This is a genomic window from Bradyrhizobium sp. Ai1a-2 (assembly GCF_000426245.1).
In the GTDB taxonomy this organism is placed as follows: Bacteria; Pseudomonadota; Alphaproteobacteria; order Rhizobiales; family Xanthobacteraceae; genus Bradyrhizobium.
The window spans coordinates 1-57,671 of the sequence record NZ_AUEZ01000043.1; the positions used below are offsets into that span (position 1 = coordinate 1).

Genomic DNA, 57,671 nt, shown 5'->3' on the forward strand with positions numbered 1-57,671 from the left:
AAATCATCCGGCCACCGCTTGCGACCTGCGCCAGCATACACTTCGATACGCGGCGACAACGGTCGTCTTATGTCATCCGAATGGTCGTCCATTGTAAGCACCCTTGCTGAAGATGACTCTTCTAACGGTGCTCTTAAGACCCCGCACAAACAATCCGACGGGCCTCTGCGCTACGCTTACTACTGATCTCGTGGACGCATAGGTGAATCCCATCCAGACCGGTGTGCTTCCCCTAGCGTTACACAAGTCGATAGGGACGATCGCGGTCCCTATTCAGGCCAAATTGTTCGAAGCCGCTTTCTTGAAATTGCATTGATAACAAAGGGGCTGAATGTTCTGAATATCGTCACGTCCACCAGCCAGCAGCGGAATCTTGTGATCCTTGGTCCAAGGGTTCTTGTAACGCTTGTCGGGCCTGGACGGAACTTCCTCCCAACTAACCTTACAGGCCGGACACTCCTTTGTGGCTTGCAATAACGCAAGCCATTCTTTGCGCGTGTGCGAGCCTCCGTTTTCTTTCTTCCTGGCAGAGTAGGCCGCCGCTCTTTGGCGGCGGCAAGCTCGGCAGTAGCGCCCGTTTCGGTTGCCACTGGACGATCGCCAGTAGCCGAAATCATTCTGACCGCATTTCTTACAGATGTCCGATGACACCCGACTCACGCTATCCGAGCAATATCTTGGGATCGTGGGAAGAGCACTTTCAGGACTGATCTTGCAAGCACCATCCAACACTTCCAGTTTAGAGTAGACAATAAGCTGATTACTCGATGATACAGCGCTTGGGAGAAATTGCTTTCGCCCACCTAGGCAAAACGCCACACTGACGGTAGGCGTGTCTGCGACGGCAGCGGTTCCTCTTCCTCGTCCGACTGCGCGAATGAAGACCCGAGCATCCATGTGCCCGTAGTTGCATCGAATTCAGCCTCAATAGCGCGCAGACAGGAAGCCACCGCTCGTTCATCGCACCTTCGCTCTGTCCGATGCTCCGCTTCGCGAACAATTTTGTCGGTAGTGAGAGGTGTCCTGCTCGACTTCAAAGACTGAAGTACAGCCTCCATCAGGCTTTCGCGCCTTGGACCACCCCAAGCGGCAAGATAAAGGTACTCACCAGCCGCAAGTTTGAGCCTCTCATCTTGGACAACTAACGAGAAAACGGTTTCTGGCGCCATTTCGGGAATCCCGGCTATGTCCCTTTGAATGACCTCCTGAATCTCAGAAATATGTATCCCCTTCTCCCGCACCCTCAGCAAAGTCTCAAGCCGATCAAGAAATGCTGGTTGGTCCGGCTTTTTCAAAGCGATATCGCGATCATTGAGCCCCCAGCGAGTACTAGGAACTCGTACAATCAATTCCGACGAATAAATCTGGAAATGATCCCCGATACCCCTGACAGCCACGAGACGCTGGCGGATTTCGTTGGTCGTTAAAGGTCCCGCTGCATTCTGCAATAAAGCAGTTACCGCTTGCCGGACGTCGAGGCGAGCCGTCGCAGACGTTGCCTTCATCCAGGTCATCCGCCCCAGCCGTCGCAGCTCTGACGACCCTGAAAGGACATAGTCGATCACATACTTGTCCAAGCATTCCAGGTTAATCACATCGCTGTCAGCGACGAGCGCAAGAAGTTCGGAGGCGTGCCACTGGCGATTGTCAGGACCGGAAAGAATTACTTCTTCCAGTTTGTCTCGAAGATCGCGGCGCATCTCGCTCGTGATCTGTAGGTGATGTTCCAGGCCAAAGGTGCCGCGCCCCATCAAGATTCCAATTGCTGCAGCTGCGTTATGTGCTCGCCTCAGATCGATTTCCCGTCCTGACCGCTCTCGAGCACGGTCCGCGATTTCCGAATAATGGAGCGGTTCGGCAGCATCCAAAAGTACGGCCTCTACTACCTGGTCGGCCCCGCGGCCGTAGCTCGCTAGCACGCGGCCTTTGTCACCTTGGTCGACAAAGTGGCAGAGAGCCGACGCACTTTGCCAGAGCAGCGTACGAAATTCGCGCCGAGGCTCATCAAGTAAACTGCCTACTAAGGTTCGGCAATGAAGCTCTGACCAATTTTGTTCCGGGCCGCTAGCCAGCAACCGGCGAGCCTCGCGATCGATCCGCGACCAATCCTCGTCGGTTATTCGACCGACGTAATCAACGTCCTTTATCCCGACGAGGGAGAACCGGGCTTCACAGAAATTCGATAAGATGAACCGGAGCACCGCCGGAGAGTTCCCGATGCCCGCGAACCAGCCATCCACAGCATCCAGCCCCAAGACCGGCATCGGAAATTCGCGTCCCAGAAGAACGGCTTCTAGTTTGATGCCGACCAAATCACTCCAAAACGCAGTTCTCGACATCTTCTCTATAGCGCGGGCTTCGATCTGCCTAATTCGCTCCCGCGTTATTTCATAGCGTTCCCCAATTTCCTGGAGCGTTTCAGCATTTGTTTTAAGCCCCATACGTCTCGTTACAACGTCGCGCTCACGTTCGTCGAGAATAGACAGGGAGCGGTCGATCTCTTCCAGCAACGTCTTAAGAGAGGCCTCCGCGATTTTTTGGCTGGGGTCGAATGGGCCCTCATTAAGGCTCCTTAACAGTGCGTCATAGAGGTCATGAAGCGACTTTCGACCAAAGTTTTGCAGCCGAAGCAACGCGTCGCCATCGTAGGAAAGGAGATCCCTCGGTCGTTCGATATGTGCGTTCGTGAAGGCGTTCGAGACCCGGACGCTGAGATCTATCGTGCTGAACGGCCGATCAAGCAACCAAGGCGGCGAAGCGCGCGCCACTTCGCACGGATCAAAAGCATTGGCTTTCACCAAAGCCCTATAACGAAAAAGCCCGGCATGAAACCGCGCCAAATGGTCGAGCTTGCTTTCATTGGAGAGATAGCTCTCCTCGTTAGTGATCCCAATGCGCACCAAATTTGTCAAAAACTCTGGATGTTGTGAAACGAACTCCTTAATCCATCCTTCGGGCGCTGGCAGCGACGGCTCTCCGTTCTTCGCAACCTGAACGAAATCGTCTTTCTCGAGGTAACCCCACCCGCGTAGTGCAACGTAGATCGGAAGACCAGCAGCCTCCCAGACAGGCCTATGCGAAGCCTCAAACCCCCGAGGCAACGCGTACTTCGCAGCCGCAGTCAGCAACATCCGTCTAGGATGCTGTTCCGCAATATCCTCAAATACTGGCGATGCCGGCCTATCAAATCCTACATGCAGAACACCGGTAGCGCCTTCCGGATCGGAGCGCACTCGCCAAGCTTCAAGCACCTCTTCAATGCTTCGATAGACTGAAACGGTCCAAACGCCGCCATCAGTTCGGAGCATCAAAAACGCTCGAATATAGCTCGTCATGAAGACGAGTCCGTCAACTTCAGTTGGTCAAACAATCCAACAACGTTGATTTCTCCGCGCTCCGCTTCCCGAGCTAGCTCCTGTATGCCCCAATCGGCTAGACGCTCCGCTAATCGATAAACCGACTTGCCTTGAAGCTTATCTCCAACGATCGCTTCAATTCCCCGGCGCAACGTCTGATCGGGATCGAGCGTTGCTACGCTGAACACTGTCGTGGTTGACGAGATCTCGGGTGGAGAAAGGATACCTTGCGCCAACGCAAGGCCAATCCCGAAGCGATAACCGTCCACCATCTCCCGAAAATGTCCTTCCTCCTTGAGGCGTTTCAACTTCAAGTGAGTGGACTCCGACAGGCCAATCATCGTTGGCTCCGTGATACTCATAGCGTCTCCCTCTCGATGATGGATTGACGCGCATTGACTTCCTTGATCGCGTAGACAGATCCAATGCGGGCCGCAATCGCGGCTAAGTCGGTCTCTGGACGGATTTCACCGCTATGAACCAACAGGACAAACTGGCTTGTCACGCTGGGCAGATAGGTGAGAATGTTGTCCCTGTGCTTCAGGTCTAATCGCCCGAACGGCGTATCCATCACAACAGGTCCTGCTGCGCGGCCCGTGCGATTGAGGCCATCGATCAAGGAAAGAGCAACAACCTGCTCCGCACCAGCACTCCGGACGGTTACCCGACGCCCTAGATCATCAATGATGCTCAAGCCGTAATTTCCGTTGATCTCTAATCCGCGATATGACGATTGCGTGGTCATCTTGTGGAAGGCTTCATCCGCTCGCGCCTGCACGGTCTCACGCAGTTTATCCCTCAGTCGTTCAATGCTTTGCGAAAAGATCGATTCCATATCTTCGCAAAGCCGCGCCTTTGTAGTGCTGCGTAACGTCCGCGCTTGCGACATTCCCTCAATGGTCTTCTGGGCGACGGCTAGCTCACCCTTGATTTTATCGATATCCTTTTTTCGGTTGGCCACATCTTGTTGCAAGCGGCCCTCCTCCTTTATTTTCTCGTCCCGAAGAGCCCGTCTCCTCACAATATCGACTGTATCATACCCGTGAATTTCATCGCGCAAGCGTTCAATTTCATTTTCCGCTCGCGTTAGCTCGACCTCGTAATTCTGAATGTCGGTCTCAATCGCAGCCACCCGATCGCGAACATTCGCGCCCCTAATTTTGTTCAGTGCGTCTATCTGCGCAGAAACAGACTGGAGTGCCTGTGTGCTGTCGCGCCAATTCTGCAATTCCCCCTGTAACGCACCAAGCTCCGCTGCCATCTGCTCCCGTCGCGACTCTTCAATGTGCTGCCGACATGTAGGGCACTCGCAAGTCCTAACAAGACTCTCCAGCACATTCACGCGATGCTCGGTAACGCTCTTATTGCCCAGCTGACGGGTCAGCTCCTGGCGCTCCTTTTCCAATTGTTCGCGGCGGACCCCAACCTTCACTTCGAGAAGGTCCTTCCATGCCACCGACAACAGCTCCAGCCGCTCAGTGCGCTTTTGCGCCTGAAACTGCTCAACAGATTTTTTCCGATCCAACAAACCGTCGAGCTTTATCTTTGCCTGATATACCGATTGCGATGCCTCGATTTCGTCATCCAGTTTGACCCGATCCCCACGCACCGTTTCCTGTTGGGCAACAAGGGCTTGAAGATCTTTTTCCAGTGCATCTTGGCGAGCGGTCAGATTGGCCTGCTCTTGCGCAAGCGCGTCCAGGCCTTGCACGCGCTTCAAATCCATCTGTTGCGCCTTCCGCGCGGACTTCAGAATGGCTCCGAGCTCATCCCGACCACGAATAAGCGCTGGCACACCAAGAACTTCCTCAATCGCCTCCTTGATCTGCTGGCCTTGTTCGCTTCCTTCGATGAGCAGCGTTTCGTATTCCTGCAATAACTCGCCGTCGAATAAAAAGAACCGCGACACTTGTTGCGGGGCTATTTGATTGATTTCTGGCTCGACTTGATCGCCGCGAACCGGAATTCCGTCTTTCGCTAAATGAACTTGGACTTGAAAATCTTCCGGCCTCTGAGGAATCGCAACCATTGCGCGCTTGTCGGCCCGACGGCGGAGGTCGAAGGTCTGACCGTTGGCCTCAAATTCAATGTGAACCTCGAAGGTCCAATCGCCTTCAGCTGCCGCATCCTTATTTAGAATTTCGTGGAGGGGAATCTCTAATGAGTGGCGTCCTAACGCGCGACCATAGAGGCCCCAGCGCAAAGCGTTCAAGATGCTGGTTTTTCCGCGCATATTGTCGCCGAAGACCAGCATTACATTTCGCTGTTCATCCGTGGGGAAATCAAGACGCGCTTTCGCTTTGTAAGGCATGAAGTTGTTCATCGTGACGTGGTGCAGCTTCATTTCCGCACCTCGCTAGAGCCACCACGGGCAACGATACGCTCTACTTCGTCTTCTATCAGTCGCTCCATCGCTTGAGCCGACGCTCCCCGGTCCCGATCAAATTGATGTCTCTTTTGAAGCTCGTAACAGGTTCGCAGAAGGTGCCGGTCAACATCAGGCGCCACATCCATCTGAACGGCGAGAAGTGTGACCAAAGGCAGATCGTCGTTAGCCATTATCTTCTTCCTCAACGCCTACAAATTCTAGCGCACTTGTGTCCAACCCAAGCTCTGCTGCGATAGCTCTCAACTCGGCCGCTGCCATCTTGTTGATTGCAGTATGCGCAAATTCGATCGCGCGCGACATTTCGGACTGCAAGAGCGCCGCCTGTTCGGGTTCGTCGTCTACATGTATCGGCACTACGATTGCGTCATGCACGACAGCGATCGTCTTGCCAGGGGCCGTGCGCAGGACACGCCCACGACGTTGAATGAATTGACGAGGATTTTGAGACGAGGCAAGGATCAACGCGTGACTTACAGAGGGAATGTCAACGCCTTCATCTAGGCAACGGATTGAGACGAGAATGCCGCCGAAGGTACGAAACCAGGCCATCGTCGCGTCGCGATCACCCGTCATGGAGGAATGATATTCCGTCGGACTCAAGCCATCAGCCCGCAAAGCCACTAAGACTGCGCCGAGCTGATCCGCATCTTCACAATAAACCAGCCAGTGCTCACCCGCGTTGAAATTCTCGCGCAGAATTTTTCGTGCCAGATCAACTTTCGCGTGGGCCTTCTTTGCAATCCGAGCGCGTTTGATTAACAGCATTTTCGCGCGCTCAGTAAGCGGCTTCTTTCCACTTGAATCAGTCTTCTGCTTTGCGACCTCAAGTGTGACTTCATGTGAAACCTCACGCCACGTCTCGGCTTCTTCCGCCGACAGCCTGACCGGATGAGGAAAATACTCATACGGAACTAGCCGGCCCGCTCGCACGGCGTCCATGAGAGTGATTGGTGGCGGGATGATTCCTTCGAAGTACGAAAGGACCCTGTGTGTTCCGTCTGGATCACCGTATCTCTCCGGCGTTGCACTCAAACCAAGCCGAAGCCCGGTGTTAAGGCCAAGAATTCTGGAATTCTCCAAACTGCCTATCTGGTGAACCTCGTCGGCGACGAGAAGAAGATGCTCACCCTGCGCGACGCGCATTCGAAAGGCGTCGCTCGCCGCTGTAGCCATCGTCGCGAGAGTTACGCGCCCTCCGAAGCCTTCATTCGGGCTCGTCATCCCTTCAAGGCGGCTTGGGCTTTTCCACTTTGTATGCCCCGCACCCGCGAGCATTAGCGTCGCGTTCGGGATCTCATGGCGTAGTTCGTCTACCCATTGTGCGAGCAGCAACCGACTTGGGACCAGGACAATTGCGGGACGATTTTTTCAACTTGCTCGCGGATGGCCAAGATCGCAGTAAAGGTCTTTCCACTACCCGTAGCGTGCTTGAAGATGCCTCGATAGTTGTGAACGGCCCAAGCGTCCAGCGCGCTCGCCTGATGTGGTAGCGCAGAGCGTGCATTCGTCTCAAATGGAATATCTTCCACCGCATCCAGCCCTCTAAGCGCAGCTCTTTTTAGATGATCTAAAGCGCCACTCGGAAACGGGAAAACCTCGACGTCCGAGTCGCTACCCGACCACAGATGGTCAATATGATATTCGTGATTCCGGACGCGGGCTTCTTCAAGCCCCCCCCGCCAGCTACAGAACACCTCGATGGACTCAAAATTTCCATGTAGATGCCAAGCTGACCACGTCTCGTTTGCCGACCCCTTAAAGCTTACCGCATTGCCAATGCCATCCCGGAAGACACCAATCTTTTCATGGTACAGACCTTTTCTATCGGCACGCAACGCAAGCTTAATATCAAGATTGCCGGCCGATATAAGGGTCGCTAAGATCTGCGCTTGGTAAGAGGTGCTGGGCTCCGCCAACAGCCGATCGATGTCCGAAATCAATCGCTTCTCAATGATTTCGCTGCGACGCGCGTATCCGGCGGCGATGCTGTCGATATCATCCGGCTCAAGCTCGGGTGAGCAGATAAGATTGATTTTGCCGCCACGCCTCGCAAACTCAACGATGCTCGTACCGATAACCAGAAACACTGAGGAACGGAAATAGCCCACCGCGCGTTTGTATATGATCGCGTTCAGCAGACAAGGCCGATAGAATTGCGTCGCAGGGGCTTCCTTCAAGGACCGATATTCTGTTTTGAAGGCGATCGTTGAGAGATCGCCAAGGAACCGAGGTTCGGGAAGCGTTTCGACGAAGTCAGGCATGGCGACCCGCCCGCGAATACTTCTTGATGCTCTTGCTCTTAACAACTTTCTTGGTTGGTTCTTTAGCTCGCAGGAAGCGACCTCTCGACCCTCTTGCGTAGTCCTCTCTTGCTTCGACCGACACCCACTGCCGCTTCAAAGACTCCGCCGCGAAGCCTGTCGTGTTCGACCCTCCAAAAGGATCGAATACCGTGTCGCCCGGCTGGGTGAGAAATTCGATGAAGAAGGTTGCAAGCCCCATCTGCATCCGGGCGGGATGCGCTTCGAGGCCCAGCTTGGCGCAATATTGCTGATATTTGGCATCGGACGAAGTCCCGGAGAATTTCATAAGAGCTGAAGGCAATTGGCCGGCGCTCTCGTCTGCTTCGATCACGTTTGGAGCGATCGCGCCGCCGTGATTCTTCAAGAAACCACTTTTAGAAATCACATGACCGGACGGCCGCGTTCCTGAGTTGTACTTTTGCGATTTCAAAAGGCCCTTCATGTGAGAGCTGTAGGGCAACAGAACTCTTCGGTTATCTGCCTTTGGATGCTCTGTCTTCGACATCCACCAAACATGAGTGAACGAGTCTTTCAGGCGCTCACGATTAACATTTACCCATTGGGCTGGACTCGGCAGCCGCGCAGGATTGTGACATATAATCTGCTGCGACAGATGCAGATTGGCTGCTTTTTTGAACGCAAGCAGCGCCTCAAGGCCCAGCGTCGACATGACAGGCACGCCTGGCTCCCAAGAATTGCCGATCTCCATTACGATCGATCCATCTCTCGCAAGCAAATCGCAGAGGCGCGGGGCTAGCGCTTCAAGCCACTTGAGATAGGTTGCGCCGGTTTCGTTGCCGTAGCGCTTCTTACTGACAAGAGGAAATGGGGGGGACGTGAAAATTAAGTTCACCTGCCCACGCAACGCGGACACTGAGGGAACGTCTAGGACGTCCTCGATCTTGCCCACGTGCATCCTGCCGAGTTTCGTCCGATATGCGACTTTGCCGAACTTGGACTTTTGACTACGCTCGCCGCCAACGCCGTTTCCCGGCTTTTTCTCAATCATTCATAGAGCTGCCCCCAACAGCCTACCCAACAATCCTAACAAGACCCCGCGAAAGTTGTAGTCCAAACGGGCCACTCGCGTAATGCTCCTTTTGGACTGTCCACCTTAAAAATCGTGCCGGGCACGCACCCGAGACTTAATCTAAAGTATTGAAATAATTGCGTTTATCGGCAAAACGCCCACCTGAATCCCGTTCCCGTCCGGCGAACCGCGGGCGGGTGTCTCGCGCGGCTGAACCGCTTGAACTCTCCAAGGCCAGTCTCCAGTGTCCTCTGCTGGCTACACCAAACACCCGCAACGGACTGTCCGCCCTCATTGAGCCAGTATGCCATTGCGCGCAACCCACCTGCCTAGGGCCTGTTGCGCACTCTGTAAGTTCGACGATTGGAGAACGAGATGGACAACCCCGACGACAGTGTTTCAGCGGAGAACATCGCTGCGTGCAGCTCGTCCAAGTTGGCGTCAAGATGGCCGAACGTCACCACGGACTATCATGGCGCCTTGATAAGGCTGGTAACGATGCGCGCCGGTGGCAAGCAATATCTGCTGTTCGGATATGTCGAGCTGTTTCCTCGCGATATCCCGGTGCCGAAGCGCTTTGCGGCCGGTCAGAAGCCGTGGACTGTTCCCAATATTGGCGGCGACGTAACGCTAGCGGCATCAGCTCTGCCCATGGCTACGGCTGATGCCCTTGCCTGGTATGAAGAAGCCGCCCGAGGGTGCGTAATCATCCCGCAGGCGGCGCCGACGGTTGAGATCAATGCGCCTCCATTTGGTGTCGAGCCGGCGCTGGGCCGCTTTTGTGTAGGCGAACCTGTCCCATTCTCCGCACAATGGCATGGCGGCCCTCGTATTCACCGATTGGTTCCTATGGAAGATCCAACAGAGGCGGTGCTAAGGCTCCGGTCAAGCTCCGCCGCACGAGAATGGCTTGCTGAGAATGCTGGATTCGATCCGTTCGAGCGTGAGGAGTGGGTCGCAAGCCTCTCCCTGGTCGCCCCTGATCCGCTACTCTCTGGTGTCGCTCATTTTACCCGCGATCGAAAAGCCGGCGGGTCGGAGCAACTGGTCTTTCAAGCGCATCGGCGCCACTACAACAACTATCCTGATGCCGACGCCGAGGCTCTCCAACTGGTAATGCTGCAGCGGCGCCCTGCCGGCTGGACCGAGATCTTGCCGACATCATTCGATCGCGACGGGTTCGCCCTCAAGGACTTCGCAGAGCCGGTCAGTGAGACCGGGTTCGCAATCGTTTGCCCCAGCCGGGGGCTCATTCGCATGATTCCACCAACTCATTGGATGGAGCAAATCAACATTGGTCTCGGCTTGGTCAATAAGGTATTCGATGTTGAGGTGCCCGCCGGAGGGCGCCGCAAGCCGGCATCGCGCTACAAGACAGGCCGCATGACGGACGCTGGCAGCGTCCAGGTCGGAGAAGCCTTGCCTCGCTCCGGTGCGATCCGGGTCGTCGAGCTGCAAGAGGTACGCAAAGGCCGGATCGCTCGGCAGTCCGCGCCTCAGCAGCTGTTTGGCGTCCACGAAGCTAACAAGGACGAGCTGACGGGTGACGATCTGGCCCGGATGCGGCGCGAGGCCGAGTCTTATGTGGCAGGCCTTGTTTCTCATGCGACGCGTCGCGTCGTTTTTGTCGATCCGGATTTTGGTGTCCGCGAGCTTCAGAACTATGCGCTTCGGGTGACGCGTGACGGCGTAGATGTCACGGTTTTGACGGGCGCTCCACATCTACGCAACGTCCGCTCAGAAGATGCTGCAGAGGGCTCCTGCGCTGACCAAAAGACCGCCTCGTCCGTGCCGCCAGGCGTGCAAATGCTCGGCCAACTTCGACACATTGAGAGCCGCCTTGGTCCGAGCGCTCCAAACGTGTTCGTGATGCCGGGTTCGAAGAAGCCGCTTTTTCATGATCGCTTCTTGGTAACCGACGATACAGTCTGGGCATCGGGACCATCGTTCAATGAACTCGGAGAGCGAATCGGATTGATAAGCCGGGTTCACGAGCCAAGCGTTGTCATTGCGGCGATCGAACGCGCGTTGAGCCAGTCAAAGCCACTCGCAGACTGGATCGTCGAGACGGGGTTCTCGGAGCCGCAACGTGGCTAGTACAACCCCACGCACATTTGACGACCATCAGCGTGACCGACGCTTGCGACTGGCTGCTTGGCTCGAACAGCGTGACGAGGCCGAAGCAGCCGTCATACTATGCGAAGGCTGGATGGCCGAGCTAGCGGCGCGCGGGCTCACGCTCTATTCGCGGCAAGGTCTCCGCTCTTTGCCATCCGATTTAAGCCTCCTGGAACGACTGTCCACGAAAGGGCTTGATGGGCTATCCGAGGCGCTGTCCTGGCAGAGCGAGGACCAGGAAGGCAAAGAGCCGGATGGAGCGGTTTTAATCAGTCATGCGCTCGCAGTCGCGGGCGGACGGACGTATGCAACCCATGGACCTGGCAAGCTCGATTGGATCGGCCATTTCGTTGCGGCGGTCGACAATCTCTCATGGGAGACTTTTGCGGATTCCTCGGGAGAGACGTTGGCGCGGGATCCTGTTTTGCTCGACCGGTTTACTTCTTGCCTTGTTGAGATCGCGACAATGGCAAGCGAAGCGCCTGATACCGTGATCGAGAGTTCGCCGCGGGGCCCCTCCGCGGCTTCGACCATAGAGCAGTTCGCGCGAGGCGGAAGTTTCCAGGAGATTTGGGAAGCTGAGCGTTGGCCAATGCTCTTCCGATCGAGCGACGCCTTCGAGATCCTACGAAGGGCTGCTCCCGAACGCTTTTTGATGGTGATTGACCGGCTGCCTCATCCGACGCTAGTGAGCCAGTGTCTCAGTAGCGAGGCCTTATTAAGCAGCCAGCACGATGTCCTTCGGCTCTTGCGGACGGCGAACGCCGCATTTGATGCTGAAGGCCATTGGCGATGCTCGGGAATGGCCGCAATACTATTGCTCCGAACGACAACTGACCAGTTGTTGACGCCAGAGGACGAGGATCGTCAGGCTGAACATCTTGCCGAAGGCATTGCACGGTTTCGTAACGCCATTCGAGAGGTTCTCGATACACTCTTTGCGCGTTCGGACGGTGCTGAACTCGCCTGGCATTGGCTTGAAAATTTGTTGCGTCGGAGACTGCACCCTCCCCGTAACGATCAGCGTGACGGTCCAAAACAAATCATCAATCGGATAGGTATATTGGTGCATGCGCTCAGCAGCCGAATGGCGCCGCGTCGGTCGCAAGATGGCTGGATCAGCGCAGCACCACCTCTGGAGCGCCAGTTTCGCGCTGTGGCTGTGTTGAGCGTCGCAGCGTGGACGACTACGATTGCCGAACGGGACGTTAAGTCTATTGCGAAAGGTTTGATAAAGGGTGACGGCTTCGAGTTAACTAGCACCAAAGAGCTTACTCAGTTGCCAGGCGCCCCCTTACGAACTGTACCAGGCGATATTCTGGCAGCACTTCCTCAACCGGCCAGTTGGTTCGGCGAGACCTGGTCATCGCTACGGTTTGAGCGCGAACGTTCATGGCGCGCCGAGACACAAACCAGCTCTACGCCTGCCAAGATTATGGGAATATGGGGGCTCGGCGCGATCGAATCTCTGGTGACAAATCCTGAAGTCCCGCGTGTCAATGCTGGCGAAATGTGGCTCGCGGTGGAACGCGTTTTCCGCGAAGCGATACTAGTCGAACCGCGCCTCGGTCGCGATTTTTGGTCCGATGCTGTCGCTAGCCTATTCTTATGGTGGCCACAGATATTCACAGAAGCCGATAAATTGGTCGACGCTCTCGAGGCTCCCTCGCCTGCACCCGCCGCACTCGCCGGCGCACTTGCTCCCTACGTTGGGATCAGCAACGATTTCATGGTGATCATTGTTGCCCTGAAGCAAGCTGGGTGTCCCATGTTACTTCTCGACAGGGCGGTTTGTTTGTGCGCCGGTCAAGACTTGCTGAGGATGATTGATCGCTTTTGGCTAACGGCTCGCCATTTGAATGACGCGCGTGCATGGAACCAAGCGTGGGTAGCCATCCTCGCGGCGATTGAGAAGGAAATCCAGGGCCTGCGAGAAAACGTGGTAGCTTCCGGCCCCGGCGCGCAGCGCTAGCTAGCAGTCGACGCACTCTGAAGCTATGTCGCCGTTCCGCTCTACGGCGCGCATGTACCCGAGATCAGAGTTTGACGTTGTGTGCCCGCGCCAGGATCATGTTTGAGATAGGGGCCGTCAGCTCAACCGTCCTTTCCGTTCCACTGCTTCATTTTTGCCATCAGATTTGCAAGAGCGGCGTGAGGCGCATTCACATGCTCGACCGTATAGAGGTCCAATTCGCTATCTGTCTGGATCTTTTTCTGGTGTACGTTGGTCCGGTGGTCCCAAAGCTGCTTCAGAGCATCGCGCTCGGCGTCCGACAGCCAGCCTCGCTTGTGAGCATTCACGACTCTATCCTTCGCGCCAGAATTACTCAAATTGGATAGATATTTGGTCTTAGGCAGGCCGGGAACGTATAGACAAGCCTCCAAGATCATCCCAAGCGTCACAATGGCGGATTTCAAGACCATTTGCCTTCCGACACTGGATATATCGGTACGGACGCTCAACCACCAAAGCACGTCGAGGAACATGAAGCCGTAGGCGCAATTGCTCTTCTTCTCTCGATCCAGATAATCGGGCATGCGAACCCGATAGCTTTCCGCTGTACGCATCACACCGCGGGGAAATTTGATCTTCGCATCGACTCTGTTTTCGCGACCGCAATAACTTTGAATCGATTCGATCAACTCATCGACTTGAGCAACCGCGCGCGTCAATTCCTCGTCGTTGCTTATCAGCATATTAGTTTATCTCACCTGCGACATACCGACGTGAGGTGACGCTAAAGATGCGATCAGCCAGTCCAATTCCGTTCGCGCCGACGAGATGATGCTTGCATAGGATTGGATAGCGATGGTCTCGTGCAGCCGGTTCGCATCCAAGGCGAGTGCCCGCCCCTTCCCGATCAGAACGATTTCCATCTTGGATGTCGACGACAGCCTTGGAGACAGATCGTCCCGATATTTTTCGGCCTGCGCCACATCATCCCGAGTGATGGGGTACGACGGACGCTTGAATTCAATCAGCAGATAGCTGTCGCCGTAGTCTTGGGACAGCAGAAGGTCTGGCCTCTTGGACGCACGGTTGCCCGTAAACTCGGAATCGCAATAGGTCGCGATGACGCTCCTCAATGTCGTATTCGAAGACAACAAAGAATACTTCCGTCCAAGTATCCAGAGATTATTCTCGAACGCCTTGTGCACGTCCTTCTCGAGGGTAGCGACGTTCTCGACTAACTGATCCAAGAAATCGAGGAAGGTCCGTCGATGTGCCGCGTGTATCGCTATGGTCGATAGCTCCAATATACCGAATTGTTCTAAAGCTTCGGCGAAGGAGGCGACGTCTGCATGGCGTGCCTCGCTTATACGTTCCAGGACCTCCCAGTAGGCGTCGTGTTCCATCGCGTCCAATGCAACTTCAACGATAGTTTCGACACGCTCGACCGTCTCCCCGTAGAAGCGCTTAAGTATTCTATGCACCGCCTGTTCCGCGAAGTGCCGACGGTTCTCGGGTAGCTTCTGAATTCTCGCATCGATTTGTCGCTGGAGCCGCGCCTTTTGAAGCGACATCTCCCTAGTGTAGGTCTCTTCGAGTTGCTTTTTTACCGCGGACTGTATGAACTGCTGAGCTTCCTGATAGGCTTTGCTGTTCTCGATCACTCCGCCCCAGTCCGCCGTGACAAATTCCTCCATCCCTGTGATCTCGACCTCGCCGTAGACTTTGCGCACGAGTTTTTGTGGAATTTGCTCGTCATCGTCTAGGCCGAACAACTGCGGCTTCCCGACCGCCTTTCCGCCAACCTTTAGAATAATCCCTGGTGAGCGCGGCAGCTTCTTGCCATCGGCGATGGTGAAGCGAAGATCGACATTTCCGGCAGCGGGTAGCACCGCGCTCGATTGGGCGGGAGTCCCCGGGACATCCTGGACGGACAGCGAGACGCCGTTGACGGTAACCTTGAAATCATCTTCGCGCCCGTACTCATGAATCAATACTTCACGCAGGCGATCGGCCGTCGGAAAATTGAGATTTGCGTTCAGCAACGAAAGCACAATTTTGGTCCCGACAACGCCTGGCTCAGCCGGAGCTTCTTCGAACGAGAGGGGCACCGTTTCCAAGTCACCCCCGCTGTCGATCAACTCCTTCTTGTCGATGAGCAGAGTGCACTTTCTGCCCCGGGCTGTACTTTCGACCTGCATGATTTCCGCGATCATCAGACCAGCAAACTTTCCTATTCCCTTTCGGCCTTTGACCTTGCGGCGCAGCCCAGGAGTTTCCTTACCGATCCGAGACCGCTTATCGCTTGCGATGTTGAGGTATTCCCCACGGAGTTCTAAGGCCGTCATGCCGGTACCGTCATCTTGGACGATGATGCTCTCCGAAGAAAGCGGATCCGGCAGAACGATGACAACGTTGCGAGCGTCGGCATCCCATGCGTTGTCGACCAATTCCTTCAAGGCGACTTCGCTCGAACGATAGGTCTCTCCCAAGAGGCGCGTCAATTTGGTGTCGACTGAGAAATGCACAGCCATGTCTGAACTGTCCAAAACAAAGCAATATTTGGCCGCCCCGCACAACAACTGGGAGATGGCCGCCGCGGCCTGAAACTACCCCAAGTTCAGCAAGTATTCGGCTGTGGCGCGCGCAATTTGCCACTCGACTGCGTGCTATCCACAGGAATAGCGGTCCAGGATAAGGAGCTGCACTTGCCGAAGATGCTCGTCGCCCCAATATTCGTCTAGGTAGAGATTGCGTTTTCGAATCCGTTTGGTGGGTCAAACCGACCGACTACGTATTCTTATGTAACGCCGCCAGCAGCCTTCTGCATCGGCGAGCACCACGTCCTGGAAAGCTACTCGTCCACGCCGCCAAGACTGCCCGGTCTAAGCGTCGGTGGCCCGCCGCGGAAACGCGTCGTGTCTGTTGCCTTTTCATGCTTACCTACGGTTAGGTGCGAGGATTCGGCGGCTCGCGTAGCGCCTCCACTTCGACCTTCCGCAGTGCTGCGGCTGAATGAAAGACCAAACAAAGGAAAGGCGTTCGGCCGTAGAAGGTGAGCAGCCAGCCGGAATGAATATCTTCTTCCTCAATCACAGCGTAGCGGTATTCAAGAATGTCGGCCTCCGCGTGCGCCGCCGTCATCTGCTCATAAAATTCGTCCGGAATTGCAAACCGGTGAATATCAACCATCACCTGATCGTCCGCCACCGGCGATAGAAGACCATGATGATGGCACAAGCCCCGCACGGTTTTGCGGACGACCCGCTTCACCCGCTCGTCACGCGCCGGAAAAATCATATGACGAGTACCTTGCTCCGTCTCGACCGGCTCGAACTTCTCTGCCAGCTCGCGCACCCGGCGATGCCCATCGGCATGCCGGAAGCTACGCCGGATCTTGCCCTCCCATAGCTCGCGCACCGCCGCGTTCGGCTCACCCGCCACCATCATCACGTTGCGGAAATGCGGCTCATCATCAGTCCATCCGCCGTTACAGGGAACACAGGCAGGCACGGTTATCCGTGGCTTACGGGACGCAGCCTTGGAGGGCGGATACAGTGCCCGCGACACGACGTGATCGACGGTCGCGGCATCACCACCGCAATACGCACAAAGCCGGCTCTTAGCTGCCTTCATCGCATGAACCGCCACAGCTTGTTGAGAGCGACTCAGCCCGTTCGGGGCTGTGCCCGAAGATCAGGTGAAAGCAAGACGGTATAACGCGAGAACGGAGGCTGCTTCGGCCGATCGTGCACGCGGCGGCAGCCTCTCAGACCGTCAGTCCGCACACGGTCCAGACGGCTGGATACTCATCACAGTAACCATATGGGTGCTCGTCCGGCAACTATCGGCCCTGAAATAGGACAACAGGGTCAACCCCAAGCGCTTCTGAAATTTGCTCGAGAGCATCAACCGTCGGCGAATTTTCCTCGCGCTCTATCATCCCAATGTAGTTGCGATTCAGCCCGGCGCGATCGGCCAGTTCCTCTTGGGAAAGGCCGCTCTTCCGTCGTTGACGCCGAAGATTTTGGGCTACCACCCGCCGCAACTTCATGCGGCAAGACGGCCTCAAACGTCACTTGATCTCCACCTAGTATACTAGGTATTATTCATACGTCGTTGGGAAGTTTTAGATGATCAATACGCGGGCCCCGTTGGCTAAACCATTCGTCGAGCAGGTCTCCATCACCGACGGGAGGCTCCTTCGCATCGGTTATCGGGCTGACGGGGTTGAGTCCATCTTGGCAAGCGTTGAACTTCCCGTTGAAGTGCTCGAACAGCAAATCGCGGACGGCCTAGAGCTGGTCACGACGATTAGTGCTTCCGGCGAAATAGTGTCTCAAATCTTCGGGTCATCCGGATTGGCTTTGGAGGGCGCCCGCTCAATCGTCTCAATCGATAGTCTGGTTTCACAGACTGTCGACGCGGATAGTCTTCGTATGGAGGAACTACCGGTAAGCGAACTGAATGGGCTCTTGAGATCGCTGGAAGCATCCATCGAACATGTAAGGACTGCACTCGCTCAGAGGAGCTAGCTCACCGTCACTGGGAATCCTATCATTCACCAAATGACGATTTTGTGCCATCGACCTTCTTCTTCTCTTTCTTGAAGGCTGCATCGCCGTCGAGAAATGCCTCGAGCATGAACGGTATCAGTTCCGCTACTTCTTCCCTGCTACCGTAGGTCTCTGCATAGAAATCAGCATATTCTCGCAGCCGCTGTGCAAGTCCCGGCGTGAATATAACGCCCATCTTAACCGGCGTCCGATCAGGCAGCTTCGCAAGCTTCATCCCTCACCTGCCCTTCGCCGCTGTCTGAACGTCCTGATACGGCTTAAGCACCAGATCCTTCGAAACAATCACGCGCAGCGGCCATCCCGGGCGGACCGTGATCGTCGGCTGCACGTCGAGCTCGCGCTCCACCAGGCGCTGTCCCGCACGATTAGTCGTTTGCTGCGTGCTTTCCCGCAGCGCCTTCACGAGATCGCTCCCGTCGTTGCCAATCGATAGCTGCGTCCCCACCCCGATCAAGGTCGCCAACGCCACCCCCTTGAGCAACTGCCAGGTATGGAAGTCGACCTGGTCCTCGAGCCCGGCATAGCCTGCAACGTCGGTAGCCGGAAGGTTCTCGATCACGATCGAATTGCCGTTCGGCAGGATGAGCCGGCTCCAGACGACCAGCGCCCGCTTCTGACCAAAGGCGACGACGCTATCGTACTTGCCCACAATTCTCGTCCCCTGCGGGATCAAGAGATGCTCTCCCGTCACCGTGTCGTAGACGTTCTCGGTGACCTGACCGATCGTGGCGCCAGGCAAGTCCGAATTCAGTCCCGTGACGAGGCTCGCCGGAATGATCGACCCCGCCATCACCGCATAGGTGGACGGTGCTGGCTTGAGCGCATGGGGATTGGTGGTTTCGGTGTCGGCTTTCGCTCCCACGAAGGCGAGTTTTCGCGCCTGCGACGAGGGGATGATTTCGCTGGAGCGGTCGATCATCGCCTGTGCCGTCTTTGCAAGTTCCGCAGCGGATGGCCCCGTATCGGGCGTTGAAGGCCGGAACGCGGATGGCGAAGCGGCCGGCACTTCGGCCGTAGCTGCCTGCTTGCGCTTGTCCTGCTTCTCCGACAGGCGGATGAACAAGCCTGATTCCTTTGCTTGCTGAGCAATCCGCGTCTGCCGGACCCGCTCGGTCCGTTCGGCGTCTTCCTCCGGGTTGGTCCGGAAGCCAGCCTCCGATGCCACGCCGGCCTTCTTCTCGTTTTCGGCAAAGGCCCGGCCGATATCTCCAGGCGACGGCGGTCCAAGCCGCGGCGTCGATGGCGGCAACTCCTCATAGGACTTTGGCAACTTGCTCAAGCCCTCGGCGGTCTGCTTGCGATCGGTATTGTAGAGCTCCGTCCGCTCCGACTGCTTGAAGGAGTGCGGCCGGAGCGCAACGAGTGTCGCCCCGCCAACGAACAGCGCCGCTACGGCGCAGCCGATCATGAGGGCGCGCCTGTTGAGGCGCCGAACGGGCCGCGGACGTGCTCGCAGTTCCAGCGGCTCCGGATCCTGATCCGATCCTGTGGTCATGAGGCACTCCCAGTGCTGAAGACCTGCGACACTGGCCGCGCGTCGATACGAATGATCCGGACGATACGCTGCGGATCTTCGCCAAGGCGAAGCTCGGCGGCGCCGAACATCCGATCGACGATGTAGTAGGAGCCGCGGACCCGGTAGTTGACGAGGTTCGGCCGGCCATCGGCTCCGGCGACGAACAAGGGCGGCGCCTCTCCTTGAGACAGGCCGGATGGCATCTGGATATAGACCTTTCGGCCGTCGTCGAAGGCGCGCAGTGGCCGCCACGGCGGATCGTCCCCTTCAATGCGATAGCGGAAATTCAGGCTGTCGAGCCGGACGCCGCGGTCGGCGACCCGCTCTTCGCTTTGCTGGGCGGCGACGTTCTGCTTGTGAAGGGCGACGAGCGTATCGGTCGGATAGGTCCAAGAGATGGACGCCATATAGGTCTGCTTCGTCGAGACCAACTCAAGGTGATAGGCACGTCGGTCGGTTAATCAACAACGCTATGGTCCGAAGCAGTCGTCTCGGAGGTTCTGTCAGTTCTGACAGCTCTACCTTGGAAGACCTTGCCCGCTGGCGTCACGCGCGATGCTTCCGATCACGGCTTGAGCCGGTGGAAAACGCGACGGGCGCGCGCCTTAACTCAGACGCGCGCCCATCGTCGCCTACCGTTCACATGTCCGGATTCCAGGTCCAGAGCGGCCGTGCCACGCCCAGAATGTCGCAGCGAAGAACCGGTCCGAAGTACCGCGAGTCGAACGAGTGCGGGTGCGGCTGCAGCAGGAAGTACTCTCCCTCGACGAGCCTCATGCAGCCGTTCCAGGAAGGGAGTGGCGCTCCCCGCTTGTCCTTCTCCAGTACTTCAGCAACGACCTTGCCGTTGATGGAGATGGCGTCGATCGGCTCCTTCGTGCGACAGACTTCGTCTCCACCGAGGCCTTCGACCCGCTTCAGAAGTGGCACCGGCGACGGCAGGATGCTGTGCGCAACGATCAGAAGTTCGATTGCGGCGGTCGGCTTGTAGACGGCGAGTTCACCGCGTCCCGGCAATCGCTGATCCAAATAGTAGAAGCCCAGCTGCGCGCTGCCCGAGGCATTGTAGATGAGGAGCGGCACCGCGGGCGCGGAGGACATCAGAAGTGCGATGATGCCGGCGCACATCGCCGACAGGACGGTGGCCTGGCGCCACAGCTTAGTGTGATTAATCCTCATCCGACGTCGACCTCCGCTTGTTGGCCTTCGACCATTCCACGAGGTCTTCGATGTGGTAGCGGACATAGCGCCCGTGCTTACGGTATTCAGGCCCTCTGCCGTGGACCCGCATTTTCTCCAGCGTGTTCTTGGTGAGGCGCAGCCAGGCGGCTGCTTCCACCGTGTTGAGGAACGGCTTGTCCGGTTCCTTGTCGTCAGTTTTCGTCATCAGTCCAACGTCCCCTTTCGCATCTCGCACAACCACGAGATGCAAGAGGAAGCATCGTCAGATCAGGCGAGGTTTGGGGAGTGGCGAAGGCTGTGACCGTTGCTCCGCCATCCCGCGCGAGCCAAGCTGGTCAAGCAAAGATGGCGCGGTCGGCTAGCACGACTAGCACAATATTCTTTCAAGCGAGCGCTTCGACGGAAGAATGTTCTAGCCGAGGAGGTCCCGATAGCCGCCTTTCATCAATTCATTGCCTTTAGCGACAAGTCGTCGCACGCGGTCCTTCAGAAACTGACTTGGCCCTTGCCAGTCCTCGGCGACCTTGCTCTCGCCGAAGAGAGTGATCGCAATCTGGCGATAGGTTTTTCCCATCAGGCTTTCATCGAGCGCTGTCAGTGCATGCTGCAGACGCTCGTTGCTTGTGCACATTAGCACCTGTCCAAGCTGAGGCGCGGGTTCGGTGAGGCGCTGAAGGCGACTGAGGAGTTCGGCATGATTTGAGATGTCACCGAGGTCGCGCAGCTCGAAGACAGGCACAAACGGCGCAGTCAGCACTTGGAGGCCCCGGATTTCGAGGGGAACATGAAGTCCCCTGCCCCTCAGCAGCACCCGTGAAATACCATCGGTGCCGACCACGGCGCACCGGTCGGCCTTGAAGTCGGAAAGGCGATAGACCTTCTCGTCCTCATCCCCGCTCGGCGTCCGCGCGTTCAACCGCACCACCCGCTTGTGCGCGTTTGCATGCCAGAATACCGGCGCCTTATCGAGCCCGAGCCCGGGATGTGCGAACGCATGAAGGCCCCATTTCTCCGCGCGCGGAAACCGCCGCGGCAGGCGCAGAAGCTGAGTACCGTCGTTGAGCGTCACACACGATAAATGCCTTGGCACGGAGCGTCGCCACTCGACGACGTAGTCCCTGTTCCGGCGCAAGAACTCCCACGCCCAGCCGCAGCCATCGTGGCACACGGGGTCGCGGGAAGCAGCTTGATCCCGAGAATACCGGCACGACGCGGACACCAGATCGTTCAACAGGCCACATCTCGCGTTTGTTCTGGCTGCGTTTCAACCCCCAATTGTGGCAAGAGAACGGCCCCCGCAAGCGGCGCTTGCGAGGGCCAATCGGCGTCAGTCCGCGGGATTCCAGATCAGGGCGAACACGCTGTCGTCGTCTTGGCCGGCGGCGCGGCCGAGATTGGCGTAGAGCTTGCGCGGACCGAACTCTGGCGCCGCCAGCGACAGGCTCACATACTCCTTGCGGCTGTTCTCGCCTCGGCGGATCCAGCCTGCGCCGATCTCAACGCCCTGGGTGAAGACGCGGAAGTCGGGATGGGTCTCGGCGCTCTTGTCCCGGTTCGGGATGATGTCGATGTCGGCACGGATCGAGACAGTCTTGAGCTGGCCCTTGTAGCTGCCGTTGTCGTTCTTGGTGACGTATCCGATTGCGGTCATGGTCTTGTCCTCTTTGGTTGTTCGCGAGGAGCCGATCCCCTCGCGATGGCGAGACCGTGATGGGAAGCGAAACGCCTTCGAACCCGCGCCCTTCGCGGGGCGGAGCGCATGCGGAGCACCTGAGCTAACAGCTTTTTTGAAGCGAAGCGGCCGCGAGGAGCCGGACTTGTCCGGCGGAGAAAAAAGCTGGCGGCGAGGGTTTTGGCAGGCGGAGCGCTTCCCATAGGTCTCTTCGCCACGCGCAGGGAGATCGGACCCGCACACAACCACAGAGGAAAAGACCCGGCCGATCGGCCGCCAGAAGACGCGACGGAAGCTACAAGGGCCAGCTCAAGACTGTCTCGATCCTGGCCAGAGATTGCCGGATCGATCGGGGCGAGAATGCCGGGACCCATCCCGACTTCCGCGTCTTTATCCGGAGTCTCGATATCGACTCGAGCCTGGATTCAAGCGGCGAGAGCAGCGGCAAGGGAGCATGTGAGCCTGTCGCTGGCGGCGCCAGAGTTCGGTCCGCGCAAGCTCTACGCCAATCTCGGTTGCGACGTTGACGGAGACAGCGCTTTGCGAGTTTGCCAGGCTGGGAAGCCTGCGGACTGATGCCGATCGGCCTTTGAGCGTGCTTGCGGGGGCCGTTCTCTTGCCCAGGCCACGCATTCGCCGAGAGGAGAAAAGACTCGAACGATCGAAGGCGGACGCGTTGAATGTCTAGAATGTCAATCTTGTAATTCGGTGTTACACTTTTTCTTGCGCGTGCCGATTCTGAAGGTCCGCGCGTATTGATTGGTTCATCTTTCCAAGCATTGACGGAGGGCTCATGGCCAAGAAAGCGAAGAAGGCGAAGAAGACCACGGCGAAAAAAGCCAAGAAGAAAAAGAAGTAGGTCTTTCGCTGACGAGCCTCGTTCCTACCTGGATATCTCTACCGCGCCTTTGACTCTGCGCGAGGTCGATTGAGCCACGTGGGCGGGAACGGGTCGCGCTGATGGCGAAGCCGGATCGCAAGCGCCGTTTTGCGCGACGCGGTCCGGCTTTTATTTTTGCGGGATGAAACGCGCAGATCGGTGCGGCCGGGTGAGCGTCCCGCGCCGTAAGCCTCAATCCGTCAGTTGAGCCCGCTCCCCACGCTCGGCAAGAGCCGCGACAGCAACACAGCGGTGGACGTCAGCGCCGACAAGCAGACGGCGGCTTGAGCGAGGCAGATGCGCCTGAGCTTCACCGAATGGGGCTCAGGAAATCCCCTGAACGGGCTTACCATCGTCGGCTCCATGATGCGGGGGCAGCATTGGCTTGGAGTCGAGCTATAGGATGAGTCGCGGCCGTGCCGGCCGGCTATATTTGCGGCCCCCCAGATTGACTCCGAGGCGACTCGGCACGCGCAAAACGGGGGCGCGAGGCAAGCCCTCGCGCCCGAATCGAACCGCTTAAACTCAGGCAAACAAAGCGTTAATGCCCTCTGCCGTGCGGGCGATTTCGAAGGCCTTGTTGGGGTCGTAATGGCTTGGCGGAAACGCCATGTAGCGTGGCACGAAGCCCTCCACGCGCTCCCGTCCCTCGCCGTTCAGGCAGTCGCGAATGATCTTCTTCTGCACCTTGCCGGTCTCGGAGACATTGCCGTCAGCCGTCGCCTGGCCCACGAGTTCAGCAAGTAGCGCATTGATCGCGGCGCGGTCCTTAAGCAGGTCGAGGAAGGCGTCGTCCAGTTTCCACCACCGCGTGACGTCGGGCTTGATCACGAGGCCCGCGGCCTCTGTCAGCGCCGATCCTGCGGCAAGCGTCTCGGCCATTGCGAGCGCGATGACCTTGAGCACCGCATCGTCAGGCAGCGCCAGCAGCCGGGCAAACAGGCTTGCCCCTGTATGGGCATCGCCATTGCCGCGTGTGAGGGTGCTGTAATAGCTCTTCTCGATCTGGAGCAGGTCCGAGCACAGCGTCGCGCTCGGCCGTCAGCGCGGCCTGCGCGGGGCTACCAGCAAGGCTTTCCGCGGTCGTATCCTTGTCAGCGCGCTGCGGATCGGGCTTGACGCTCCAAAGCGGAGAGCCCGCGATCATGTGGGCGGCAGCAAGGCGCAGCGCGATGGCCGGATGAGCGAGCAGCTCGGCGCGGACGATGGCATGCCGGTGCAGTGCCAGATAGTTCTCGGCAGCCTTGGTCAGCTCGGCCTTTGCGGCGGACGTCCCACGCTCGCCATCGCCTCCCCGGCGATCTTCATCGGCGGTGTGCGCGTTCTCGTAGGCCCGGTAGCCTTGATGGATTTCGACCTCGCCATTGGCTCGGACCTCGATGAAGGCCTCACCGCCCTCCTCCAGCTCGGCTTCGTCGTATTGCCATGCCGGGAAGCGCGTTCCCTTGTCGAGCACGGTGACCGTCCACCCTTGTCCCGCTAGCTCATCCCGCAGGTTAGCTATGGCTGCATTCTGCAAGGCCCAGAAGGCGTCGGCATCGGCGAAGTAGCTGACGTCGCCGAAGAGGTCGGCGATCATAGCGCCCTTGTACGCATCGAGCCGAAACCTCGCCACGCTGGTTGCGATCTGGTCGGTGCCGAACAGCCATTGCTTGAGATCACGGCCTCGTGGGGCGCCTTCGTCGCTTGCCGGGTCCTTCTCGGCCGCAAATGCTGTGACCCAGTCCTTCTGCTGGCGCCGCGTGGCGGAGGCGAGCAATTGCAGCTCCTCGGCTTCGATCTCGCCGTCGCGGTACGCGTCCTTGATGGCGCTGTGGAGCGAAGCGAGCGCAAGGCGCTGTTTGACATAGCGTTCGGTCTGGCCGAACGTCCGCGCGATCTCGGCGACGCTGCGGCCCTGTTTGAGGAGCTTGGCGAAGGCCTCGTATTCCTCAAGTTCATCCATGCCGGCGCGCGCCACGTTCTCGATCAGGGATGCTTCCATGGCGTCCGCATCGCTGTCGCCGACGGCGACCGCGCAGGGCAGCAAGACCTCGCAGGTCGCGACACCCTGCTCTTCGGCGACCTTGCTTGCCGCGAAGTAGCGGCGCCTGCCCGCGACGATCTCGAACGTCTCGCCGTGAGGCCGAACCAGCAAGGGTTGCAGGACGCCGCGTGCGCGGATCGACGGCAGGATATCGGAGATGTCGGGGGCTTTCCGGCTGTGACGGACGTTGACGCTTGCGATCTTGAGATCGCTCAGGGCGATGTTGCGCAGTTCCATTTTGGTTTCCTTTTGCTTGCAGAGACGGGCTCGGCTAGTTGCGTGGGGGCCTCGTCGAGAGCCCGATGTCGAGAGGCGTTGGGGGTGTCGGCTTGCGAGCCGCGGCGGCTGGCCCGAGCCGCTGGCGCGGACGCGACGCGGAGGACGTCGGCCGCAGCTAACCTGCGGTTCTCATCTCGCCCGCGGGCATTGGCGTGTGCTGGTCATCGAGCCGAGGCAACTCGGCCTCGTGTTCGTGCGCGGCGGCGGAGATGTCGCCTCCGAACGCAAGCAGGAAATCGGCGGCCTTGCTCGCCTTGCTGGCGGCGCGGAAGATCGCGCGGTTATCCTCGCGCAGCACTTTCAGCCATGAGCCCAGATAGTCGGCGTGGCGGACGGAGGGTCTGATGGACAGGACAGCGCAAACGAAGGCTGCCGTCAGTTCGGCGACCAGTTCTTCATGGGCATAGGGCTTTGAGCCAAAGTTGCCGCAGAGGTCGCGGTTCAAGCGGCGCGGATGGCCGGTCCAGTGCCCAAGCTCATGAAACAGCGTTCGGTAGTAGTTGATCTGATCGAAAAAGGCCGGTTGCGGCGGGATGTGGACCGTATCGTCCGATGGTTGGTAGAAGGCCTTGGCGCCGCCGATGCGGACATCAGCGAGCGTCGCGGCGGCCAGTGCTTCGGCTTGCGGCACGATCTCACGCTCGGGCAACCGCGGCCGAGCGACGATGCAGTGATCCGGCAGGTTGTCGCATTGATCGACGTTGAAAACCGTGTAGCGGCGGAGAAACGGAACGGACGCCTCTTCATTTGCCGGCTGGTCATGACTGGCGCTGGTCGCGCCGCCCTGCTCGCGCTTGGGAACGAAGCGATCGGCATAACAAACGGTGACGCCGTGTTCACCCTTGCGCACGGTGCCGCCGAGGCTGGAGGCTTGGCGGAAGGTGAGCCACCGTTGGGAGGCAAAGCCGCATTCAAACAGCCGGCCCCAGAGGATCAGGACGTTTATCCCGGAATAAGCCTTGCCGGTTGCCGCATTCCGCGGCAGTGCAAAGGCCTGATTGCCGCCCCCACTCCCCCAAGGACGGGCCCAAGGAAAGACACCCGCCTCAAGATCAGCAATGATGTGGGCTGTAATCTCCTCGTAGAGACTTGCTTTCGGCTTGGTCGCGTTGTTGTCCGATGAACGCTTGGGCATGACGATCTCCGTTCCCTTCTCTTCCGCGTCCTGCCCCCGGAAGGCGGGGTGGGCGGCGAAGAGCGACCGGACAGCCCCGAACTCTGAGGCGGGACGCACCGGAACGGCCGGAGCGACAGCGGAGGACCGCGCTACGCAAGCAATCGTCATTTCGAACTGTGAGGAAGCGCGGTTGCGGCCCGCCGGTTCGGGGCTATACGGGAGCGCCGCCCACCGCGCCTGCCGGGGCAACAAAATGCGCCGGCCGCCTGCGGCCGGCTCAATAAGGAGCTGTTGTTTCGTCCTGTCGGACTGCTCGCGATGCTGGGCGACTTATTCGTTAGAGATGAACGCGTGAGCGCGAGCGTCAATTCAAGCGCGGTGTCTCCGCCAGGGATCGAAGCCGAAGGCCGAGACCGCGAAGCGGGCTCGGTTCACGAGAGCCCGGCCCGCAAGCAACGCTGGCGGGAGGCGGCCTACGAGAGCAGGTCCTGAACCTTCCGGCTCACAATTTCATCACCTTTCGACGCGGCCCATTCCAGCAAGGCCTGGCGGACCGTAGTTGCGAGAATTCCATGATGCGCAAGCCGTGCGAGAACAAGGGCTCGATCGGATTCACGGCGCGCAATCGACAGATCCGAGAGCAATCGCATCTCATAGCCGTGTTTGGCCCCCTGCAAAGCCGAAACCAGCACCTCTTCCTCCAGAAACGTACCGCCCAGGAATACAACGCCAACATCCAAATGCGCCAGTCGCTCGGCAAGTCGCGCATCGCGCCACATCGATAAGATGTCGACATCGAGATGATCGATCGCCGAGGCAATCTGGTTGGGCAGAAACGCCTGTTCGTACTCACCAATCGCAATTTGCGGAATTGCAAAAAATTCCTGACAGGCAGGGAGCAAGGACATGTTGGCGCGGCGCCACCCAGCGAACCCCTCCACAGCGTTCGGAGCGGCTCCCCTCGTAACGTTCAGCAAGACGATGCAACTATGACGGGGATCGGCCAACATGACGCACGTCCTCCGCTGCAAACGCGCCGCCGATCATGCCGCCCTGCGCTCGGCACTGGGAATGACAAGCACGGGCCCCTCGAGGCCAGCTTGGCGGTACATGGCTTCGAGCGCGCTGTCGCAATCGTGGAGAAGCCCCGCAAGCGCTGTGGTCTGTCCGAGCGATTGCGGCTCCGCCAATCGTTCGATCGGCCACCCTGCCCGCCTAAGGATCCGCTCCATGCGGACATCCGTGACAGTGGCAATCGCTCGCGCCCCTCTCGCCCGCATCGCCTCGATCATCGCAGCGAACAGAACGAACGTCGCGCGATTGAGGTTGCCTCTGCCGACCTCGACGGCGCGTTCCGTGTCGACGCAGAAACGCGAGCTTTCGAGGACATCGTCGCTGTGCGGCGCTCGCTTGTCGCCGAGCAGGAAAGGAAAGGTATCGGCGAGCATGTTGGGCCCCGTCGACGGCAGCAACCGGACACATCCCAGCACTTCGTTCGCATCGGAGATAACGAGGAGATAGGTCGGATTGAGCGCATCGTAGATGTCGATCTCAAGATCGCCGGACACCGAGACGGTCCAGTCGAGACGCTCCTTGAAGACGCGTCGGCGCAGGCGAAACATCTCCGCCAGCAACGCAAGATGGGGGCCGGCGTGACGGTGATCGAGGGAAAGGACGTGCATGAAGAGCTCCATTGCGAGAGGGAGCTCACCTCAGCAGAAATCCAGACCTTTAGCGCCTGTGCCTTTTGACAGGTCGGTGGGAAAGATAAGGAAGTTTTGGCAAGTTTTAGCAGGCAAGCGGCATCGCTTCCAGACAAAAGCACTTCGAGCCTTTGAGAAGGACGCTCGGCCTAGTGAATTCTGTTTAGGGCAAGAGACCTCGGCGAACCGCCTGTGCCACGGCGTGCGCAATGGTTACGGCGCCGAGCTTTCGGCGCGCATTCTCGAGATGAAACGCGACCGTTCGCGACGTGATACCGATGAGCACCGCCGCCTCCGCTAGCGTCTTGCCGCGGGCCGCCCAGGCCAGGCATTGCCGTTCGCGCTGACTGAGAGCGCAAGCATTTTCTACGGCCACAGGGCTCGCAACTATCCGTTCGGAAAGATGCGCTTGAAAGTAGATCCCGATGAGCTGCACGATGTCGCCCGCGCGAGCCAGAACTCGGTCGGGCTTCATGATCGGATCATCCGTTGCCAGAGTGAAGGCCGCCATCTGCCCGAATCCGCTTCTGATCGGTACGGTGATCCCAGACTTGATCCCGAAAGTAGTCGCCTCTTCGAAGAACCTACGCTGCTCCTTGTTGGGTCGCAGTGCCGATCCTTGAGTCCCCCAGCTGAAGATGCCGCGCTCGACGCGGGCGCGCTGAATAACAGGATCAAGGCCGTGGTAGTTCAGGCGAAGGTAGCGACTGGTCCAGGACTTCGGGTAGGAGGAGATCAAACTCGGCCGGCCGTCGCCTACGCGCAAATAGGCGAACCAGCGAAATCCCAAGCCATGCGCGGCACGAGATGCTGTACGTTCGAACTCGTGGTCATCCCTGGCTGTCAGGATGGCATCGACGAATTCCTCAAATAATTGATCCGCCCATTTCATCTCAACTTCAACAGAAGCGTCCTTTCAGCTCCTTCGGAACGTACCCAAGGTTACACTCGAACCTGCTATCTCCAGCAGAATTCGGTCGATTGGGACGGCAGATGGCATAGCCGCCAACCCAACACGTCAAATCCACTGAGCCGATCGAGCACATACCGAAGAGAAATTCGAGATCCCCATGGCCGAGATGCCCAAAGGCGTATTGCTCCACAACTAACCGGGTCTTTCGGACCCCGGCTTTTTTTTCAGAACATGGTTGAAGACGCTCGGAAGCGTATTCCTCGGAAAATGTCTGGCAGATCAGCGGCCCCGTACTACGAGTTCCGAAATCTAGCGATGGCTGCCACTGTCCAGACAGGCGGAGATCGAAGCCGCCTCCGCGGCCTCGTACGGTCACGAATTCGGCCCTTCAGCGGCCGATCGCAGTCTCAAGTGGAACGCGATGCCGAGGACGGCGACAATTTGCGCGAAGCAAAATTCAACGAGGGCGGCCCATCCGCTGACGTGCCAGAACCATCCCCCGAGCGAGCCCAATACGCTCGAACCCAGATAGTACGAGAGCAAGTAGAGTGACGTTGCGTGACTCTTGTTCCGATCCGCGAGGTAGCCAACCCACCCACTGACGACGGAGTGCACCACAAAGAAGCCTACGGTGATGACAGAGATTCCGGCGATCACAGCAAGCAGAGATTCCAGCATCGTAAGCGCCAGGCCCACGACGAAGATCATTCCTCCTGCAACGACGACCAGCGATCGGCCAAATTTCTCGGCCAGCGCGCCCGCTACGGGAGAAGCGAAGACTCCAAATATGTAGGCGAGAAAGATCAGACCAATTTGAGTTTGGTTGAGACTATAGGGAGGCGCGAGCAGGCGAAAGCCGGCGTAGTTGTAGATTGTGACGAACGCTCCCATTGCCAGAAACCCCGTCGCGAAGAGCCACGGAAGTTCGATCTGGCTGAGATGACCAAACCACGCATGGACATGCACGCGCAGCCCAACGGTGGAGCGGCGGACAAAATTTCTCGAGGGCGGGAGCAGCATAAGGAAGATAATTGCGACGAAGAGATCGACTGCGGCCATCGTCGCGAGAGCCGTGCGCCACGAAGAGAAGTGCGTGAGTGCACCGATAGCCACTCGCCCAATCATGCCGCCGAATGCGGTGCCGCCCACGTAAAGTCCCATCGCGCGACCGAGACGCTCCGCTGGCACTTCCTCCGACAGATAGGCCATGGCGACCGCTGGCACGCCACCGAGCACCAGCCCCTCGAGCGACCGAGTGGCCAGCAAGAACTCCCACGTGGGCGCAGCCGACGATATCAGGTTGAGAATGGCGGCGCCGGCCATTGAAAGGAACATCAGGCCACGTCGCCCCCAGGTCTCTGACAATGCGCCCACGCAGACAATCGAAATCGCCAGACAACCGGTCGTCAACGACAAGGCCAGCGAACTCGTGGCTGGACTGACGTTGAAGTCCGATGTGAACTCGGGCAAGAGCGGCTGGGTACAATAGATCAAGGAAAACGTCGCAAAACCCGCGAGGAAAAGCGCGCCGCTTATTCGCGCCAACCCGTTCGAGGGTGACAAAACTTGATGCGCCTCCTTACCGCGCTTCATGAAATCGATCGGAACGCACCGATCCTTCATTTGTCGCGCTCCGCAGGCTCTCGGCTTTCGACGCAAAGACTGCATCAAGCAAGGCACGTACCGGATGTTGCAAATCGACGCCATCGAGCATTTTGGCTTGGCAGCGACAGGAATGCCCGCTCGCGAGAAGCCGTCCTTTGAATTCTCTGTTTCGGACGTGATTCCACCAGCTCTGCCCGTATATCCTCCTTGAAATCACGCGATTGACCGTTGCGTACCCGTAGGCGCCCGCCATCCCGCAGCACCCGCTCGGAAGAATCGTAAGGTCCACGCCAAGCGACCTGAACGCAACCTTCCAATCCTCAGTCGCCGCGCCGGCGTTCGTGCGCTCGGTGCAATGCGTCAGCAGCCAATATCTGTCCGTGATTGGTCCACGGCTCGTATTGCCGAGGCATTTCGCTAACCACTCCTGCAGCAGCAAAACCTGTGGAGCTTCCGACCCGAGCGCATGCTGGTACTCCGATCGGTAGGTCAACGCCATCGACGGATCAATTCCGACGAGATCGCCACCGCTTGACGCGAGCTCGCGCAGCATCGTCGCATTATGGCGCGCAGCGTCTTCGAACTCTGCGAGAAGCCCATGCACGTGGAGCGGCTTACCGTTTGGCAGGAATGGCGCAATCCAGAGCGTGAATCCCAGACGGACAATCAAATCGACCGTATCGAGAACAATCCGCGTTTCGAAGTAGGTTGTGAACGCATCCTGCACCAAGACGACGTTCCTGGCGCGCTGCTCGTTCGTCAGACTCGCAAGCGCCTTCGCGCTGGCAATGCCGACGCCTCTATCTCTCAACTCTCTCGTCAGATCAATTCCCGAGAGCCGTGGTGCCCCTACGAGGCCGATGGACCGAAGAACACATCTTCCGACCGCGCTCGAGATAAACGCATTGTAGGGCCACGATAACTTCGCAAGAAGGGGAAGGTTACCCTCCAGCGACGCCAGCATACGATCCTTGAAGGGGCGGAGGTAACGGCCATGGTACAGTTCGAGAAACTTCGCGCGAAAGGACGGCACATCGACCTTGATTGGACACTGGCCTACGCACGATTTGCACGCGAGGCAGCCATCCATTGCCTCCTTCACCTCATGCGAAAAGTCAGGGACTCCAACCAGCTTGCCGAAAGTGTTCCAGGCACGCGCCGGCAGCCTCTTCAGCTGCGGTGACACCCTTTGCGCGCGCGTCTGAGTCGCCGGATCGACACCCTTGGCCGACAGCATCCTCAACCATTCGCGGATCAGGGATGCACGGCCCTTGGGCGAGTGACGCCTATCACGCGTCGCCTTCCACGATGGACACATTGCATCGTCAAGATCGAAATTGTAGCAGACCCCGTTCCCGTTGCAGTGCAAGGCCTCATCAAACGCCTTTCGTGCAGCGAGAGAAATCTGTCGATCGCTCTGGCCGCGGGTCGGTACACCATCGATCCTGAGAAGTTCGCCCCCTGAAGGCGTGGCAATCTTGCCAGGATTTAACTGATTGTGTGGATCGAACGCAGCCTTGACAAGCTGGAGCGCAGGATAAAGCGGTCCAAAGTACCATGGTCCATACTCGGAACGAACACCCTTGCCGTGCTCACCCCAAAGCAGTCCGCCGTACCTCGTCGTCAATTCGGCAACTTCGTCGGAAATCTCCCGGACGAGCTTTTCCTGTGCCGGATCCTTCATATCGATCGCCGGTCGGACATGAAGCACACCGGCGTCGACATGGCCAAACATGCCGTACGAGGGACCCCGTTTGTCCAGGAGCCGGCGGAATTCACGGATGTAGTCGGCGAGCTTTTCCGGCGGGACGGCGGTGTCCTCCACGAACGGAATCGGGCGCTTGTCGCCCTCGACGTTGCCCAGAAGTCCCACCGCGCGCTTGCGCATGTTCCAGATGCTTTTGACATCCCGGTCGCCCCTCGCGATCGTATAGCCGCGGACATCACGGGCAACGTTGTCGCCCGTCAAGCTCGTCTCGACGCGGCTCAGCTGTCTGTCGAGATCGTCCTCGCTATCGCTTATGAACTCGACCAGATTGACGCCCTGCGCCGGCCCCTCGGGATCCTCGGGAAAGAACCGGCTGACTTCGCGCCAGACGGCGTCCCCTCGCCCCAGCCCGAGGACCAGCGAGTCCACCGTCTCGATCGAAGCCGCCTTGAGCTCTATGAGGGCCGCCGCGTCTCGTAGAGCTGCGCCGAAGGTTCCATACCGCACATTGACGAGCGCGCTGCACTTGGGAATCGGTACCAAGTTTAACTTGGCCTCCGCGATGAAGCCGAGCGTACCTTCCGATCCGCAAAGAACGGCGTTGAGATCGAACCGCCCATCGCGATTCCGCAGGTGCGCAAGGTCGTACCCGGTCAGGCACCTATTCAGTTTCGGAAAGCGTGCTTGGATAAGACCGCGGTTGTCGACATGAACCTTGTCGAGCACGGTGTGCGCCAAGCCGACCCTGTCGGACCGCAACTTGACTTCACGCAGATCCTTTTCGGTGAGAGGTTCTGAACGCCACAGGGTTCCTCCGAGCAGGACCGTGGACGATTCCAGGACGTGATCTCGCGTCTTTCCGTCCAGGCACGATCCCTGACCGCTCGCATCCGTGCTGATCATTCCGCCGATCGTAGCTCGGTTCGACGTCGAAATCTCCGGCGCAAAAAAGAGGCCATACGGCCGCAAGGCGGCATTGAGCTGGTCCTTGACCACGCCTGCCTGCACCCTCGCCCAGCGCTCTTTGGCATTGATCTCGATGATGCCGTTCATGTGGCGCGACAGATCTACCGCCACGCCATTGGTCAGCGACTGGCCATTCGTACCGGTTCCGCCCCCGCGCGGCGCGATTTTCAACTCTCGAAAGCGGGCCTCGGCCGCGAGGGTCGCAATCCTCAGGACGTCCTCGACGTTTCTTGGGAATATCACGGCTTCCGGCAGAAGCTGATAAATCGAGTTGTCGGTCGAAAGCGCGAGGCGCTCGCCATGTTCGGAGGAGCATTCGCCTTCGAAACCCCGCCTGCGGACTTCCGTCAGGAACTCCGCATACAGGCGCGCAGCAGCAGGACTGCCGTCTAGGCGGGGAATCATGAGCCACTCTAAGGTTTATTAGGCGACGATCGCGACCTCTCGCGGCTCGATCTTTGCACTCACATGAACTGACAGGAAGCGGTCGGCTTCCAATGCCGCCATGCAGCCAAGGCCCGCGGCCGTCACGGCCTGCCGGTAGACGCCGTCCGCCACATCACCCGCCGCGAAGAGCCCCGGCACACTCGTCGTCATCGTCCCCGGCTTCACCTTGATGTAGCCGTCAGCGTGCAAGTCTACCTTCCCGTCCAGCAAGGCGCTCGCCGGCGCATGACCGATCGCAATGAACACACCATCGATCGCGAGACGGTCGAGGGCGCCGCTCGTGCGGTCCTTCAGGACAATTCCTTCGACCTTCGCGGGATTGCTCTCGCCGACGATCGACTCCACTTCACTATTCCAGCGTACGATGATCTTGGGGTGGGCAAACAGGCGATCTTGGAGAATGCGCTCCGCACGCAGGGTATCGCGTCTATGGACCAATGTGACGGAACTGGCGATATTGGCCAGATAAAGCGCCTCCTCTACGGCGGTATTCCCACCGCCGACGATTGCGACCCGCTTGTCGCGGAAGAAGAAGCCGTCGCACGTGGCACATGCCGACACCCCGAATCCCCGGAAGGTGTCCTCCGAAGGAATGCCAAGCCACTTGGCTTGCGCGCCGGTCGCGTAGATCAGTGCGTCGCAGACATAGTGGTTACCACTGTCACCGATCAGGCGGAAGGGCCGCGACCCGGTCTCGATCGACACGATGTGATCGTACATGATGCGCGTCCCCATGTGCTCGGCCTGGGCCTGCATCTGCTCGACGAGCCATGGTCCCTGGATGACATTGGCGAACCCGGGATAGTTTTCGACGTCGGTGGTCGTAACCAGTTGCCCTCCTGGCTGCATGCCAGTCAGGAGAATGGGTCGGCGGCTGGCGCGCGCGGTGTAGATTGCGGCCGTATATCCTGCCGGGCCTGCGCCCAGAATGATGACGTCCGTCCGGTGCTCGGTCATTTTGTGGTCCTCGTGTGACTAAAACTTCTGCATTCCCCAACGCCGGACAGTCTTGCGTTCGATCGTCCGGAAAATGACGCTCTCGACGAAAAGGCCGATGAGAATGACGCACAGCAGTCCGGCAAATACGTTTGCAGTCTCAAGATTGTTGCGGTTCTCGTAGATGAACCACCCAAGGCCGCCCTGTCCCGAACTCACGCCGAAGACGAGCTCTGCGGCGATCAGGGTGCGCCAGGCGAAAGCCCAGCCGATCTTGAGGCCAGCGAGAATCGACGGAAGAGCCGCCGGGATCAGGATTTCGGCGACAAGCGACAGGCCTCTCAGACCGAAGCAGCGACCCGCCATTCGAAGCGTCTCACTGACAGATTGAAAGCCCGTGTGCGTGCTCAACGCGACCGCCCACAGCACCGAATTCACGATGACGAAGACCAGACTGCCCATGCCGAGACCGAACCAGAGCAGTGCGAGCGGCAGCAGCGCAACTGCGGGCAGCGGGTTGAACATCGAAGTCAATGTCGACAATACGTCGCTGCCGAAGCGCGTCGTAGACGCCAGGATCGTGATTGTCGCCGCCGCCGTAATACCGGCTGCGTAGCCGATGATGAGGACCTTCATGGTCAGCAGGATACGCATCACGAGACCGCCGGAGACTAGCGACGACACCAGTGCGACGATGACCTCGGAAAGGCGAGGCATCATCAGTGGGTTGTCGAGATAGGTCGCGTAGCCCTCCCATACAGCGGCCAAAAGGCCAACCACAATGAGTCGACGGACGAGAGTGCTTTGCAGGATCCGGTCGTATAGCGGAAGAGGACATTCCACATCCGCCGAGGGCTCGATGACGCTTTGCAGTTCGAACTCGTCGCGAACCGGTGGAAGCGCAAGGGCCAAGCCGGCAGTCTGCTCAATCGTGGTCATATTACTGTCCTTTCGGATGCCGCGGACATGGCGTGAAGAGCATGTGATGGATGCGGGAACAAAGACCGCCAAAATCCGCGCTTCCCAGATCGGCGAAGGCGAATTGATGTGCGTTGATCTCGGCACGAACCTGTCCCGGATGCGGGGTCAGCACCAGTATGCGCGATCCCACGATCACAGCTTCTTCGATGGAGTGCGTGACGAACAGAATGGTCGAGTGTGTCCCGCTCCAAAGCTCGAGAAGATCGTCCTGCATCTTCCTTCTGGTCAGTGCGTCGAGCGCAGCGAACGGTTCGTCCATCAGGAGAATCTTCGGTTCCATCGCCATCGCGCGCGCGATGGCAACCCGTTGCTTCATGCCGCCGGAAAGCGTGTGTGGATACGCGTTGCCGAACTTCTCCAAACCGACCTTGGCGGTGAAGACACGAGCCCGGTCCAGTATTTCGGCAGAAGACCACTTCCTGGACTTCTGCATGGGGTACGCAACGTTCTCCAGGATGGTCTTCCAGGGCAGCAACTGGTCGAACTCCTGAAAGACCATCATCCTGTCCGGGCCCGGGGCATCGACGATCCGGCCGTCGAGTCTGATCTCCCCCGCCGCTGGCGTGAGAAAGCCGCCAACCGCTTTGAGCAAAGATGATTTGCCGCAGCCGGATGCGCCCAGCAGGATAAACCGGTCGCCCCGATACACGTCGAAGCTCACGTCATAAGCCGCCGTGACGATGCTGGCGTCCGTACGATAGCGCAGCGTCACGTTCTTGAGGCTCAACACGGGCTTGGAGCCACCGGCGTCGTAAGCCTGTTTGATCTGGGGCTGATTGATCATGTTCATCATCAGCTTCCTTGTCTTTCCTGGATGAACGGGAAAAAGACGTCCTGCCATTTGGCCGGCTTCGACTTGATCTGGCCCGTCCGCTGCATGAAATCCGCGAAGGTCATAACGCCACCTGGCGATACGCTGAACACATTCTCAGGATCCCGCAGAATGCGTTCGACATACTCCACGTTCATGGACTTCGACGGCTCGCCACTGAGGTATAGCGCCGCAGCCTTGGCTGGATCTTCCTTGATCCGCTTCATCGCGTTGTCCATGGCAGTCACCATCGCCTGGGCGACCTTCGGATTCTTGTCGACGAAGCGCGAGGTTGCTGCGAGCAAGACGAAGGTCGAAGACTTGCCGAGGACATCCTCGGAACTGAGCACCCTGTGCACCCGCTTGTCGTCCGCTTCGAACTGAGCAAACGGCGCATTCGTGAAATGTGCCGAAACCTCTGTTCCCGCCAACATGGCCGCCATCGCGTCCGGATGCGGCAGGGCTACGACATTGGTGTCCAACTTCTTAGCATCGCCAAGCAGCTTCTCGGCGGCCATGCGAAGGCAGAGATTCTGGGGAGAGGTATTGGCCGGCGTTGCAATACGGTCTTGCGGAGAGAAATCCGCAATCGTCTTGATCCTGTCGACGACCGTATTGAGCACCATTGGGAACGACGAGCAATTTGCCAATCCCTTGACACCACCGCGCGTCTTTTCGGCGATGATCAGGAGCGAGGGAACCCCCATGACGCCCATATCCGCGGTGCCCGCCAGGAGCCCTTCATTCACGGCCGTTGAGCCGCTCACTCTTTGAAGCTTCAGTTCGACCCGTGGATCGCCTTGTTCAGCAAGCGCTGCCCCGAGCAGCTTTTCCTCCTCGATGATCATCAACGGGAGATAGGAGACGCCGTACTGAATGATGGCGCGTACTTCGGTGGCGGACTGGGCTCTCGCCAGGGTGGGAAAAGCCATCGCTCCGGCTAAAGCGCCGAGCGCCTTTCGGCGGGAAAGTTCGATCCTTGTCATGTTTCCTCACTTCTATTGTTTTACGCTTCCGCTTCTTTGGCGGGTTCAGGCGTTGCTGCTTGAGATGATCCCCTGCTCCGCCAACCGGTTCAGTTCGGCTTCCGGCATTGCGAGATCGCCCTGGACGACTTCGGAGGTGTGAGACCCGAGCCGAGGCGGTGCTCGGCCGTATTCGATTGGCGTCCGGGAAAACCGGATCGGATTGCCGATCATTTTCGTAGGCGGCCCTCCAGTGAACAAGCTCTGTTCGACAACGAGACCTCGCGCCACGACGTGCGGGTCGGAAAACACTTCGTGCATTTCGTTGATGGGGCCGGCGGGAATCTTCTCGTCATCAAGCGCTTGGAGAAGCTCCAGCTTCGCTCGCAACCGGATCTTCTCGGCTAGGATCGGGATGAGATCCTTCCGATTTCGCACCCGATCCGCATTTTTTTGAAAACGTGGGTCCTTCGAGAGTTCGGGAACGCCGAGGATTCCGCCGAATCGCGCAAACTGCGCGTCATTGCCGACCGCCACAACGATGTGACCGTCGGATGTGGCGAAGGCTTGATAGGGCACGATGTTTGGATGAGCGTTTCCATGTCGTGCGGGCGCCTTGCCCGACGCTAGGAAGTTCATTCCCTGATTGGCAAGAGTCGCAATCTGCACATCGAGAAGAGCAAGGTCGATATGCTGGCCCTCGCCGCTGGTCCGGCGCTCGTTCAAGGCTGCGAGGATCGCGACCGTCGCATACAAACCCGTGAAGATGTCCGCGACTGCCACGCCAACCTTCATCGGCTCGCCGTCCGACGCGCCCGTGATGCTCATGAGCCCGCCCATCGCCTGCACCAACAGGTCGTAACCAGGCTTTTCCTTGTAGGGGCCAGTTTGCCCAAAGCCCGAGATGGAGCAGTAGATCAGCTTCGGATTGACTGCTGAGAGAGCCTCGTAGTCGAGCCCGAGCCGCTTCAAGCCGCCAACCTTGAAGTTCTCGACCACGACGTCGCAAGACCGAGCGAGGGCACTGACGATTTCGCGTCCCTCCGGCTTACTGAAGTCGATACAGACCGACTTCTTTCCTCGGTTTGCCGCGAGGTAGTAGGCGCTGAAATGGTCACCCTCGCCCTTCCCAATGACGAAAGGCGGCCCCCAGCCCCGCGTATCGTCGCCTTCGCCCGGTCGCTCGATCTTGATGACCTCGGCACCGAGATCGGCGAGAAGCTGGGTCGCCCATGGACCCGCGAGAATTCGGCTCAGATCGAGAACGCGCAACCCATTCAGGCACGGTTTCATGGTCGCCTCACGAAAACGCTTGGATGCCAGTGATTGCGCGGCCAAGGATCAGCGCATGCACGTCGTGAGTACCTTCGTAGGTGTTCACGGTCTCCAGATTCTGGGCATGCCGCATGACCTGGAATTCACTGGAGATCCCGTTGCCGCCGTGCATATCGCGGGCTACGCGCGCGATATCGAGGGCCTTGCCGCAGTTGTTGCGCTTGACGATCGAGATCATTTCAGGAGCCATTTGGCCCGAATCCATCAAGCGGCCCACTTGTAGGGACGCCTGCAAACCGAGCGCAATTTCGGTCTGCATATCGGCAAGCTTCTTTTGCACCAGTTGGGTCGCCGCCAGCGGCCGGTCGAACTGCTTGCGGTCGAGGACGTATTGCCGTGCGCGATGGAAGCAGTCTTCGGCCGCTCCCATCGCCCCCCAGGAAATGCCGTAGCGCGCCCGGTTGAGACAACCGAAAGGTCCTTTGAGACCGGAGACGTTGGGCAACAGCGCGGTTTCTGGAACAACCACGCCGTCCATGACGACCTCACCGGTGATCGAGGCGCGAAGCGAGAGCTTCCCTTTGATCTTCGGCGCCGAAAGGCCCGCCATTCCCTTCTCGAGAATAAACCCGCGAATTTGATTATCGTGAGCCGCCGACTTCGCCCAAACGACGAACACGTCCGCAATTGGCGAGTTCGAGATCCACATCTTCGAGCCGGTCAACCGGTAACCGTCAGCGACTTTTTCAGCACGGGTTTTCATCCCGCTCGGGTCGGATCCGGCGTCCGGCTCCGTCAGCCCGAAGCAGCCGACCCATTCACCCGACGCGAGTTTCGGAAGAAATTTCTTCCGTTGCGCATCGTCGCCGTACGCATAGATCGGGTACATCACGAGCGAGGACTGCACGCTGTTCATCGAACGGTAGCCCGAATCGACACGCTCAATCTCACGCGCGACCAGGCCATACGACACGTAGCCCGCATCTGCGCAGCCGTACTCTTCCGGGAAGGCGACGCCGATCAGACCGAGCGCGCCCATCTCGCGAAAGATCTCTCGGTCCGTCTCTTCGTTGAGATAAGCCTCCGTTGCACGCGGCAACAACTTTTCCTGGGCGTAGGCGCGCGCCGTGTCCCGGATCATCCGCTCGTCTTCCGTGAGCTGCTGCTCAAGCAGGAAAGCGTCTTCCCACTTAAATTGGGAATAGGACGTCCTTTGGCGCGGTGCTCGTTCCAATTGACCCATCTGTCGCTCCAAGCTGCTGATGCGATGACGGTCCAACGAATGACTGGTTATATCAATGAAATTCTGATACCATCGATAATTGCAAAATGGGTATAAGTCGCATGAGCAGCTCAGGTCTCCCCGATCTCACTTCCCGTCAATTGGAGACGGTTTTGGCGCTTGCCGAATATGGCAGCTTCATCGCTGCGGCGGCGCTACTGAAGACCTCGCAGCCTGCGGTCACGCGCACCGTCAAGCACGTAGAGGAAGTGCTCGGTCTCAAACTATTCGATCGCAGCACTCGCTCGGTGCAGATTACTGCCGCGGGCAAAGAATTCGTCGGCGTGGCGGCGCGTATGCTCAACGACTTGAAGATCACAATTCGCAGCATGCGAGAGCTGTCTGATCAGAGGCGTGGTCAGGTCATCATCTCGAGCATCATGTCGGTCGCAAACGGGAAGCTGCCGGGACTCGTTTCTGCATATCGCCTAGATCATCCAGGTATCGAACTGCATGTCCGGGACGGCGTTCATGGCACGGTCATTGAGGACGTGCGCAGCGGCGCCGCGGACTTCGGCATTACCTATCTCGATGATCTTCCGGATCCCTTCATGTCGGCTCCCCTCGGCAAGGAGGAATTCACAGTGGTGCTTCCGCGCCATCATGAGCTGGCGAAGAAGAAGAGCCTTTCGCTGTCCGACCTGAAGAACGCCGCTTTCGTGTCGCTTCCGAGTGATTCCAGGACAAGGCGTGTCATCGACAGCGCTGCTTCGTCGATCGGATTGACATTGAACCACGTCGTGACGGTATCTCAGTTCGCAACGATGCTGGGATTCGTGAGAGCAGGCATCGGGCTTGCCATTGCTCCGAAGAGTGGCGTCGCGAGCTTCCTTGGAAAGGAGTTGAGCGCTGTGCCGGTTCGGGGTCGGCCGCTCCCGCGCGATCTTGGCGTCATAACCCTCAAGGAAAGGGAACCGTCTCCCGCCGCAGCCGGCCTTATGTCTCTGCTGCGGTCAGCCTGGAACAAGCCGTAGCGCCAATTTATGCGATTTACGTATCAATCGTGGCTATCAGGATTTCCTTGGCATATAATGGATTGAGCCTAGGGTGAGCTCCGGGTTGAAACAGCCGGAGCGAGAAAATGGCACTTCAGACATTGGAACAGGGCAGCGCATCCGCTGCCGTCGAGAGCGTCCCCACCAGCACTGATCTCATCGAGCTTTACTACGATCGCGGATGGTCCGACGGCCTTCCCGTCGTCCCCCCGACCCAGGAGAAGATCGACGCGGTCGTCGCCGCCTTGGGTGGCGATCCGCAATTCGTCGAGTGCAAGATTGCACCGCGCTGGGGCGCCCTGACCCGGGAAATCCTCGCGATCAATATGGTGATGGCCGGTTGCCGTCCCGAATACGCTCCCATCGTTCGCGCCGCCATGCTGGCGCTCACCGACCGCGCGTTCAACCTGAACGGCGTCCAGGCGACCACCCACGTCGCGTCTCCGCTGATCGTAGTCAACGGACCGCTCGCAGCGGAAGTCGGCATGAACGGCGGCCCCAACGTCTTCGGTTCAGGCAATCGCGCCAATGCGACCATCGGCAGGGCCGTCCGTCTGATCATGCTGAACGTCGGCGGCGGCTGGCCGCCGGATTTCGACAAGAGCACGCTCGGCCATCCCGGCAAGTACAGCTACTGCGTCGCCGAGAACGAGATCGACAGTCCGTACGCTCCCTATCATGTCGAGCATGGGTACAGCCCCATGGACTCGACCGTCTTCGCGATCGCCGCCGAGGCGCCCCACAGCGTCACCGACCATCAGTGCAACGACCCGGAAGGCATCCTGGACACGATGTGCTCGGCGATGAGCACCATCGCCTCCAATTCCGCGGTTCTGGGCGGACACTGCACGGTCGTGCTAGGCCTCGAGCATGCCAGGTCGATCGCGAAGGCCGGCTGGACCCGCTCGGACATCCGTCACTATCTCTGGATGAACTCGGGCAATGCCTTCAAGGCAATCTCCCGCGACCATCGCTACGGCAAGGTCTACAACCGCAACCTGCCCAAGTGGCTGAAGCGAGATCCCGACAGCCGCATCCCGATCGTGCCCTCGGCCGACAACATCCACCTCTTCATCATGGGCGGACACGCCGGTCGTTTCTCGGCCTTCATTCCCGGCTGGGGTCATATGAGCACGCCGGTTCTCAAGCCCATCAATCCCGCTGCCGGCCCGGCAGATGACGGATGCACCGACGGCGTGTGCGCGCTGTAAAACGACAAGGAGGAAATTGAAATGTTGATGAAAGTAACGGACGCTAACTCGGTCCTCGTGTTCGATCCTCGCGGCGTCGTGGAGTCCGCAAATACACCGATCGCCGCACGGCCGAAGAAACTGGACGGTCTGCGGCTCGCAATTCTCGACAACTCGAAGTGGAACGCGAACAAGATCCTTCGCACGTCGACTGCCGCTCTCGAAAAGAGCGTGAAGTTCGCCAAGGTGAACTATTACGTGAAGCACAGCTTCTCGAAGGATGCGGCGCCGGAAATGATCGCCGAGATCGCCGCGAACAACGATCTCGTCCTGACCGCGATCGGCGACTGCGGCTCCTGCTGCTCGTGCTGCATCCGGGATTCCGTCGCCCTCGAGAAGCTCGGCGTTCCGTCGGCCGCGATCATCACGACGGAATTCGAGAAGGAAACCGTACTCACGCGCGCGGCGCTCGGCATGCAAGGCCTGATTCCGGTCGTCATCGACCACCCGGTCAGCTCGATCACGCCGGCGGAAGTCGAAGCTCGCGCTGCCCAGGTCGCCCTACAGGCCCCCAAGGTCTGGCTCGGCAAATAACGCATCGTTCCTCCCAGACTTGGGCCCCGTCTTAAAGAAGCCGGGGCCCATTTTTTTACCTGTCGCCCGCCGACTGCTCGCGTCGAAGTGCCGCGTACGGTACGCCATCGCCGGAAAGAACGAAGATCATGACTCGCACAACCGGTCGCTCCGCATTCCTGTCCCTGTTGAAGGATGAAGGAGTGACGCACCTGTTCGGCAATCCTGGAACGACCGAACTGCCGGTCATGCATGCCCTGAACGACCATCCCGAGATTACCTACGTGATGGCCATGCAGGAGAGCCTCGTGGTGGCGATGGCTGACGGCTTTAGCCGCGCGTCCGGGCAGCTCGTCGCCTGCAACGTCCACGTCGCTCCCGGCCTCGGCAACGCTATGGGCTCGCTCTACAACGCCAAGTTCACGGGCACGCCGATGATCCTCACTGCTGGTCAGCAGGAGCAGGGCCATGGGCTCATGGAGCCCCTTCTCTACGGTCCACTCGTCCAAATGGCCGAACCACTCGTCAAATGGGCGGTAGAGGTAACGCGCCTAGAGGACCTTCCCCTGATCGTGCACCGTGCCGCGAAGATAGCGACGACGCCTCCTACCGGCCCTGTGTTCATCTCGCTGCCTGGCGACATCCTCAACGCCGAGGCAGATATCGAACTCGGTCGCCCGACGCGCATCGACGCACGAGTTGCTCCTTCCAACGAGGGTTTGAATGCTCTTACCGAACGGATCTTATCTGCGCAGCGGCCGGCGATGATCGTCGGCGACGAAATCGTGAAGAGCAATGCTCTCATTGAGGCTGCCCAGCTTGGCTCTCCGGTCTATCAGCAGACCATCGCCTATGGGGCGCATTTCGTCTCCGATCACCCTTGCTTCATGGGCGCCTTACCGCGCGACCAGCAGCAAACTAGCAGGATCCTTGGAGCCTATGATCTGCTGATTGTGCTCGGTTCAGACCCGGTCCGGATGTCGGTCTATAGTGCGCAGAATCCCTTGCCGCACGGAATCCCGATCATCCAGATCGGTTTGGTGGACAACGATCTCGCCAAGAACTTTCCGGCTGAGATCGCTCTCAAGGCCGATGTGCGGGAAACACTGAGCGTGCTCGTTCCAGCTATCGCGACTATCGGCGGTGCCGCGTTGGAGAAGCTGGCCCGGACTCGTATGGAGCAGCTAAAATCGAATAACTGGTCAGCGAATCGGGCGAGGCTCGCACGGGAGATATCCAGGAAGGAAAATGCCATTCCGATCGATCCAGATTGGGTCGCCATGCAAGTCGTCGACGCGCTGCCAGCCGAGGCAATCCTGATCGACGAGGGTCTGACGTCCTCCCGCCACATGTCCGCGCTCAAAGGCCATCGCGATCGCTACGGCTACCATCAGATGGCGTCGGGCGGGATCGGTTGGGGCCTTCCCGCCTCTGTCGGCGCCAGCCTAGCCAATCCGAACAGGCCGGTGGTCTGCTACGTGGGGGACGGAAGTGCGATGTATTCGATACAATCGCTTTGGACAGCTGCCCACCACAATTTGCCTTTGACAGTCGTGCTGTTGAACAACGGAGGCTATCGCATCATCAAGCAACGCCTCCAGGCGTTCCATGGGACCAACCACTTCATCGGCATGGATTTCCAAGAACCATCCGTCGACTTCACGGCAATGGCGCGCGCGCTTGGCCTAAGAGCGACCCGCGTTACCGAGGGCGCCAGATTTCGCGAAGTCGTATCGTCCGCGACCGAACGCCGAGGTCCGGAGTTCATAGAAGTGGTCGTGGACGGTGCGCTCTAACCTTGGGCGCGACGCCTCCGCGAGTCTTGCACGAACGAGCCACTCCGGCGGCATCCTGTTCGCGGAATGGAGCGAACTATCGAAAGTCTCGGCTGCTCCTCGGGCTCACTCCCTCTAAGGAACGGCATTACCACCAGGATGCTGCACCGCCTTGGCGATCGCGTAATCATTTCAACAGGAAACGTGGGTTTATGGTGCGCTCGGAGGGCGGCCTCATTTACTGTGATTTCAATGGTTACGGGGGCGAGCAAAGAGGTTGGCTGCAATTCCGACCTATTGGTCTCTTTCGGCTAACGGCCCGGCCACGCCTACGCTCGCGAAGAACAGCGCAAACCACCCCCGAGGCTCCCCTGCGAAAGCTCGTATTCAGCTTGGAAGTCTTCGAATTTCGTCTGAGCGCGCAAGGCCAATTTTGACAATTCAAAGCCTTTTCGCTTGTTGAGATGGCTACAGAATTTGCCATTGTCAGAATGGTGTTTGAGCCGGCCAGCGCGCTGAACATGAGGCGCGGGATCTTCTGCTGAAGAGTCCCCGCCTTCGCACCCCGTCAGCTTCTGAAGTGAATGCATCGCTTCGCTTGCACCGAGCGGAATCAAACGCCAATACAGCCTAGGCTAGCGTGGATCAGTCCAGCCCCATCACAGAAAAGCGATAGTGTTGCAATTCCAATGCCATTCAAACGAACACCGTGTTACGCGCCGCGGATGCCGCGAAACCGCGACGGAGCTCCCGGGGGTGCCGCCGCCCGTCCCAGACTCATCTAATTAGAACCGCGGCCAATCGCAACCACAGGACAGCTTGGCGTTGAGCTGCCGCAAGGGGCAGCCGCTACCACTCCAAAGACCTTAAGCGACGGCCCTTCGGGGCAGCGTGAGCACCGTGAGGATCTCGTCGTCGGGCAACAAGAACGACTGCTCCCTACCTCATACCGGTCTTGAATTCGAACCAGGCGTCTGCCGGGTTCTTGCGGGGAAGTTCTGTTCGTCTGCCCCCGGAACAGCAAGTCGGCGGCGAACGTCTGATCATCGAGCTTCCTGACCGGGCGCTACCACTCCTGTATCATCGGCGATGCCTAGAACCGGGCCGCTATATCTACAGTGTTCGAAGTTCTGCTGCCGAGGCCCTCCCAGGCGGGAACGGGGCTTTCAGAATTTCAGCAGAGGCGACGGATCGTCCCTGGAAAGCACGAGGGCCAGTTCTTTCTTGGCGCGGCTCATGCCGACATAGAACAATCGCCGCTTGTACAGCGTGTTCGAAAACGCGGCGCGATCACACAGCAAAATCAGCGCGTTGTCACACTCGAGGCCCTTCGACTTGTGAATTGTACTCAAGCATCGACGCGGGGGTTGCGGATGCGAAAAAGTCCTTCGCCGGGTGATTTCTGCAAACCCGGCGTCGACGGACGGGAATTGGCCAAGACGAATGGCGTCACGGATTTCGCTCTTGAGGTCTAACTCGACCTCGCCGAAGCCGGTTTCCCCTCGTTCCACCACGTCAACCAAATACGCAAGCGCGCGAGCGACGCCGCAATGATCCGGCTCTGCGATCAGGAGCCTGGCTACCGCCTGGAGATGGGCCGGCATCACGCCGCGCGTGACCTTCGAACAGCGCTCCTTTACCTCCGTTCTCAGCCGGTTTCCGTGGGCAGACGGCGTGAAGCCTTTTGCTGTCGCCGCAACGAACGCAAGAAATCCATCGACGATCGCATCGACGTCACCGGCACTTTGCCGAATGCATGCGATAAGGCGAGCGAGGTTTTCGCGCCTGTGCCCTTCCCAAATTCTCATCGAGCGGTCAAAGAAAGCGTTGAGATGCCCCACCCGATCATTGCTTTCGGTCAAGACGAGCAGTTGGCCGCCGCGGCGCCGGAGCTCGTCAATCGGTCTTCTGTGCGCGCTCGTCATGCTGAACGATCTGTGCGGAATTTGAGCGGAGTTCTCGGCGAAATAGACCGACAGGCCCTTCGGCAATCGCCCCGTCAAATCGACGGTTCCTCCATCCTTCAGCGCCTGGCGAGCCGCCAAGATCCACGCTCCAAGTTCCGATGAACCCGACCAACGGTGCGGCGTGAGAAGCTTTTCCGATGCGCCACTGCATTTCAGATCCTCCCAACGTCCGAGCGTCGCTCGGACACCGGTATCGTTGTTCCCAAAGATCACCTGCATCGGATCACCGAAGACACGCAGGCGAGCCCCCGCCTTGTGCACCGCCATGACTGCTCGGTGCTGATCGGCGCTCGCATCCTGATGTTCATCGCAAAGAATGACAGGATAGCGTTGTGCCGCCGCCTCGGCGACCAGGGAGGAGCCTTCCAGAAGATGGCGACACCGGCTTGCCACCTCATCGTATTGATTATTCGCGCGCGCCCACGCTCCGACATCAGCGGGAAGGTCGATGGCCCGATGGTAGATGCTCGCGATCTCGGTCAGGAAGCTATCGATCGTCCTGATCGCGACGCTGCCAGATACCGTTTGCGTCCGCTGCGCAAAGACAGACCGAGCGGCATGCGTGTGCGTCAGGATCAGGACCCGCCCGACGCCGAGGTGCGAGGCGGCATCGGTCGCAAACTGGGCTCCTTGATGCGTTTTCCCGCACCCTGCGGCGGCCTCCACGGTTACGAGTGGCAGATCGGATCGCAGCAGCTCTGCGACGGCCTTGTCGCTCACAGCTTGAGCCTTCCCGGAGCGAGCGCGGGCTGTCCAAGCGCAGCACGCAGCGCGTTAACAAACGTGAGCAGTTCGGGCTCAAGCTTCGGCCAGACGCCAAGCTCAACCATCTTCTGACCGAGCTCGCGACCGCCCTCTTCTGATTTGAACCAGCGTCGGCTGTGTTTGGCCCAGTCCTTTGCTGTGTCGACGTCAGGCGCCCCCTCCTTGTCGCCGGTCGCCGCGGCAACGATGAGCGCGCGAAGCTTCGAGAAGCGCTGCTCGGACGCTCCACACGCAGCCAGAATACTGGCTTCGTCCTTGGCTTGCAGGCCGAGGCGATCCGCCAATGTCCGCAACCTCTCACCAGAGGCTCCTTCGGAATCGCAGGCTAGTGAGAGCAATGAAGCGTCGTCCACGTGCGCGATGACATTCGCTTCCAGGCAACCGGTGCGCCACTGAAAGCACCTCGACCCGAGCGCGTCGGCTACGCTTTTCCATCGTCCGGTCGACTTGCCCTCATTGTCGCAGAAGGCCCCAAGCATGAGCCCCGCGTCCCGCAGCGCCACCAACAAACCGAGCATGGATTCGTTGCCGCCGCCGTCGCATAGGCGAATGCCATGATCTTCAGGCGCGGCGACGAAAGCATTCCGCAGCAGGAAGCGCAGGAAACCGACCTCGGTCACCCCCTCTGCTATGACAGGGAGCTTCGCAAGGAACGTCTCGGGATCACGCGCTTGCTGCTGAGCGATAGCAACGGCTGGTAGCGCGCCGATCGCCCCCTTTGCATCGATGAACCAGAGCGCGGCCTTGGTTGCCGCCTTGATCGCGACAGGGCTGTGGGTCGTGACGAAACATTGGCCTTCATCCTTGACCAGTTTCGCAAGCAGTTGCCGAAGCCGATACGGCTCCAGCCCGCGTTCGATCTCGTCGATGACTGTCAGTCGTGATGCGGCTTCCGTAACGCCGGCCACCTCCAATGCGGACATGCGTCGCGTACCGGCGCCCCAGCTGGCGAGGGGTAGCTTTACACCCGCCCTGTCTGCAAGAAGTCCGATGAGTGCTCCGATCGAAAGTCCCTGGCTGCTGGTCAACCCGAGTTCGAGGTCGTGCGGCAGCCCGGCCCTTTCAAACGTCGTGCCCAGATCCTCGAGGGCTTTCATTTCTTCCTCGAGCAGCGCGGCTGAAAGATCGGTTTCGGCGACCTGCTTGTTGAGCCTCGATTTGAGATTCCCCTTGGACAGCAATCGGTCAAGGGCAGAACCCGTCACCAGCCGGAGATCGCGATCGTTCCGATCATCGTTCGCCAGGCGCACAACGCCGATCCGGCGGCGCAAACCGGTGGACAAGGCCGCGATTTCCGCGTTCGGCTGCACCACCTCCCACACCAATTCGAGATCCTCGGTCCCACGGACGCGGAACCGGAAAACCGGGTGATTTGGCTCCTTCTCCGCCTCCGGATCGGGCAGAACCGCCGCGCTGCCGTCCCATTCCCACGGCCACAGCGAAGAAAAGTCTGCTATTCCAACCTCAGGCGGGATATCCACCACGGCTTCGATAGAGAAACCCTCGCCGGTCGATCGATTGAAATAATCGGTTTCAAGCACCTGGACCGCATTGGTCGGACTAAACAACAGGGCGATGGCGTGAAGCACCGTGCTCTTGCCAGAATCCCCGCCACCAAGCAGAACATTGATACCGGCACTTGGACTCCAATCCAGAACCTCGATACCCCGAAACCTCCTGATCATCAGGCTGTTGATGCGCGGTTGATTCGCCATGCCCTATCCGAATCCACATTCCCCGCAACAATCTTAAGCTGTTCTCGGTAAGGCGCAAAGCTTCAGGCAGTCGCCTGTAGCATTGGTCCCGCCAGGATGCGCAAAATGACAACCATACGGCTCGGCCAACTTTTCGATTGCACCGAGGGTGGCGGTGCCTTGATCGCCGAATCCGCTGATGGCGCATTGCTGCATATCGACGATGTGCCATCCGGTCTGGCCTGCAGGTGTTGCTGCGTCGGCGGCGAACGACCATGGTTGCGAAGAAGGGCGCGATCCAGGCCCATCACTTCGCTCATCACTCGGCCCGCGACGGCAGCTCCTGTTCGTCAGCGGGCGAGACCGCGCTTCATAAGTTTGCGAAGAAGGTTCTCGATCAGAGACTGGAAATCGCGCTTCCCGAGCTTTACGTGTCGTCCGACGACGACCGCGAATTGGTCGTCTCCGCAATGACACTGGGGTTTGACAGAGCGACGCTCGAACTGAGGAGCGGCCCGATTGTGCCCGACGTGGTGCTGGAGCTATCCGACCGCAGGCTCCTTGTCGAGTTCAAGGTGACGCATTCCTGCGAATAGGCAAAGATCGACTACATTCGCGCGATGGATGTTGGCGCGATTGAGATCGACCTGTCGCAATATCGAGATCGTCCACTGGATGAGATCGGCGACGACATTCTCTACAACGCGCCACGGGTCTGGCTTCACAATCCGCGACAAAGCGAGGCGCTAGCCCGCCTTGAACAGCGGGCCCAGCAGCGTCACGCAGAATTCAAGCGCGAGATTGCGCGTCTTCATATGAATTATCACCACCTTCTGCCCGCAAGTGAGCTGGGAAACGGGACCTGCGAGACGACCATCCGCAGGAATGGCCTCGGCGAGGCCATCAATCTGAAGGTCAACGGTGCCGGCTGTTTCCTTATTCGTGTCGCCGAATGGCAGGCCGCAGTCATGCTCGATCTGATCAAATCGCGACAGCCGTTCAGGACCCGCGACGGCTTGGCGGGCTTGGCCCGTCGGGGTTGGCTCAGCCCCCGGTATGCTTCGTTGCGGGATGACCAGGTGCAAGCGCTCAAAGACAGAGGGCTACCGTTTGAACCGCCCGTGAGAGCGGTCGAGCTTTATCTCAAGCAGCTTGAAAATCTCGGCTTGGTACATTCCGGAAAGACCGAGACCTGGAAGCCCGCCAAACTCCTGTGGAGCAAACTTCAAGCGGCCAAGGAGCTTCGCGAGAGGCCTGCCAGGCGCAGAGCTGAGATCGAAGCCATCGTGAAAGGCAAATCGAGGATCTCCCAGAAAGCGAAACGACATCGTTCGACTTCGATGCGTGGATCGCAAGCCCATTGCCCGGCCGCCATGGATCGGTCGCTGATGCCATTTGTGGCGAAGAAGCCGCCTGGACGGCCCTGTGTCGCAGCATCTCGCACATCCGGACCGACATCCGATTTTCCCCGCGAAGCGACCTGCAACTCTTTGGCCTGCCCTGCGCCGGCGAGCTAGGCAGAATGCTCAAGCGGAAGGCTGAGGAAGCCGGGCAACGCGAACAGGCCAGGCGGGAAAAGGAGCAGGCAGAGGCGGACGCACGATTGGCTAAACTCAATGCTCGTGCGCGACGCGATATCGGCGATCTCGCTGCGACTTGGCTGAACACGGGCCATCCGGCGCTGAACGGCCTTTCGCCACTCGAGGCAGCATCGAACGCGACGGGTTTCGACGCCGCGATTGAGGCGCTCAATCGAAGAGCACGCGAGCTCGCCCTCGAAAAAAGGGCGCTGCAACGCAAGCAGAAAGCCGTCGCGGAATTGGAAGAATTGGCGCTCTCACGCTACTATGATCAAGAGTTGGCGGCGTTGTGGATGCGAAGTTCGCGGCCCGAACTCGGTGGGAAATCACCTTCAGAATTCACTTGCGACGATGCAACGCGCGACCGGTGCGCGAACTACCTGCCAAAGAAGCGATCACGACGCTGAATTCATTGTCACTTCTTGTTCATCGCCAACGTGAGGAGCCGATTGAGGTCGCCATGGCTTCCCCAATTGTTCTTTGCGGTCAGCCGCTCCGCCTTCGGCCATTTTCGCGACGAGAAGTAGATTGCACTCTGCATGTACGACGAAGAGGCGGTATAGATCCCCAGCAGCGTATGACGCCGCGAGTGATCGCCAAACCGCCCAACAAAGATCGCGGCGACCGCTCTTAACGTCTCGTGCCGAGGGGTGTCTTGCAGAATATCGAGCGCGATCTTGACCGACGCATCCTTGTGTTTTTCCGCCTGCGATAGCGCCGCAAGGATCCACATTTTCTGCCAATCCGACAACTCGATGTCGATGAGTAACGTGAGCAACGCGTCCGAAACGCTTGCGGAGTGCAGGAACTTGGCCACATACGATGCATAGATCTGAGCCATCGACGGCCGCTTCTTGAACGACTCGAGGACATGCTGCAACGCATAGTCAGATCCGGCCTTCGTGAAGAGTGGCAGACAGAAGCGCTCGATGTTTTCTTCCTGACCGAGGTACTTCCCGATCGAATTGAACAATAGCTTTGTCGCCTTCAAATCGAGATCGTCTTCGTCGTCATCCTCCGCTTCGTCGTCATCGTCGTCGTCATCGTCATCGTCGTCTTCACCGTCGTCCCATTCGGACTGAAAGCCGTAGTCCGCGTCAAAGTCTTCATCGTTCATCTGATCCCTGATCTCGTCGATGGCGTCGTCGAACAGCGCCTGGAGATCGGGTTCCTCAGTGTGAAGCTGCCGTTTCGGCATGATCATACATTTCGCCTCGTTCAGAACGAGATCGTAATAGCGCAGCTTGGGAATCAGCTGGCCGAGCAGCCTGTCGGCAGCTTCCACGGAGTCGAGAAAGACGTAGATGTCGTCGACGTATCGCGCAGCCCTCACCCCATACTCCTTGAGGAAGCGATCGATCGGCTCCATGTAGAAATTCCCAAACAAATCCGACGGGAACATGCCTTGAAGTATGCCCCGAGAACTCCGCTGGCTTGTATAGCTGGTCAAAACCGCTTCAAGACGGCCAGATAACTCACCGACATATCCAGAATCGTTCAACACATTGATTAGGGTATGCAGGTTCATCGAACCAAAATAGTTCGCGACGTCGATCTTCAGGATGTATTTGACCTCCTCCGCCTTTGAATGCTCGAGCAGCGCTGTTTGCAAGGCATTCCAGCACGTGCGGGTGGGCAAGAACATGGACACGCTGTCTGGACTTGCCAGCTGATGGCTGAAGGATCGTGAGTGATCGGTTCTCTCAGCCACAATGGGCGCCGCCTGATCCGCCAGAGCTTGATAAAGGAGACGGTCGTGCGGGAGCAGAATGCTGCCCGGGCGAGAGAAGCTTGGCCCCAATCGTTCGGGCTTGACGGCAACGCGGATCCGAAACGACTTCGGGACCTCGATGGTGATCGGCACCGCCGGACTGAATTTGCCACTCGCCAACGCGCCTTGGACCTCTTGGATCAGCTCCTCGCCAGCCTTGGCGTAAATGAAACCGATGTGAGGGGCGTAGATGAAATCCGACCGGAGATCGTGGCCGACCCGCGCCAGGGCCAACTTCCAATCGATCTTGGACATCGCGGCGCCGTCCAGGCCGAAGGGTATCTTCAGTTCAGCCACTGCATTCCCTCGCTGCTTCTACGTGGATCGATCGTACCGGCAGACCTCGCATCATAACGGCGCCGGCAGGGCGAGGTTCTCACCGCTGGCGTGATCGAAGCAACTCGGCACCACTGCTCGATGGAGATGGGAGTAAAGCGGGTCGAGATGCAGGTACGTGACCGTCGCTGGCGCAAGGACTAGAATGCAGCGGATCGCTGTCAACGCCACAAGAACTCGATTACAGAAACGCACCGATTTGAGCCCGGTTGTACGGGGATTGTATGAAAATCGGCAACAAGCGACGAAATCCGGCCGTAACGGGGACGCACGCGCTTGTTTCTAATTAGGAAAGAGATTTGGAGCGGGTGAAGCTCCCAGAGCTGCCACAGACCTTCGTTTGGGAGCTACTGCAGCATCCACTGCCCCACTAATGCATTGTCCCAATCTTTGGATGTAGTCCGTACGCTCGTGAGCCGGCCGGCGCATCATGAAGGAGGGGTGCTCGAGCCGCACGAGAGTCGGCCCCGTACGGTCGCCGGCTTGGCGGCGAAAGTCCTGGACCCTCTCAAGAGCCTCACCGACAACCGAGCTGAGTCCGATCACGACGTCGCAAGTGTCAAGCTTCCATAGAGCGTGGCGGTCCAGTTCTTCGATCAGTTCGCCGCAGGTCGGATATCGCTCCCGGCCCTGCTTGTCGAACAGCGCGCGAGGGATCACGTTGTCGAAGCGCATGATGGCGTTGCGGGACGCCGCGGTCGCAGCGATCGCGTTCCGAAGGAATTTCCCCGAACGAGAGCTGGGCGAGAATGCGGGAAAGGGCTTGGTTGTCGCCGGATCGAACTTGCGACAAGGCCCCAAGAACAGAATCGTCACCTGCTTCATCGCAATCGCTGCTCCGCCATAATCATCGCCAAATTCCGACGGACGCCCCCCACCGCTACTTCACCGAATTGCAAACCTGTCGAAAAGTTGAACTCATCCCGATCCGGTGAAAACAAGACGTCGTCCATCTGGTCCGAGTAGTCCAACATGGCGTCCGGCAAGTAGCCGGCATCAAGAAGCCGCTGCCAGTCCGGCGTTCCCGGGTAAGGTCGATACTCGAAGGCGCTGCAGCGAAAGCGTCCCGGCAATCCGTTCGTCACGTCCCAAAGCCGTCTAATCAGGGTCAGGGTCGCCTGATGCTCCTCATGCGTCTCAGTAGGCAGTCCAAGGATGAAATAACCCTTAACGTCGATCCCCACCCGGCAAAGTCTCGTCACAGCGTGCACGATCTGAGCAACGGTGATCTTCTTGTCCACGTATCTCAAGACGCGGTCACTTCCACTTTCGATACCTAAGGCGACCTCGCGGCATCCTGCGGCCATCATGAGATCGAGAAGCTCGTCGCTGGCCCCGGCCAACACGTTGATCCGTCCCGTTGCGTCCCACCTCACGTCCAGGCGAGCGTCGACAAAGGCCTTAAGCGTCGTCCGCATGAGGCGTTGGTTTGCCAAGAACAGGTCATCGACAAACCTGACCCTCTGCGCGCCGTGCCGCGTCCTAAGATCAAAGGTTTCCTCCATGACCCGATCCGGCCTGCGCATCCGGACGGTCACATCGGGATTGCTGCTTACGGCCGCGCCGCAAAACGAACAATCAAAAGGGCATCCGCGTGACGCGACCATCGCCGATTCCAGAACTCCCCCGTCCCGGTAGGGGTCCTGGTCTAGGTGGCTCCTGTCCAGCAGCGGCATTGCATCGACGTCGGGCGCGAGTAGAAGCCGATCTCTGCTGCGCACCGTTGGCATCACCGGCTTCTGACCGTCCCGCCAAAAGACGCTTGGCAGCTCCATCCGGGAATTCACTTGGCAACTAGCCCGAGTGGATTCACGCTGCCATCAGGCGCGCGTTAAGGAAAGTCTAGAGCTTTGATCTAGATGTGTGGCTGGTGAGCCATGGCCAGCCGTCGGTGGAGGTGCGAGAATTGGCAATGGCGCTGCTTTAGTGCTGTGCATTCGCCTAGGATCTTCTCGACAAGAGACGGAGAGGCTGGACTCGTGAACAACATTGGCTTCTCGATCCCATCCGCGGTGGGCACCGACCGCTATATTGGTGTGGCGAGAAATACCCCTTCGTTTGATGTTCGACCATCAATTCCACGAGCAATTCATTGCCTCCGTTTCCCGGCATAAATGATTGAAGTGGATCTTATCGAGCGTCAGCTTCAAGCACGAAAGCGGACCTTCTGTTTAGGTGAGGCGTCCGCTCGAGGCCACAAACGGGCTTCCCCGCGCTGCCGCCCTTCATCCGATCGCAGCCAGAAAACCGACATTTCGTCTACTGCGACAGAGGACGGCTGCGGGCCAACTCCGGACTCATGGCCCGAAGAATAGCGCCGCTATTCGATCACCGCATGGACATCGGAGAGCTACTCGGGCAACCCAGCTTTGCGACCCTCAATCATCAGCTTCGCATTGATTGATAGCCGGCTTGTGGAACTACGCCGATTTGTAAAAGCGGGGTAGAACTCAAGCACACCCGCCGCCGCTTCACGGGCCTCAGCGTCCCGTCCGAGGGGCGAAAGCGGACTCGAGGCAGCGGCATGGTCCTGGATTGGTAGGAGGAATTTGACGCAGGATTGGACCGACCGATGCTGGCTTATGCCGGGAGGCCAGAGTAGCCGGCCGGACCACCGCTTGACGTGGTCCGCGATGACGACACCAATTGCCGAAGCGCAAGCCAAGTAGAAATCACCTACCTCAATCGCGTGCATCGCATTGATCTGTCCAGCAATAAGGCCGGCTTGGGCGCCCGGTTGGGCGGTTGGAGCGACGCGAGTTCGCGCGGAGCTCTCGACATCGCGCAGCGCCAGATCCCGGCGCAGATGCAGGTGAAGCGAACCCGGACGGCGTATTCCATCCGAGTTGCGAGTGTGGTCGTGCGTCGTTGTAATCTGCGGGCCAGCAAAGCCTGTATCCGAAGCCCACGTAAGCACGACGCTACCGCCACGCAGCGTGCCTGCTCGAGAGGGCCGAGCTTCCGGGCGGTCCCGAGGAAGGCTCTTTCCAATCGATGAAATAAACCATCCCGACCCGTTCCCCCCAATAAATTGAGCACGTACTCATAATCCGGTTGTCCTAAAAGCGAACCGAATTGCTACAGTTAGGATTGCAAGTTAAAGCTCACACGGAGTCCAAGAGACATTCTCTCGGGAAGTTCTTGATTTCCGGTCGGAGTGAATTCCCACTTGCCCCAGCCGACATCAGTCCACTTGTTGCCGTCGACTTCCCCCAGCTTGAACGTCGGCGTTGTTCCACCCTTGGTGTCGAGCCGCACCATCTCCACTTCCGCCGCCTTGTCCTTTGGGTTGCGCGAGAAATAGGGCAGTCTGTCCTTGACGCCGTCGAGCGAGAGCACGCGGTTGCCGTTCTTCGTGCTCACGAACCGGTGCCACTCGCTCGGGAATTCGTCCTCGAGGATGAACAACCTGTGCACGATGGGTTTCGGCTCATCCTCGGGATAACCATCAGCAAGATACTTGCCGACCGCGTCGCGGCGCTCCTTCTCGAACTGCTTGCCGCCGCGCCGCGCCGTGTACCTAAGCTGCAAGATCACATCGGTGAGCGAGGCGAAATCGAGCTGCAGATTGTCCTCCGGCTTCAGCTGCAGGGTCCACGTGCTGATCGCGCCCGCGCCCTCGAACGGCAGATAGCGCTCGTCCCGGAAGTTCACCTCAAACAACCCGCTGTCGTTCTGCCCGCTGCTAGTCGCAATCGACTGGATACGCGAGAAGTTGCGCAGCAGGTTCTTTTCGTCCTCGTCCAGGTCGCGCGGGTTCTGCTTGTCGCGCCTCCGGATCTCGCTTTTCGTGAGTGTCAGCGTACAATTCACGCTTGCGTACGGGCCGGCCACGCATGGGATGCTCAAACTCACGTTCTTGATCCGACGGAAGTAGTGGCCTGGATAGTCCAAGTCAAAGATCCAGTAGGGGGTCTCGATCCGGCATTCTCCCTTGTGTTTCAAGTCCAGGAACGCGGTTGGGTCAAGGCGCACCAGGGAGATGTGTTTGGTGATCTCGAGTTCGCGCTGGTTACGGTCGCAATAGTCGACTTCCATGCGCTTCAAGTCGAACAGGAGACGATCACCGGCGTGCAGGCCTTTGTGCAGCGCGTCCCACGCATCTGGGCGTACATACGAATCGAAGGTTCCGTCGCTCTTGGGGCCCAGTTCGAAATGGAACGCCCGCTCGACCCGCAAGGCGAGCCTGTGTGCCATCTGCCATGCCTGGAAGTAAGTGGCGGAGATCTGACCGATCATCCAGTCGTACAGATCTTGATTTGAGAATTTGCGGTCCTTCAGGTAGGCTAGCACTTCCTCAGCTTGCTCGATCTGCTTGTTATGATTCAGCAGCTCGTCCTTGGCGATCTGCACGCGAATGTCCGCAGCGGCAATCTGGCGTTTGATCTGCGCCAGTTCGTGGTCGGCCAGCAGTTCCTGCAGTTTCCAATCGTCCCAACGGCGGTCGTAACTCGCAACGGCACCAACCTGGCTGCCGCGCGAGCGCAGCAGCCCGGCGTCCGAACGGGCCGACGCGGCCGTTGCCGATGCCGCCGCGCTCAGCGTCACGCCCCCGAACGTCGCCACAACGTGCGGCGAACCACCAGCGCCCGAGCCTCCAAAAGTAAAGTTGGGAATCATGCCCAACTGATGCGCCAGCACCTCACTGCTCACCGCGTTGCGATCGAACCCATCGCCTTGGGCCAAAAGTGCGAGAGCATCGTTTTCCGACCGCGTTTGGCGTTCGATATTGTGGTAGTGGAGGCGCCTCGCCTCGGTCGTCGCCTCGGTTTGCTGCAGGCTGCTGAGTGTCTGTTGCGCCTCCTGTATTTGCTGGATCTTGATCTGCTTTACCAGCTTGAGCAGATTGATCTCGTGGTTGGATCGCAGCTGGCCGAGGACCTCCGCGTCCTTTTTCTCGATCGCCTGCAACAATGCGTTGCCGAGTGCGATGACCATCTGCACCAGTTCGGTGGCCTTTTGTGCCAGAATTTGGAACCGATAATGCGGTAACTCGCCTGCGCCTTGGGCAAGCACCTCGCCGATGCTGAGCCCTGC

At 58.8% G+C, this 57,671-nt stretch carries 48 protein-coding genes and 1 pseudogene (1 of these 49 running past the window's edge); 10 read left to right on the plus strand and 39 right to left on the minus strand.

The features are described from left to right. Window positions 1-803: 803 nt before the first annotated feature. The 7 genes from K288_RS0124980 to K288_RS46465 are packed head-to-tail and all read right to left on the minus strand — an operon-like array spanning window position 804 to window position 9,057. A complete protein-coding gene (locus K288_RS0124980) occupies window positions 804-3,335 on the minus strand; it encodes a sigma factor-like helix-turn-helix DNA-binding protein (protein ID WP_084799723.1) in 2,532 nt (843 codons plus the stop codon). After that, window positions 3,332-3,718: a hypothetical protein gene (locus K288_RS0124990; protein ID WP_027582029.1), complete on the minus strand. Its 387-nt coding sequence runs from the start codon at window positions 3,716-3,718 to the stop codon at window positions 3,332-3,334. The genes K288_RS0124980 and K288_RS0124990 overlap by 4 nt, the downstream gene beginning before the upstream one ends. Beyond that, a complete protein-coding gene (locus K288_RS0124995) occupies window positions 3,715-5,700 on the minus strand; it encodes an AAA family ATPase (RefSeq protein ID WP_027582030.1) in 1,986 nt (661 codons plus the stop codon). Before K288_RS0124995 ends, K288_RS0124990 begins: the two co-directional genes overlap by 4 nt. Then, a complete protein-coding gene (locus tag K288_RS0125000; protein WP_027582031.1) occupies window positions 5,697-5,915 on the minus strand; it encodes a DNA modification system-associated small protein in 219 nt (72 codons plus the stop codon). The genes K288_RS0124995 and K288_RS0125000 overlap by 4 nt, the downstream gene beginning before the upstream one ends. Further along, window positions 5,908-7,077 carry a helicase-related protein gene (locus K288_RS55525; protein WP_027582032.1) on the minus strand — a complete coding sequence of 390 codons (1,170 nt, stop codon included), beginning with the start codon at window positions 7,075-7,077 and terminating at the stop codon, window positions 5,908-5,910. Before K288_RS55525 ends, K288_RS0125000 begins: the two co-directional genes overlap by 8 nt. Next, entirely contained in the window at window positions 7,056-8,006 is a 951-nt protein-coding gene (locus tag K288_RS0125010) for a DEAD/DEAH box helicase family protein (RefSeq protein ID WP_027582033.1), read from the minus strand. The genes K288_RS55525 and K288_RS0125010 overlap by 22 nt, the downstream gene beginning before the upstream one ends. Continuing rightward, window positions 7,999-9,057 (minus strand): site-specific DNA-methyltransferase, encoded by a 1,059-nt coding sequence (locus K288_RS46465; RefSeq protein WP_084799724.1) that lies wholly within the window; start codon window positions 9,055-9,057, stop codon window positions 7,999-8,001. The genes K288_RS0125010 and K288_RS46465 overlap by 8 nt, the downstream gene beginning before the upstream one ends. 396 nt (window positions 9,058-9,453) lie before the next feature. On the opposite strand from K288_RS46465, the gene K288_RS0125020 reads away from it, so the two are divergent. Both K288_RS0125020 and K288_RS0125025 read left to right on the plus strand, forming a co-directional pair. After that, complete coding sequence (locus K288_RS0125020; RefSeq protein ID WP_027582034.1) at window positions 9,454-11,175, plus strand: VPA1262 family N-terminal domain-containing protein; 1,722 nt, start codon at window positions 9,454-9,456, stop codon at window positions 11,173-11,175. 112 nt (window positions 11,176-11,287) lie between these two features. Beyond that, a complete protein-coding gene (locus tag K288_RS0125025; RefSeq protein WP_152535663.1) occupies window positions 11,288-13,168 on the plus strand; it encodes a hypothetical protein in 1,881 nt (626 codons plus the stop codon). A 122-nt stretch (window positions 13,169-13,290) separates the two neighbouring features. On the opposite strand, the gene K288_RS0125030 is transcribed toward K288_RS0125025, so the two are convergent. The 4 genes from K288_RS0125030 to K288_RS50805 form a co-directional block, all read right to left on the minus strand. Beyond that, window positions 13,291-13,893, minus strand: coding sequence for a hypothetical protein (locus K288_RS0125030; RefSeq protein WP_027582036.1), 603 nt, complete (start codon window positions 13,891-13,893; stop codon window positions 13,291-13,293). A gap of 6 nt (window positions 13,894-13,899) precedes the next feature. Beyond that, window positions 13,900-15,681, minus strand: coding sequence for an ATP-binding protein (locus tag K288_RS0125035; RefSeq protein WP_027582037.1), 1,782 nt, complete (start codon window positions 15,679-15,681; stop codon window positions 13,900-13,902). Between the two features lie 415 nt (window positions 15,682-16,096). Beyond that, window positions 16,097-16,783, minus strand: a complete 687-nt coding sequence (locus K288_RS0125040) for a hypothetical protein (protein WP_152535664.1) — start codon at window positions 16,781-16,783, stop codon at window positions 16,097-16,099. A gap of 208 nt (window positions 16,784-16,991) precedes the next feature. Continuing rightward, on the minus strand, window positions 16,992-17,201 hold the full coding sequence (locus tag K288_RS50805) for a helix-turn-helix transcriptional regulator (RefSeq protein ID WP_084799725.1): 210 nt from the start codon (window positions 17,199-17,201) through the stop codon (window positions 16,992-16,994). Window positions 17,202-17,280: 79 nt separating this feature from the next. On the opposite strand from K288_RS50805, the gene K288_RS0125045 reads away from it, so the two are divergent. Further along, entirely contained in the window at window positions 17,281-17,682 is a 402-nt protein-coding gene (locus K288_RS0125045; RefSeq protein ID WP_027582039.1) for a hypothetical protein, read from the plus strand. 22 nt (window positions 17,683-17,704) lie between these two features. Here the strand turns inward: K288_RS0125045 and K288_RS0125050 are convergent, their stop codons facing one another. From K288_RS0125050 to K288_RS0125155, 21 genes are all read right to left on the minus strand, one after another. After that, entirely contained in the window at window positions 17,705-17,938 is a 234-nt protein-coding gene (locus K288_RS0125050) for a DUF2274 domain-containing protein (RefSeq protein WP_027582040.1), read from the minus strand. A gap of 3 nt (window positions 17,939-17,941) precedes the next feature. Further along, window positions 17,942-19,219: a TrbI/VirB10 family protein gene (locus tag K288_RS0125055; RefSeq protein ID WP_027582041.1), complete on the minus strand. Its 1,278-nt coding sequence runs from the start codon at window positions 19,217-19,219 to the stop codon at window positions 17,942-17,944. After that, window positions 19,216-19,647, minus strand: a complete 432-nt coding sequence (locus K288_RS46470; protein WP_343208414.1) for a TrbG/VirB9 family P-type conjugative transfer protein — start codon at window positions 19,645-19,647, stop codon at window positions 19,216-19,218. Before K288_RS46470 ends, K288_RS0125055 begins: the two co-directional genes overlap by 4 nt. A 232-nt stretch (window positions 19,648-19,879) precedes the next feature. Continuing rightward, complete coding sequence (locus K288_RS0125065; protein WP_027582042.1) at window positions 19,880-20,419, minus strand: S26 family signal peptidase; 540 nt, start codon at window positions 20,417-20,419, stop codon at window positions 19,880-19,882. After that, on the minus strand, window positions 20,409-20,627 hold the full coding sequence (locus K288_RS0125070; protein WP_027582043.1) for a helix-turn-helix domain-containing protein: 219 nt from the start codon (window positions 20,625-20,627) through the stop codon (window positions 20,409-20,411). The genes K288_RS0125065 and K288_RS0125070 overlap by 11 nt, the downstream gene beginning before the upstream one ends. Before the next feature lie 207 nt (window positions 20,628-20,834). After that, window positions 20,835-21,641, minus strand: coding sequence for a DUF2285 domain-containing protein (locus K288_RS49700; RefSeq protein ID WP_256378846.1), 807 nt, complete (start codon window positions 21,639-21,641; stop codon window positions 20,835-20,837). A 108-nt stretch (window positions 21,642-21,749) separates the two neighbouring features. Continuing rightward, window positions 21,750-22,073: a DUF736 family protein gene (locus tag K288_RS0125080; RefSeq protein WP_027582044.1), complete on the minus strand. Its 324-nt coding sequence runs from the start codon at window positions 22,071-22,073 to the stop codon at window positions 21,750-21,752. A 1,426-nt stretch (window positions 22,074-23,499) separates the two neighbouring features. Beyond that, window positions 23,500-23,880 carry a hypothetical protein gene (locus tag K288_RS49705; protein WP_051334706.1) on the minus strand — a complete coding sequence of 127 codons (381 nt, stop codon included), beginning with the start codon at window positions 23,878-23,880 and terminating at the stop codon, window positions 23,500-23,502. A gap of 7 nt (window positions 23,881-23,887) precedes the next feature. Continuing rightward, window positions 23,888-25,237: a ParB/RepB/Spo0J family partition protein gene (locus K288_RS46480; RefSeq protein ID WP_051334707.1), complete on the minus strand. Its 1,350-nt coding sequence runs from the start codon at window positions 25,235-25,237 to the stop codon at window positions 23,888-23,890. 157 nt (window positions 25,238-25,394) lie between these two features. After that, on the minus strand, window positions 25,395-26,414 hold the full coding sequence (locus tag K288_RS46485) for a zincin-like metallopeptidase domain-containing protein (protein ID WP_051334708.1): 1,020 nt from the start codon (window positions 26,412-26,414) through the stop codon (window positions 25,395-25,397). Window positions 26,415-26,869: 455 nt separating this feature from the next. After that, window positions 26,870-27,406, minus strand: a complete 537-nt coding sequence (locus K288_RS0125105; RefSeq protein WP_152535665.1) for an isochorismatase family protein — start codon at window positions 27,404-27,406, stop codon at window positions 26,870-26,872. A gap of 33 nt (window positions 27,407-27,439) precedes the next feature. Next, window positions 27,440-28,078, minus strand: coding sequence for an acyl-homoserine-lactone synthase (locus K288_RS46490; RefSeq protein WP_043160651.1), 639 nt, complete (start codon window positions 28,076-28,078; stop codon window positions 27,440-27,442). Between the two features lie 184 nt (window positions 28,079-28,262). Further along, window positions 28,263-28,991, minus strand: a complete 729-nt coding sequence (locus K288_RS0125115; RefSeq protein ID WP_027582046.1) for an autoinducer binding domain-containing protein — start codon at window positions 28,989-28,991, stop codon at window positions 28,263-28,265. A gap of 393 nt (window positions 28,992-29,384) precedes the next feature. Beyond that, complete coding sequence (locus K288_RS46495; RefSeq protein WP_051334709.1) at window positions 29,385-30,605, minus strand: MFS transporter; 1,221 nt, start codon at window positions 30,603-30,605, stop codon at window positions 29,385-29,387. Continuing rightward, complete coding sequence (locus K288_RS46500; protein ID WP_051334710.1) at window positions 30,592-33,696, minus strand: FAD-binding and (Fe-S)-binding domain-containing protein; 3,105 nt, start codon at window positions 33,694-33,696, stop codon at window positions 30,592-30,594. The genes K288_RS46495 and K288_RS46500 overlap by 14 nt, the downstream gene beginning before the upstream one ends. Window positions 33,697-33,714: 18 nt before the next feature. After that, entirely contained in the window at window positions 33,715-34,695 is a 981-nt protein-coding gene (gene trxB / locus K288_RS0125130) for a thioredoxin-disulfide reductase (RefSeq protein ID WP_027582047.1), read from the minus strand. A gap of 18 nt (window positions 34,696-34,713) precedes the next feature. Continuing rightward, window positions 34,714-35,613, minus strand: a complete 900-nt coding sequence (locus tag K288_RS0125135; protein ID WP_027582048.1) for an ABC transporter permease subunit — start codon at window positions 35,611-35,613, stop codon at window positions 34,714-34,716. Window position 35,614: 1 nt separating this feature from the next. Next, window positions 35,615-36,445, minus strand: a complete 831-nt coding sequence (locus tag K288_RS0125140; protein WP_152535666.1) for an ABC transporter ATP-binding protein — start codon at window positions 36,443-36,445, stop codon at window positions 35,615-35,617. A gap of 2 nt (window positions 36,446-36,447) precedes the next feature. Beyond that, a complete protein-coding gene (locus K288_RS0125145) occupies window positions 36,448-37,452 on the minus strand; it encodes an ABC transporter substrate-binding protein (RefSeq protein WP_027582050.1) in 1,005 nt (334 codons plus the stop codon). A gap of 45 nt (window positions 37,453-37,497) precedes the next feature. Further along, the gene (locus K288_RS0125150; protein ID WP_027582051.1) at window positions 37,498-38,724 is read right to left on the minus strand and encodes a CaiB/BaiF CoA-transferase family protein; all 1,227 of its coding nucleotides are present in this window, start codon (window positions 38,722-38,724) and stop codon (window positions 37,498-37,500) included. 7 nt (window positions 38,725-38,731) lie between these two features. Further along, a complete protein-coding gene (locus K288_RS0125155) occupies window positions 38,732-39,949 on the minus strand; it encodes an acyl-CoA dehydrogenase (protein ID WP_027582052.1) in 1,218 nt (405 codons plus the stop codon). Window positions 39,950-40,050: 101 nt separating this feature from the next. Between K288_RS0125155 and K288_RS0125160 the strand changes: the two genes are divergently transcribed. The 4 genes from K288_RS0125160 to K288_RS0125175 all read left to right on the plus strand — a co-directional run bounded on the left by K288_RS0125160 (window position 40,051) and on the right by K288_RS0125175 (window position 44,542). Next, window positions 40,051-40,962: a LysR family transcriptional regulator gene (locus tag K288_RS0125160; RefSeq protein WP_027582053.1), complete on the plus strand. Its 912-nt coding sequence runs from the start codon at window positions 40,051-40,053 to the stop codon at window positions 40,960-40,962. A 107-nt stretch (window positions 40,963-41,069) separates the two neighbouring features. Beyond that, window positions 41,070-42,194, plus strand: coding sequence for a hypothetical protein (locus tag K288_RS0125165; protein ID WP_043160636.1), 1,125 nt, complete (start codon window positions 41,070-41,072; stop codon window positions 42,192-42,194). A 21-nt stretch (window positions 42,195-42,215) separates the two neighbouring features. Next, complete coding sequence (locus K288_RS0125170) at window positions 42,216-42,767, plus strand: UGSC family (seleno)protein (RefSeq protein WP_201449721.1); 552 nt, start codon at window positions 42,216-42,218, stop codon at window positions 42,765-42,767. 125 nt (window positions 42,768-42,892) lie between these two features. After that, entirely contained in the window at window positions 42,893-44,542 is a 1,650-nt protein-coding gene (locus tag K288_RS0125175) for a thiamine pyrophosphate-dependent enzyme (protein ID WP_027582056.1), read from the plus strand. Window positions 44,543-45,687: 1,145 nt separating this feature from the next. Here the strand turns inward: K288_RS0125175 and K288_RS0125185 are convergent. Next, window positions 45,688-47,208 carry a UvrD-helicase domain-containing protein gene (locus K288_RS0125185; RefSeq protein ID WP_027582057.1) on the minus strand — a complete coding sequence of 507 codons (1,521 nt, stop codon included), beginning with the start codon at window positions 47,206-47,208 and terminating at the stop codon, window positions 45,688-45,690. Further along, complete coding sequence (locus tag K288_RS0125190) at window positions 47,205-48,968, minus strand: ATP-binding protein (protein ID WP_027582058.1); 1,764 nt, start codon at window positions 48,966-48,968, stop codon at window positions 47,205-47,207. Before K288_RS0125190 ends, K288_RS0125185 begins: the two co-directional genes overlap by 4 nt. Before the next feature lie 254 nt (window positions 48,969-49,222). Here K288_RS0125190 and K288_RS54860 point away from each other — a divergent pair, with 254 nt between their 5' ends. The 3 genes from K288_RS54860 to K288_RS54870 are packed head-to-tail and all read left to right on the plus strand — an operon-like array spanning window position 49,223 to window position 50,934. Continuing rightward, window positions 49,223-49,543: a hypothetical protein gene (locus tag K288_RS54860; protein ID WP_027582059.1), complete on the plus strand. Its 321-nt coding sequence runs from the start codon at window positions 49,223-49,225 to the stop codon at window positions 49,541-49,543. Between the two features lie 24 nt (window positions 49,544-49,567). Then, window positions 49,568-50,464, plus strand: a complete 897-nt coding sequence (locus tag K288_RS54865; RefSeq protein ID WP_027582060.1) for a hypothetical protein — start codon at window positions 49,568-49,570, stop codon at window positions 50,462-50,464. 5 nt (window positions 50,465-50,469) lie between these two features. Then, window positions 50,470-50,934, plus strand: coding sequence for an antitoxin Xre/MbcA/ParS toxin-binding domain-containing protein (locus K288_RS54870; RefSeq protein ID WP_027582061.1), 465 nt, complete (start codon window positions 50,470-50,472; stop codon window positions 50,932-50,934). A gap of 8 nt (window positions 50,935-50,942) precedes the next feature. On the opposite strand, the gene K288_RS49710 is transcribed toward K288_RS54870, so the two are convergent. The 5 genes and pseudogenes from K288_RS49710 to K288_RS0125230 all read right to left on the minus strand — a co-directional run. Continuing rightward, window positions 50,943-52,595: an RNA-directed DNA polymerase gene (locus K288_RS49710; RefSeq protein WP_051334712.1), complete on the minus strand. Its 1,653-nt coding sequence runs from the start codon at window positions 52,593-52,595 to the stop codon at window positions 50,943-50,945. 321 nt (window positions 52,596-52,916) lie between these two features. Continuing rightward, window positions 52,917-53,459: a hypothetical protein gene (locus K288_RS0125215; RefSeq protein WP_027582062.1), complete on the minus strand. Its 543-nt coding sequence runs from the start codon at window positions 53,457-53,459 to the stop codon at window positions 52,917-52,919. Then, entirely contained in the window at window positions 53,456-54,364 is a 909-nt protein-coding gene (locus K288_RS46510) for a radical SAM protein (protein WP_160168999.1), read from the minus strand. The genes K288_RS0125215 and K288_RS46510 overlap by 4 nt, the downstream gene beginning before the upstream one ends. 1,037 nt (window positions 54,365-55,401) lie before the next feature. Then, window positions 55,402-55,522 (minus strand): annotated as a pseudogene (locus K288_RS52620) (IS3 family transposase); the annotation flags it as partial. Window positions 55,523-55,718: 196 nt separating this feature from the next. Then, on the minus strand, window positions 55,719-57,671 hold the final stretch of the coding sequence (locus K288_RS0125230; protein WP_027582064.1) for a neuraminidase-like domain-containing protein. It continues 8,010 nt past the right edge of the window; the window shows 1,953 of its 9,963 coding nt (coding positions 8,011-9,963); its start codon lies beyond the right edge, outside the window; it ends in the stop codon at window positions 55,719-55,721.

What these genes read in the sequence shown, in the direction of transcription:
- K288_RS0125105 (WP_152535665.1), bottom strand. Translation starts at nt 27,406, where the DNA reads ATGTTGGCCGATCCCCGTCATAGTTGCATCGTCTTGCTGAACGTTACG.
- K288_RS0125215 (WP_027582062.1), bottom strand. Translation starts at nt 53,459, where the DNA reads ATGAAGCAGGTGACGATTCTGTTCTTGGGGCCTTGTCGCAAGTTCGAT.
- K288_RS46465 (WP_084799724.1), bottom strand. Translation starts at nt 9,057, where the DNA reads ATGATTGAGAAAAAGCCGGGAAACGGCGTTGGCGGCGAGCGTAGTCAA.
- K288_RS0125065 (WP_027582042.1), bottom strand. Translation starts at nt 20,419, where the DNA reads ATGAGGATTAATCACACTAAGCTGTGGCGCCAGGCCACCGTCCTGTCG.
- K288_RS46510 (WP_160168999.1), bottom strand. Translation starts at nt 54,364, where the DNA reads ATGCCAACGGTGCGCAGCAGAGATCGGCTTCTACTCGCGCCCGACGTC.
- K288_RS0125040 (WP_152535664.1), bottom strand. Translation starts at nt 16,783, where the DNA reads ATGAAGGCAGCTAAGAGCCGGCTTTGTGCGTATTGCGGTGGTGATGCC.
- K288_RS0125025 (WP_152535663.1), top strand. Translation starts at nt 11,288, where the DNA reads ATGGCCGAGCTAGCGGCGCGCGGGCTCACGCTCTATTCGCGGCAAGGT.
- K288_RS0124980 (WP_084799723.1), bottom strand. Translation starts at nt 3,335, where the DNA reads ATGACGAGCTATATTCGAGCGTTTTTGATGCTCCGAACTGATGGCGGC.
- K288_RS0125155 (WP_027582052.1), bottom strand. Translation starts at nt 39,949, where the DNA reads ATGGGTCAATTGGAACGAGCACCGCGCCAAAGGACGTCCTATTCCCAA.
- K288_RS46470 (WP_343208414.1), bottom strand. Translation starts at nt 19,647, where the DNA reads ATGGCGTCCATCTCTTGGACCTATCCGACCGATACGCTCGTCGCCCTT.
- K288_RS0125045 (WP_027582039.1), top strand. Translation starts at nt 17,281, where the DNA reads ATGATCAATACGCGGGCCCCGTTGGCTAAACCATTCGTCGAGCAGGTC.
- K288_RS0125070 (WP_027582043.1), bottom strand. Translation starts at nt 20,627, where the DNA reads ATGACGAAAACTGACGACAAGGAACCGGACAAGCCGTTCCTCAACACG.
- K288_RS0125030 (WP_027582036.1), bottom strand. Translation starts at nt 13,893, where the DNA reads ATGCTGATAAGCAACGACGAGGAATTGACGCGCGCGGTTGCTCAAGTC.
- K288_RS0125170 (WP_201449721.1), top strand. Translation starts at nt 42,216, where the DNA reads ATGTTGATGAAAGTAACGGACGCTAACTCGGTCCTCGTGTTCGATCCT.
- K288_RS46485 (WP_051334708.1), bottom strand. Translation starts at nt 26,414, where the DNA reads ATGCCCAAGCGTTCATCGGACAACAACGCGACCAAGCCGAAAGCAAGT.
- trxB (WP_027582047.1), bottom strand. Translation starts at nt 34,695, where the DNA reads ATGACCGAGCACCGGACGGACGTCATCATTCTGGGCGCAGGCCCGGCA.
- K288_RS54860 (WP_027582059.1), top strand. Translation starts at nt 49,223, where the DNA reads ATGGTTGCGAAGAAGGGCGCGATCCAGGCCCATCACTTCGCTCATCAC.
- K288_RS46490 (WP_043160651.1), bottom strand. Translation starts at nt 28,078, where the DNA reads ATGCACGTCCTTTCCCTCGATCACCGTCACGCCGGCCCCCATCTTGCG.
- K288_RS0125145 (WP_027582050.1), bottom strand. Translation starts at nt 37,452, where the DNA reads ATGACAAGGATCGAACTTTCCCGCCGAAAGGCGCTCGGCGCTTTAGCC.
- K288_RS0125115 (WP_027582046.1), bottom strand. Translation starts at nt 28,991, where the DNA reads ATGAAATGGGCGGATCAATTATTTGAGGAATTCGTCGATGCCATCCTG.
- K288_RS0125000 (WP_027582031.1), bottom strand. Translation starts at nt 5,915, where the DNA reads ATGGCTAACGACGATCTGCCTTTGGTCACACTTCTCGCCGTTCAGATG.
- K288_RS0125190 (WP_027582058.1), bottom strand. Translation starts at nt 48,968, where the DNA reads ATGGCGAATCAACCGCGCATCAACAGCCTGATGATCAGGAGGTTTCGG.
- K288_RS46480 (WP_051334707.1), bottom strand. Translation starts at nt 25,237, where the DNA reads ATGGAACTGCGCAACATCGCCCTGAGCGATCTCAAGATCGCAAGCGTC.
- K288_RS0125050 (WP_027582040.1), bottom strand. Translation starts at nt 17,938, where the DNA reads ATGAAGCTTGCGAAGCTGCCTGATCGGACGCCGGTTAAGATGGGCGTT.
- K288_RS0125035 (WP_027582037.1), bottom strand. Translation starts at nt 15,681, where the DNA reads ATGGCTGTGCATTTCTCAGTCGACACCAAATTGACGCGCCTCTTGGGA.
- K288_RS0125080 (WP_027582044.1), bottom strand. Translation starts at nt 22,073, where the DNA reads ATGACCGCAATCGGATACGTCACCAAGAACGACAACGGCAGCTACAAG.
- K288_RS0125150 (WP_027582051.1), bottom strand. Translation starts at nt 38,724, where the DNA reads ATGAAACCGTGCCTGAATGGGTTGCGCGTTCTCGATCTGAGCCGAATT.
- K288_RS46495 (WP_051334709.1), bottom strand. Translation starts at nt 30,605, where the DNA reads ATGAAGCGCGGTAAGGAGGCGCATCAAGTTTTGTCACCCTCGAACGGG.
- K288_RS0125010 (WP_027582033.1), bottom strand. Translation starts at nt 8,006, where the DNA reads ATGCCTGACTTCGTCGAAACGCTTCCCGAACCTCGGTTCCTTGGCGAT.
- K288_RS0125165 (WP_043160636.1), top strand. Translation starts at nt 41,070, where the DNA reads ATGGCACTTCAGACATTGGAACAGGGCAGCGCATCCGCTGCCGTCGAG.
- K288_RS54865 (WP_027582060.1), top strand. Translation starts at nt 49,568, where the DNA reads ATGGATGTTGGCGCGATTGAGATCGACCTGTCGCAATATCGAGATCGT.
- K288_RS46500 (WP_051334710.1), bottom strand. Translation starts at nt 33,696, where the DNA reads ATGATTCCCCGCCTAGACGGCAGTCCTGCTGCTGCGCGCCTGTATGCG.
- K288_RS0124990 (WP_027582029.1), bottom strand. Translation starts at nt 3,718, where the DNA reads ATGAGTATCACGGAGCCAACGATGATTGGCCTGTCGGAGTCCACTCAC.
- K288_RS0124995 (WP_027582030.1), bottom strand. Translation starts at nt 5,700, where the DNA reads ATGAAGCTGCACCACGTCACGATGAACAACTTCATGCCTTACAAAGCG.
- K288_RS50805 (WP_084799725.1), bottom strand. Translation starts at nt 17,201, where the DNA reads ATGAAGTTGCGGCGGGTGGTAGCCCAAAATCTTCGGCGTCAACGACGG.
- K288_RS0125160 (WP_027582053.1), top strand. Translation starts at nt 40,051, where the DNA reads ATGAGCAGCTCAGGTCTCCCCGATCTCACTTCCCGTCAATTGGAGACG.
- K288_RS0125135 (WP_027582048.1), bottom strand. Translation starts at nt 35,613, where the DNA reads ATGACCACGATTGAGCAGACTGCCGGCTTGGCCCTTGCGCTTCCACCG.
- K288_RS0125055 (WP_027582041.1), bottom strand. Translation starts at nt 19,219, where the DNA reads ATGACCACAGGATCGGATCAGGATCCGGAGCCGCTGGAACTGCGAGCA.
- K288_RS0125020 (WP_027582034.1), top strand. Translation starts at nt 9,454, where the DNA reads ATGGACAACCCCGACGACAGTGTTTCAGCGGAGAACATCGCTGCGTGC.
- K288_RS54870 (WP_027582061.1), top strand. Translation starts at nt 50,470, where the DNA reads ATGCTCAAGCGGAAGGCTGAGGAAGCCGGGCAACGCGAACAGGCCAGG.
- K288_RS0125140 (WP_152535666.1), bottom strand. Translation starts at nt 36,445, where the DNA reads ATGAACATGATCAATCAGCCCCAGATCAAACAGGCTTACGACGCCGGT.